Below are 56168 nucleotides of genomic sequence, written 5' to 3' on the forward strand. Positions count from 1 at the left end.
CTACTGGCAACTCGTTGCCGGTGGATTTGGAGGTTAGTCATGCACGTCATCGTCGATAGTGATGCCTACCCCAGTGATCGAGAAGCGGTGCAACGACTGGCTCCTCAGCCGTGCAGTATCCGCGAAACTGGTCTGACCGACAGTTTTCTCGGTGAGTTGGTGTGCAAGCATTTGCATGACGCCGGCGTGCTGGACATGCCGCGGCTGGTGGAGCGCCTGGCGCTGACCGGCGCTGTACTTGAAGAAGTCCTGGCGTTCCTGCGCAAGGATGGTCGTGTCGAAGTGCTGGGCCAAGCGGGGCCGCAAACGACGAGCGGGCAGATGCTGCGTTATGGCCTGACCGAACGTGGTCGCAGTAATGCTCGCGACGCCCTGTTGCGCAGTGGCTACATCGGCGCGGCACCCTTTCCGGTGAGTTCGTACCGCTCCCTGATCAAAATCCAGACCATTCACCATGGTCGCATCAACGCCAATGATATGCGCAACGCCCTTGCTGGTGTGGTGCTTACCGAAGGGATGCTCGATCAGTTGGGCGTGGCGCTGAACTCCGGGCGCGCGATCATGATTTATGGCCCCGCAGGTACCGGCAAGACTTATGTCAGCAGTCGGCTGATTCGTCTGTTCGCCGAGGCCATCTGGGTACCTCATGCCATCGTGATCAACGAGTCGGTGATCGAGATCTACGATCCGCAGGTACATCAGCGGCTCGATGAGAGCAGCCAACAGAACAATCTGATGCTCAACGAAGGGATCGACCGTCGACTGCTGTGCTGCAAACGTCCGATCGTCATTACGGGCGGCGAACTGAGCATGGAGCAGCTGGACGTTCGCTATGACTCCTCCACCCGTCAGTACCAGGCCGCCTTGCAGCTGAAAGCCAGCAATGGTCTGTTCATCATCGACGACATGGGACGCCAGCGCATGGCCCCCGCCGAACTGTTGAACCGCTGGATCGTACCGATGGAAGAGAAGCGCGATTTCATCAATCTGGGCGGTGGTCGGCATTGCGAGCTGCCGTTCGATCTGATTCTGGTGTTCTCCACCAACCTCAATCCCCTGGAGCTGGCCGATGAGGCCTTCCTTCGCCGGATTGGCTACAAGCTGCAATTCGGTTACCTGAAGCCTGAGGAGTACGAAAAGATCTGGCGTCAGGAAAGCGAGCGTCTGGGTATTCCTTTCGACCCGTTGCTGCTGCGTTATGTACTGCAAAGGCTTTATGCAAGTGAAGGCATGCCCCTGGTGCCTTGCCATCCCCGCGATCTCCTGAACATGGCCCTCGATCGTCAGCGTTATATGGGCGGTTCCGGAGCCTTGTCACCACAAGAGTTGGAATGGGCCTGGCACAACTACTTTGTCCAGCTCGACTTTCTTTGATACGGAGATACTGACATGAGCTCTCGTACTCTTACCCTGGTAGGCGTTTCCCTGGTCATGGGCCTTGGTGCTGCATGGATGGCCGACTCCTGGCTGAGCGCCCGGCTCAATGCCAGCCCGGATGATCATCTTCGAAGCGTGGTAGTCGCCACGGTCGAGATTCCATTCGGGCAGATGGTCGAGGCTCAACAAGTCACGACCATGCGCATGCCCATAGACACGATACCGGACGATGCTTTCGACTCCAGCGAGAAGGCAGTGGGCAAGATCGCAACGTTCGACATTCTGAAGGGCGACATCATGCGCGGCGCGCGTCTGAGCGAGCATCTGGGGGGCAGTACCCTGGCCTCTCTGATTGCGACAGACAAACGTGCCATCTCGGTACGCGTGGACGATGTGGTCGGCGTGGGCGGGTTCCTGTTGCCGGGTAACCGGGTCGATGTGCTAGCGACCAAACGCACTGATGGCAGTGGCAACAACGCCGTGTCCAAAACCATCCTCGAGAACTTGCGGGTGTTGGCGGTGGACCAGACCGCAGGTACCGACAAGACCCAACCGGTGGTGGTGCGCGCAGTGACGCTGGAGATGACGACCGCAGAGGCTGAAACCCTGGTCACCGCGCAAACGGAAGGGAAATTGCAACTGACCCTGCGCAATCCGCTGAACGCCGACAAAAAAATTGCGACCGTTGCGCCTGCGCCTGCGCCTGCGGCACCGGTCATGGCGATGGCCGCTGCCCCAGCGCCAAAACGCGTGGTGCGTCGCAGTAATGGCGAGGGTGGCGGGAGTGTCACCATTATCCGCGGGACCCAAGCCAGTGTAGTCAAACGTTGACAGGGCGGTAGGGGTGCCTGGGCACCAAGGTATTGGCGGAGCCGATCCGGATCAGTTTCGGTAAATGAGGGCTTGATGATGAATCTTCGAATTCAGCAGCCGTTCACTGCGACGCCAAGGCGCCAGGAAGGCTCGGTGAGCGTATTGATGGTGATCGCGTTGGCGGCGATTTTAATGGTGGCGGGTTTGACGCTCGACGTGGGCCACATGTTGTTGAACAAGACACGCCTGCAGAACGCTGTAGATGCTGCCGCTTTGAGTGGCGCCAAAACCCTGCTTCAGGTGGAAGGTGGTGTCAACATTGCCAACGTAACACGCACAGCCGCGCTCAATACGCTGACGCAAAATGCCAATGCCACGGGTAATAGCGAATTGGCAACGGCGATGGGTGGCAACGCAGGCTTCGCGGTAGTGGAACTGGCAAGCAGCGTCTATGGCCCGTTCGCCTATCCCGGGCCTGCGGATGCCAAATATGTTCGGGTATCGGTACCGACCTATAGCCTGACCGGTTTTTTCTGGAACTTCGTCCAGACCTTCGGCACTAGCGGTCTGGGGAACAAAGCCGTGTCGGCGATCGCCACCGCAGGCCCCAGCCCTACCAGCCCCTGCGATCTTGCCCCCCTGATGGTCTGTGGCGACCCGACTCAATACGACCCGGACGCCGGTATGTTCTGGGGCTTCCAATTTGGTGATTTGCAAGTATTGAAGTCGGCTGCCGGCAATTCGTCCCCCATTGGTCCAGGCAACTTTCAGTTGCTCGATTTTGGTTCGGGCGGCAGTTCGGTCAGGACAGATATGGCCGGAGGCGGCTCGATCTGCCGCAACGTGGGGGAAAATGTCCAGACCAAACCCGGCAACACGGTGGGCCCTGCGTCTCAAGGCTTGAATACGCGCTTCGGCATCTACAACGGCCCGGTCAGTGCCTCGGACTATCCGCCCGACCTGGTGACCACGTCCAGCAATCCCGCGATCACTTATGACGACTCAGTTTCCCCACCACAAATGAAATACCAGGGGCAAACCGTCACCTCGAACAACGGCGATCTCACGGCGGGCGGCAACGCGATACAGGACTACAACGACTGGCGTGCGAGTGCTGCGGCCTGTGTGGCAGGGTCCGGCAGTGGCTGTCAGAGCAATGGGGTGTTCGAGCGCCGGATGCTGAAAATCGTGGTGGGCAACTGCACCGGCCAACAGGGCGGTACCACCTCGATCCCTGTCCTGGGTTTTGGTTGCTATTTCGTGGTGCAGCCAATGAGTAACGGCGGCACGGAAGCGCAGATCTTCGGCCAGTTTGTGAAGGAGTGCGAAGGCGACAATGTGCCCGGTCCTAATCCGACGAACGATTCCGGCCCGCAGATCATTCAGCTCTACAAAACCTATCTCAACGGCAGCGGCACTCCGAGCACAGACTCATAGGAGGCGTCATGAGACTTCATTCGTTTAAACATCCGCGGCGCCAGCAGGGCCTGGCCATGGTGGAATTCACCCTCGCTCTGCCGGTGCTGCTGTTGTTGCTGCTGGCTCTCGGTGAGTTCGGCCGCATGCTCTACCAGTACAACGTACTGCTGCAGGCCAGCCGTGATGCCGACCGTTTCGTCGCCGGCCAAGCCTGGAACTCGACGCTCGGTGCAGTCTCCCTGAGCAATACGCTGCAGACCCAGACGAAAAACGTCGCGGTCTATGGCGTGCCGAGCCAGACCGGAACCCCAGTGATATCCGGATTGACGACCAACAACGTGGTCGTCGCCGCCGTGGGCACCGACCATGTGCGAGTCACCATCACTTTTACATTCTGCCCGGTGATTGGCGGTGGCAATTGCACCGGATCGCTTCCCGGGTTTTTCGGTAATCCGATTGCGCTGAGCATTCCGCTGGTCGCCACCACTGTCATGAGGGCACTGTGATGAATCGCAAACGCATGCAAGGCACCTATGTGGTGGAGTTCGCCATCATCGGCGCGCTGATATTCACGCTGTTGTTCGGCGCGTTGGAAATCGGCCGCCTGTACTTCACGATCAATGCGCTAGATGAAGTCGTGCGCCGTGGTGCGCGCCTGGCGTCGGTGTGCAATATCAGTGATCCGGTGGTGTTGCGGCGGGCGATCTTCAATGCCGCGACCGACGCCGGTGCGAGCCAGATCATCACCGATCTGGCCACCACCCACTTGACGTTGACCTATCTGGACGTAAACGGCGCTCAGGTGGGCAACCCCGCCGACACGAGTGGAGCCAATGGATTTCGTGCCATCCGCTACGTCCAGTTGAGCCTGCAAAACTTCGTTTTCAACCTGTTTATTCCCGGGTTCGGCGTGCCCATTACCTTGCCCACATTCAGGGCAACGTTGCCACGTGAAAGCCTCGGGCGTCATTCCGATTCCGGGGAGATCACGCCATGCTGAATACTAAAGAAACTCCAGTCGCCACCTCGACCGGCAAAGCCGGGCTCCGGTTGCTGATCAGCAGCCGTGATGCCACCTCTTTGCGCGATTTGCAGAGTGTCTGCCAGCGCATGCCCGGTTTTGAGGTGAGCACTCGCCTGGTGAGTAATGGTCATGTCGACCCCCTCTATGGCCTGGACCGCATGCCCGATCTGTTGCTGTTGCGCGTCAGCCACCTGTGGCGCGAGGAGCTGGCCGCGTTGTTGCTGCATCCGGCCCATGAGCGTCCGCCGATGCTGGTCTGCGGCCTGCTAAGCGATCAGGAAGGCATGCGTATGGCGATGCAGGCCGGCGCCCGTGACGTGCTGCCGGAACCCATCGCCGAGACAGAGCTGGTCGCTGCCTTGAATCGGCTGGTCATGGAGGTTCGGATCGGCAGCGGAGCAGAAGGCAAATTGATCGCCGTGATGAGCGCCAAGGGCGGCTCCGGCGGAACCCTGGTGGCTTGCAACCTGGCTCAGCAGCTCAGTGCCAAGGGCGGCAGTACCCTGTTGCTGGATATGGATTTGCAATTTGGCAGCGTGACGCATTACCTGGATGTGGCGCAGACGCACAGCCATCTCGAGGTATTGCACCAGATCGACGGCATGGACAGCGTCGCGTTACGCGGTTTTTGCAGTCACTTCAGCCCCACCTTGCATGTGCTGGGTGGTCGGGCCGGTGAGCTGTGTCTGCCGCAGGATGCCCAACCCGAACAACTTGACGCCCTGTTGAAGTTGGCCCGCGCCAGTTATGACTGGGTGGTGATCGACCTGCCGCGGCAAATCGACCACCTCACCGGCTCCGTGCTGGAACAGGTCGATCGGGTGTACGTGGTGGTGCAGCAGAGCGTCAGTCATCTGCGCGATGCCAGCGCCTTGGTGCGGATTCTTCGCGATGACCTGGGCGTGCGCGGGGATCAATTGCAGATAGTAGTCAATCGATTTGACAAGGCGGCAGCGATCAGCCTCAAAGATATCGGCGAGGCGTTGCGCTGCACCAATCTGGCGAAATTACCCAACGACTTCAACCTGGTCAGCCAGAGTCAGAACACTGGCGTGCCGTTGGGGCTGCATGCGCCGAGGGCAGCGATCACTGCTGCACTGCGCGACATGACCGAGGACCTGGTCGGTCAACAGGTAGCCGGGAACAAAGGCTTACTCAAACGCGCCTTCAACCGTTTTTTCGGGGGATGACCCATGATCAGCGACTTTCGTAACCGCTTGCGCAAACAGTCCGCTAAACCCGCCGCTCAGACTGGCGACGAACTGGATCCGGCAGAGGAAATAATGGCGTGGGAGCGTGTAACACCGGACGTTCTTTACGAAACCAGAAGCCAGGTCACCCCGGTGGAGGCCGAATGGCGGGAAAAGATCTACCAGCAGTTGCTCAAGGTCATGGACCTGTCCTTGCTGGACTCCCTTGAACAGGCCGAGGCCGCGCGGCAGATTCGCGATATTTGCCAGCGCCTGCTCGATGAGCATTCGGCGCCGGTGAGTACCGCCAGCCGCCAGTTGATCATCAAGCAAATCACTGACGAAGTGCTTGGCCTGGGTCCTCTGGAGCCGTTGCTGGCCGATCACAGCGTGTCCGACATTCTGGTCAACGGCTTTGCCTCAGTCTATGTCGAGCGCTTCGGTAAACTGCAAAGGACCGATGTGCGCTTTCGCGATGATCAACATTTGCTGAACATCATCGACCGCATTGTGTCCAGCCTGGGTCGGCGTATCGACGAGTCCTCGCCATTGGTGGACGCTCGACTCAAGGACGGTTCGCGGGTCAACGCGATTATCCCGCCGCTGGCCATCGACGGTCCGAGCATGTCGATCCGTCGCTTTGCGGTGGACCTGCTCAACACCGACAGCCTGATATCGGTGGGGACATTAACCCCAGCCATTGCCCTGCTGCTCAAGGCGATTGTCCGTGGACGCTTGAACGTGTTGATTTCCGGTGGTACCGGCAGCGGCAAGACCACCATGCTCAATGTGTTGTCCAGTTTCATCCCGCAGAACGAGCGGATCGTTACCATCGAAGACTCGGCCGAACTGCAACTGCAGCAGCCCCATGTGGTGCGCCTGGAAACCCGACCTTCCAACATCGAAGGGCGTGGCGAGGTGAGCCAGCGGGAGTTGGTGCGTAACAGCCTGCGGATGCGCCCGGACCGCATTGTCATCGGTGAAGTGCGCGGCGCCGAGGCGCTGGACATGCTGACCGCCATGAACACCGGCCACGACGGCTCGCTGACCACCATCCACGCCAACACCGCACGTGATGCGTTGGGGCGAATCGAGAACATGGTGTCGATGACCGGGGCGACCTTCCCGATCAAGGCCATGCGTCAGCAGATCGCTTCGGCCATTGATGTGGTGATCCAGCTGGAACGTCAGGAGGATGGCAAGCGCCGCCTGGTCAGTGTGCAAGAGATCAACGGCATGGAAGGCGAAATCATCACCATGACCGAAATATTCTCCTTTGCGCGTCAAGGCATGGGCGAAAACGGCGAGGTGCTCGGTGATTATCGCCCCAGCGGAATGATCCCGGCCTTCCGAGATGTACTGGCCAAGCGCGGTATCGAGTTGCCGCTGAACATGTTCAGGCCTGAGTGGATGGAGGCACGGCAGTCATGAATAATATTCCTGGTGAATTCATTCTGATGTTCCTCGGCATGGTGTTTATTGCCGTGTTCCTATTGTCCCAGGGCGTAGTAGTGCCGGTGTTCGGCGAGGCCGGCAAGATGCGCAAACGCATCCGCGGCCGCTTGAATGTACTGGAGAAGGCCAACAATCTGCCCAACATGCAGACAGTGTTGCGGCAGAAATACCTGACGCGATTGTCGCCACTGGAGGCCATGCTCGAGCAGTTGCCCTTTATGGCGAACCTGACACAGATGATCGAGCAGGCCGGACACGAATATCGGGCTTATCGGGTGTTATTGCTTGGGTTGTTCCTGGGCGCCTGCGCGGGCGTCTCGATCTGGATGATCTCGTCAATCTGGTGGATGGCGCTGCTGGTGGGCTTCGTAGTGTTCTGGGTACCCCTGCTGAAAATTTCTCGTGACCGTGGCAAACGTTTCGCCGAGTTTGAGGAAGGCCTGCCGGATGCACTGGATGCCATGTGCCGTGCCCTGCGCGCCGGGCACCCGTTCAATGAAACCCTGCGCCTGGTCGCCGAGGAACACAAAGGGCCAGTTGCCCATGAGTTCGGCCTGACCTTTGCCGATATCAACTATGGCAACGATGTGCGTCGGGCCATGCTCGGCCTGCTGGAGAGGATGCCGAGCATGACGGTGATGATGCTGGTGACCTCTATCCTTATTCATCGCGAGACCGGCGGTAATCTGACCGAAGTGCTGGAGCGTCTGAGTCGCCTGATCCGCGGGCGCTTTCGCTTCCAGCGCAAGGTCAAGACCCTGTCGGCCGAAGGGCGGATGTCGGCCTGGATACTGGTGGCCATTCCCTTCGTGCTGGCGGCAGTGATCGTGTTCACCAGCCCTAACTATTTGCCGCTGCTGCTCAATGACCCGATCGGCCATAAGCTTATATTCGGGGCTTTTGGTTCCATGTTGATCGGGATTTTCTGGATTCGCAAAATCATACGGATTCAGGTTTAAGCCTTATTCACCATGTGGAGGTGCAGGTCATGGACTATTTGCTGGGGTTGTTCAATCGAGTGACAGGCAATGAGGAGATGGCGCGCCTGTTGTTTGTCGGTGCGATGAGTCTGAGTGCAGTGCTCGCGATCGTTACCGTGGTGCTACTGCTGTTGGGGCTGCAGGATCCCGTACAGCGTCGTCTGGCGCTGATCAAACGCGGTCATTCAGGGAGTACAGCCGGGCAGGACGCACCGGGTAATCTGCAATTATTGCTGGAACGGGTCGGCCAACGCTTTGGCTCGACTGATGGGGCTCAAACGTCTGCGACCCAAACCCTGTTGACGCACGCTGGTTATCGCTCACAATCGGCTGTTCAAATGTACTGGGCAGTGCGTTTGCTGTTGCCATTGATATTGGTAGGCCTTGCGCTGTTGGTGCTGCCGATAATCCCCAAACTTTCTCTGATTACGGGGTTGTTGCTAGTGTTCGCGGCTGCTGCTATCGGCTGGCTGGCACCCGCGCTGTATGTCGGAAAACGCAAGCGGGCTAGACAGAGCAGACTGCGTGCCGCTTTTCCGGATGCCCTGGACCTGATGGTGGTCTGCGTGGAGTCGGGCCTGGCCTTGCCCCTTACGATCGAGCGGGTGGCTGAAGAGATGTCGGTCAGTCAGGTTGAACTGGCTGAAGAGCTGGCCCTGGTCAATGCGCAAATCCGTGCGGGTATTTCCAGTACCGAAGCGCTCAAACAACTGGCTGTGCGCACCGGTCTGGATGATGTCCAAGGGTTAGTCAGTCTGTTGGCGCAGAGCATCCGCTTTGGTACCAGCGTGGCCGATACTTTGCGCATCTATGCCGATGAGTTCCGTGACCGGCGTACGCAGGCAGCCGAAGAGGCGGGGGCGAAAATTGGCACCAAACTTATATTCCCGCTGATTTTCTGTCTGTGGCCGAGCTTCTTTCTGATCGCCATTGGCCCCGCCATGATCGGAGTACTCAAAACATTCGGGAAGTAATGAGGCAGTGATTTTCGGTCCAGCAAGATGACTGTGCTGCATCAGTACGAGGTGGAGCAGGTGAGCGGAGGGTATTCACTCCTATCGCCTGCTTCACCTCGTACTGATCTGTATTTTTCGGCACACATGACTAGGGGGCGTTCTCAATTGGTTTCCTCTGCCGGGGAAACCAATTGAGAATGCCCCCTAAGCCTTAATGCCGGTAAGTCAAGAAATTTGAGCGACGACAATCCTGTGGGAGCGTGGCTTGCCCGCGAAGAATGCGCCGCGGTTTTTCAGGTATCACGCGTCATCGTTCTTCGCGGGCAAGCCACGCTCCCACAGCATCTACGCTTAACTTAGGCCACTCTGGACTACGGGCTGATCACCCATTGAAGTACCTCAATTGCTGCCGCTGGTGACGTCGCCCGCTGCATCCTGGTCAAAGAATTCTGGTATCGGGTAGAGGAAACTATTCAGCCAACGCTGCATGGCCAGGTCACGTTCGGTAGCCGAAGCCGTTTGCAGTTTAGGCGAGGCAAACACCCCACGAATCTGCATCTGCAACCACTGTTCGGTGCCTTTTTGCGACGCCGAAGAGGGGCCTGGTTCAATAGCCCAGGCACTGGTGGACAGGCAAGCCATGCACACGATCAACAGCCTCTTGGTATTCATTTCGACTCCTCGTACGTTTTACTTTGTCGCACTGGGTGAGGCAGCGGCTACCTCAGTCCTGCGATTCCCCTCCGAAGCCGCCACTTTTTTTGCGGAGGCCTTGAGTTTTTCCGCGCGGCTTTGAGCCTCGGCGACTTGCTGGGGGCTCAAGCTGGCACGGTTCGCGAGTTCGGCAGCCGACTTCCAGTTATCCTGATAGATCAGCAGCGTCACCAAATTGAGTGCCGCCAATGAATTGGACTGTTTGAGCTCCATGGCGGTCATGAACTCGAAGCGTGCTTCAGGGATACGTCGTTGATTGAGGTAGACCACCCCCAGGTCATTGCGCATCCTGTCGTCGGTGGGGGCCATCTTCACCGCACGCTCAAGGTGAGTGGTCGCGGTGGCGTAATCATTTTTGGCCGCGGCCAACTGGCCCAGGCCATGTTCCCCGTCGGCGGCCAGACAGGTGCCGAGCAAGCTTTGATACAACGGCCCCGCCTCGTTACGCCCCATCAAGCGCAGCACCCGAGCCTTGCGCAGGCGAACCTGAACCAGGTTGTCGGGCAAACCTTCAAGATTCGCCAGGCTGGCATACAAACGGCCGTCGTTGGCCATGTTGTCGGCCAGACTCAGGGCCAACTCTTGATCCGAATCGGGCTTGGCACAGATAGCCGGTCGCGACAGGCCATTGGTGGCACAACCTGCGAGCAACAATGTTGCCGTTATTGCGATCACTGCTTTCATCGAGTGTCCTCTGGCTACAACACGTTGAACGCCAGGCCAATGGCAATAAAGCTGGCCTGGCAAGCGCTCAAGGTCACCGTTAGGGGTGAGGGCGAGGTAAGTCTGATTCAGGCTCTGGCTCATTGTGAAAGCCCGGAGCGACTGTCGAAATCGCCATTTTCGAGGAAGAACATGCGGTAGAAGTTCGGGTCGTAATTGCGCAGCTGTTCGCCAGGCAATGACGGTAGTTGTGCGTTGACAGCCAGTGGCTGGACCAGATGCGGGGTAACGATCATCAGCAGTTCACGCTCTTCACGGTTGATGGTGTTGTCGCGAAAGAACGCGCCCAGAATCGGGATATCGCCCAGCCCCGGAAACTTGTTCACCTGGGAATTGTTGCGGGTGCTGATCAAGCCGCTGATGACGAAGCTTTCGCCGTCGGCCAGGGAGATGCTGGTGTCGGTACGACGTATGGTCAGTGCTGGAACAATAGTGCCGGCGATGCTTACGGCGTTGGTGAAGTCCAGTTCACTGACTTCCGGCGCCACCTTCAGCGCGATACGGTTTTTGCCGATGATGGTCGGCGTCAGGGTCAGGCGAATACCGAATTCCTTGTACTCGATGGACACGTTATCGCTGCCTGAACTGGGCACTGGAATCGGCACTTCACCACCGGCCAGGAAGCTCGCACTCTGCCCGCTGAGCGCGACCAGGCTTGGCCGTGCCAGGGTGTAGGCGAAACCGCTGCCTTCCAGTGCGTTGATCGACACCAGAGTATCGCTGGACGCAAAAGCGAAGTTGAACAAGCCGTTGTTCACCGGCAGCGACGGCGTGACAATGCCGTCGATGGTGGGCAAAGTTCTCGGCGAGCCGAACAGGAAGTTGCCCTGGCGACCAAAAATCGAGGCATTGGCTTCCTTGAGTTTGGTCCGGCTGACTTCAACGAAGCGGATGTCGGTTTGCACCTGAATCGGCAACAGCGGGTCTTCGGAGGGCACTGTCGAGACGCTGGTCAGCGCCGCGGTGGCCTTGCCCTTGACGAACACCATGCTTTGGCGCGGCGTTTTCGAACAGGCGGTCCAGACCATCAGGCTGGTGGCCCCCGGCGCGAGGCCCGTGAGTATGAAGGCGTTGCTGCCGCTGGGTTGCACGTCGGCAATTTTCGGGTCGCCTACCGCCAGTTGTGTCACCGGGACGGGGACGCGCAGTTCATTCTGAAGCCCCTGACCGACCTCGAACGTTGCCGGCAAACTATCCAGTTGCGAACAATTGGCCGGCGCGGCCTGAGCCGCATTCACGCTGAGACCCGTCCAGAACAGGCCATGGATAATTCGCTTGAAAGCGGGCACGGTACGATAGCTCATTAAGTGCATCCTCGCTGAATAGGCCATCTTTGAGGCTAACTGGGTTGCCTCGGATCACTACAAGGGGCCTTGGTCGGCCCTCTACCCCGCCAGACCCCTGACTAATGGCCCCGGCAATATTGCGTGGTGCTACATGCAAGCAGGTGCAATACGCTGGTCTGACTGAACAGCGAGCGACCTTCGCTACAACGGTTTTTAGTGATCCAGATACCTGAGCTGTCGACCCGAACGATATGTTCAGGCTCGACCGCAACAGCAGCTAAAGACGGCACTTTGCGCCGACCTGACTCCCCTAAAAAGCAACCGGCAATCAACGTAAAGAGCCGGAAAATGCTTGCCAGGACCATAGTGAGGTAACTCCTTTTGCCATTCCGCTATCTGATCGCTGAACCTAACGTGCAATTTCAAACCGTTATGTCTTCTTCTTGTTTGAAAGGTAGTTCAACCAAGGCAAAGCGCCATGCCTTGAACGAAAACTTTCGATACAGATGTTGGTTTTTTTTTGAAAGCCACGGTCAGGCCACGCAATCATTGGCATTGCGCCGGATGCTGATGGAATAAGGGATGCTTCACGGTCCCGCGAGTTTTTCTTTGGGTTTTGCGCGGGATATTTCGCAAAATCGCCACTCAATGAGTGGCGTTTTCAGGCGTGCCGGTTTGTACTTTTCGAATGCAGACCAATCGTAACAATGGCATCTGGCGGGATATGACAAGGAGGCTGAATATGACTGACTGTGTAGCTCTACCCCTGCGAAGTGCAGGTTGGAGTATTGGCCGTAAGGTACTGGATCACCTCTTCAAGGGTGTCTATGTCAGGAGCATTGTTCACTAACGCTTGCGAACTGCACCATGGGTAATCCAGATGCGACACCCACTCCATGATGCAGTGCAGATCAGTCGCCGGCAGGGTTTTCATGTGCTCAATGGTGATAGTGAGCCTCTCGACAAGCGCAGACTCGGGGTTGAACTGCCACTCATACAGACCGCAACCGACGCGGGCTTCGCCGCAGCTTTTGTCGGACATGCCGACCAGCCATTTGCACTGGAATGTTTTGGCCTGCGGTTCAGGTGGGAGTCCCAGGCAAAAGGTATAGACGTTTTCGAAGGTCTGGCCGAATCGCCTGACCAGCACATCGCCGATAGGTCCAAGGCCTTCAACGTGGGGTGGAAACGAGATGGACCCGGTGTGCACGACCATGTCCAGGATCGCGTCTGGCGCAAAGGCTTGGTGCAACAAATATGGGCGGTTACCGTCCTTGGCTTTTATGTACTGTTGAATCGATTGTTGAGCAGTATTCATTGTTTGTCCGTGGCATCCCTATCAGGTTGAAAACAGTCCAATCCAAGGCTCACGTTACTATTCCATGCGAGCCCGCACTCATTTACAAAGCACTATTCAAAACATCCGTTACCAGCATGCAGCCGGGGGCGTGGGTGATGCACAGCGGCGGACGCGAAGTTTGCACCACCGATTGCGGGGTCACACCGCAGGCCCAGAATACCGGGATTTCGTCGGCGTCGACTGGCACGGCATCGCCGTAGTCCGGGCTGCTTAGTGAATCGATGCCGATCAGCGCTGGATCACCGATGTGCACGGGCGCGCCGTGGACGTTGGGCATGCGGGCGGTGATCTGGATCGCCTGGATCGCCGCGGCGGCTTTCATCGGGCGCATGCTCACCACCAGCTTGCCGCTCAGGCGTGCGGTAGGGCGAGTGTCTATGTTCGTCCGGTACATGGCAACATTGCGCCCCAGATCGATGTGCCTGAGGGCGATGCCGGCATCCAGCAGCGGTTGTTCGAAGGAGAACGAGCAGCCGATGGCGAAGGCCACCAGATCGTCCTGCCACAAATGCTCGATATCCGACGGTTCTTCGCTCAGTTCGCCATGGCGATAGACCCTGTATCGGGACACCTCGTGGCGGATATCAATGGCGGTGCCGAGATTGCGAAAATACGGATCACCGGGTTCGGTAACGTCGAGCACCGGGCAAGCCTGCCGATTGAGCGTGCAATACCGAAGAAACTCGTTCGCCCAATCATTGGGCAGAATCACGATATTGGCTTGCACCCGACCTTGGGCCAAGCCGCTGGTGTGGCCCCGATAGTGTCCGGCAGCGATGCATTGGCGCAGGGCGAGCGGAGCGCTGTGCTTCAGTTGTTCGAAAGACAGGGTGGGTTGGCTCATCACGGCATCTCTTCAGGTTCGATGACCCTTTTTAGAAAACCATGACGATGGCGTCCAACCAGGAATGTTGTTACCCCGTGACAACTAAAAGTTATTCAAGAGTCCGTCGGTTGTTGAGACCGGGTGCCGGAACCATTCGAAGCGGGCCGACATCCGCAGCGTATTGGGAGACTACCTGGCGGCTCATATCGACGATGCTCTCGATCAACTCCAGGCCGACGCCGGCGCGCCATGAAGCCACGACATCCAGCTGCGGCAAGCGAGTACCCGGTTCCAGCTGAATCAACTCGCCGCTGGCCAAGGGCTTGGCCACCAGCGCGGCCGGCAAGGCGCCAATGCCGAAGCCGTCACGAATCAGCCGGGTCATGGCCGACACCGAATTGACGCAACTGACGCGTGGCGTGCCGATGCCGTGGGCGTGCAGCAGGTTGAGTACATCCTGATGCGGCCGGGAGTTTTTGACGAAGGTGATGATGCGCTCACTGGCCATTTCGGCCAGTGAGGCATAGGGGCGGGCATAGATTGAGTTACTGGCGGCGATCCAGTGCATGGGGTAGTGCGCCAGTTCGAGGTTGCGCACACTTTCGTGGCGGATCAGGTCCGTCTGGAACACGATGTCCAGATAGCCCTTTTGCAACTGATCGCACAGATTGCGTGCGGCGTCGGCCGTGATTTCGATTTCCACGGCGGGGAAGGTCTGCATCAAGGTCGACATCAACGGGCTGAGCCAGGTGTGGATCACCGTATCCATCACACCGATGCGCACCAGACCCTGTTGTGGATTGGTGTTATCCAGTGAGTATTTCAACGCTCGCTGAACCTCAAGCATCTGCTCGGCGTAATCGAGCACCTTGAGACCTTCGAGCGTCAGCGACACGCCACGTGAATCGCGCACGAACAAACGCAGGCCCAACTCTTCTTCCAGCGAGGCAATCCGGCTGGAGATAGCGGCCTGAGTGCTGAACATTTTCTCGGCAGTGAGGCTGAAGCTTTGCAGGCGGGCGACCCAGACGAAGGTTTCGAGAAATTTGAGGTTCATGGCGGTTCTCGTGGTGGGGCGTTCACTGTTTTTCCACAGAGAACCGTGGTGGGGGTGCAGTAATTGTTACTCCAGAGTTCGTCGCCGGGGGTATCAAATTTTCTTATGCATAACCTCGTTTTTTTCCCGTTTGACGCAGTTTGGCCTTGGCGCGAAGAATCCGCTCCACGACGCAGCCACTGCGTCTGCCCCCCACGACAACGCCTTCACAAAAAAATAATGAGGCGTGTCCGTCATCTTCGCTTGCTGCCGCAGGAACTCCCATGGAAAAGACCATGACTGACCACGTGCTTTCAGGTTCGGGCCGCACCGGCCCGTTCAGTTGGTACGGCCCCCTGTCGAAAAATGAAAAGCGTACCTTCTGGAGTTGCAAGATCGGCTATGCCCTGGATGGCATGGACACGCAGATGCTGAGTTTCGTCATTCCGACCCTGATCGCAACCTGGGGCATCTCCAAGGGTGATGCCGGGATGATTGGCACTTGTACGCTGCTGGCCTCGGCGGCGGGTGGCTGGATCGCCGGAATACTGTCCGACCGCATCGGTCGGGTGCTCACCCTGCAACTGACGGTACTGTGGTTCGCCTTCTTCACCTTCCTCTGCGGACTGGCACAGAACTACGAGCAACTGCTGGTGGCCCGGACTTTGATGGGCTTTGGTTTCGGCGGTGAATGGACTGCGGGTGCGGTGCTGATTGGCGAGGTGATTCGCTCCCAGGATCGCGGCAAGGCAGTGGGCATGGTGCAGGCCGGATGGGCGCTAGGGTGGGGGCTTACGGCATTGCTCTATGCCGGGTTATTCAGCTTTCTACCACCGGAAGAGGCTTGGCGGGCGCTGTTCATGATCGGGTTGGTGCCAGCGCTATTTGTATTGGTGATCCGCCGACTGGTCAAGGAGTCGGACACCTTCGAGCAGGCCTGCATTGAGCGCAAGGCCAAGCCTGAAAAGGATTCGCGTTGGGCCTTCTTTGAAATCTTCGCACCACGGATGCTCAGTACCACCTTGCGCGCTTCGTTGCTGACCACCGGCGCGCTGGGCGGTTATTACGCGATCACCACGTGGTTGCCAACTTACCTGAAAACCGAGCGCGGCCTGAGCGTACTCGGCACTGGCGGTTATCTGGCGATGGTGATCGTCGGCTCTTACATTGGCTATGTGACCAGTGCATTGCTGACCGATGCCATTGGTCGGAAGAAGAACTTCATCCTGTTTGCCGTCGGCTCCATGGCGATCGTTCTGGCCTACACCCAACTGCCCATCGACAACACCTGGATGCTCTGGCTGGGCTTTCCGTTGGGTTTTTTCGCCTCGGGCATTTTTGCGGGCATGGGCGCTTTTCTGACCGAGTTGTTTCCGACCCGCATGCGCGGTTCGGGCCAGGGCTTTTGCTATAACGCCGGGCGCTCCATCGCCGCGCTGTTTCCGTTGTTGATCGGTGCACTGAGCGAAACGTTGCCGATTGGTACGGGGATCGGAATCTTCGCTGCCGGTGCCTATGGTGTGGTGATTCTGGCCGCGTTAAGCCTGCCGGAAACCCGCGGTCGTCAACTCGAATCCTGAACCCTGACACGTCTGGGCAATTGTGCCCAGACGTCGCTGATCCATTGCTAATCGACAAACATCGGTCGCGATCACAACGCCCCCGAGAGGGCTCGCTCGCGTCCGAAACAGGAGCAGGCATGAACTATTCGCTTTCCACTCAACGGTTGTACTTCCCGGTCGGCACATTGCTCGGTTTGAGCTTGCTCGGCGCTCCGGTCGCTCAGGCGGATTTCATTGCCGACAGTAAAGGCAGCCTGGAAGCGCGCAACTTTTACTTCAATCGCGATTTCCGCCAAGACGGCTCGCGTGACAAAGCCGAGGAATGGGCACAGGGTTTTCTGTTGCGGATGGAGTCCGGGTATACCGCTGGCACGCTGGGGTTTGGTCTGGATGCGCTGGGCATGGCCGGTTTTAAACTGGACTCCGGCGGCGGCACGGCGGGCACCAATCTGTTGCCGCCGGATTTGTCGGGCGGCTCGCAGGATCGCTATGGCGAGTTGGGCCTGACGGCCAAAGTGCGTTTGTCCAAGAGCACCCTGAGGCTGGGGACGTTGCAGATCAAGGATCCGGTGGTGAACTCCAACGATACTCGTCTGTTGCCGGGAACGTTCAAGGGAGCACTGGTGAATGTTCAAGAAATTGACCGATTGAAACTGACTGCCGGGCAACTCACGCAGATCAACTTTGTCGACTCCACCGACTACCAGGACATGACTGCCAATCGCATCGGCGGGCAAAGCGACAAGTTCCAGTTCGCCGGGGCTGACTATCAATTCCTGCCGAATCTGACAGCGCAGTACCGCTACGGCAAGCTGGAAAATATCTACCAGCAAAACTACCTCGGATTGGTCCACCTGCTGGATATGGGGGCCGGCCAGTCGCTCAAGAGCGACGTGCGTTATGCGCGCAGCATTGAAGATGGCAACTTTCGTGACCTCGATAACCAGGCTTTCGGTGCGATGTTTACCTACAGTCTCGGCGGCCACGCACTGGGCTTCGGCTACCAGCGCATGAGCGGCGATGATCCGTTTCCGTACATCGGACGCAGCGATCCGTATCTGGTCAACTTCGTGCAGATCGGTGACTTCGCCAACGTTGACGAACACTCCTGGCAAACGCGTTATGACTATAACTTCGCGGCATTGGGTGTACCGGGGTTGAGCTTTATGACCCGCTACATCTCGGGCGATAACGTGCAGCGCAGTGCTCCGGGTGAAGGCAAGGAGTGGGAGCGCGACACCGATATCGCTTACGTGGTGCAGGACGGTACGTTGAAAGGCCTGGGCTTTAAATGGCGCAACGCGTCGGTGCGTTCGAACTTTGGCAATGATCTGGATGAGAATCGCTTGATCGTCAGCTATACCCTGGCGCTTTGGTAAGTGTCTCGGTGATCGAACAAGAAATGATATCGACGGCCCGCCAGTCAGACTGGAGGGCCGTTTGTTTTACATCGACAGAATCAATCGGCCAGCGAACAGAATCAGGATCACCCCCATGGTTCGTTCGAACCAGTGCCCCATGCGCATGAACAGCAACCGCACCCGGGTGCTGGAAAAAAACAGCGCCACGATCACGAACCACAAGGCATTCACGAAACACATCCACACCCCGTACAGTGCCTGAATCTGCAGTGGTGTCGAGGCGCTGATGATGGTCGTGAAGATTGCCAGGAAAAACAGCGTGGCCTTGGGGTTGGTGGCGTTGGTCAGAAAACCTGTGGTGAACGCCTTCAGCAATGTTTGCTCGACCACCGGTTCGTCTGCACCTTTGTCGCCTTCCAGCACGGTTTTGGGTTTGCTGCGTATCAGGCTCACGCCGAGGTACAAAATGTAGGCACCCCCAACGACCTTGGCCACCGTCAACAACCAGGGCGTGGTGTGCATCAGCGCGCCGACGCCAAGCAAGGTGTAAAGCACATGCACGGAAATGCCCGCGCCGATGCCCAGCGCCGTGCAAATCCCCACTAAGCGGCCGAAACGCACGCTTTGGCGGATGGTCACGGCGAAATCCGGTCCGGGGGCGACCACGGCCAGAAAGTGGATCGTTGCCAGCGCCAGAAACTCGCCCAGGTAATTTGAAAACATCTCAGCTCCAGAAAGTCAGGGGTGAAGCATTGCCGCGATAACCGACAAAGAAGGAAAGGCTCAATCGCGGGTCGTCCACACCCGGGGTCACCGAGTGCATGCAGCGCGAATTGAACATGATGAAATCACCCGGCTCAGGACGAATCTCCAGGGTCGGCGGGCCAAGCAAGGCCGGGTCGATGCCGTAACTGTCGCCACGCATTTCATCGAATTGGTCCGGGGAAATGTCGTGGTCCCACATCTGCAACGCGCCGCCCTCGGTCGGCATGTTCAGGTAGACGTTGCAGGCGAACTGCGCTTCCAGGCTTTTGGCCTGGAAACTGTCCGGCGCATCCTTGGCGAAAATGTCGTGATGGGCGAGGAAGCACACCCCGGGTTTGACGACCCGGGATAGCCCCACATACATCTTGCGGCCATAGAGATTTTCCAGATGCGCCCCCGCCGGCCAGGACTCGTCGAGCATGCAGCGCAACGTGTCGACAGGGGAGGAGTAGGGCGCACAACGGCTGCGCAATTCGGCGATATTGCTGGTGGCGCGCTTGAAATAGTCCTCGATCAGCAGCGGCTGGTTTTCCGCTTCATAAAACGCCATGCCAATGCGACCGATGCTCGGCGCGTTGATGTAGCCTTCGAAGCCCGGGGCGAGGATCTTGTCGCCGATCTGGATCGCCAGCGGCCCAGGCAACAAGCCTTTGACGCGGATGGCGAGGACTTCTTCGTTGGCCAGTTTTTGTATGCACGTCTCATCGAGACGCTCGACGTCAAGCATCATGTTTTTAGGTCCATCTATCGATAGTCAACAGAGCCCGCGAATGCAGGCTCCCCCGGCGTCAGGCGATGACGGAGCCGACATCGCCCAAATGTTCAGTCCACGCTGTAGTGGACTGACAGCGCTCCCTTTTTCTGTGAAAGGGAAGCGATCGTGACCGTGCCCAAATCCTTCAGGCTCCGTACATGGGTGCCGCCGCAGCCGTAGGCGGGCAGCTCACCGAAACCGATTTCCCGGGCGCCTTCGCGCAACGACGTCAGGCGTGGCAGGTCATGGGCGATCCATTGCGTGATGCCGTATTGAATCGTCTGCGCATCGACCTCCTGCGCGCTATCACCCGGCTTGAATTGGACACGTCCTTCATCCGGCCAGTGATGAGCCTTGGTCGGCATCCAGCCCATCGCCTGGACGAAGTGACCGATCAGGTGCCCCGCTGAATGCATGCGCGTGTTGAACCGGCGGCGTTGCTCGTCGACCCGAATCAGGGTCATGCCGAGTTTTACCGGATGGTCGACAAAATGGATGATCCGGTCCGGATCCTGAACCACGCGCAGCACCTGGCTTTCGCCGATCCAGCCGGTATCCCAGGGTTGCCCGCCGCCCTGAGGATGAAACAGTGTGGCGCGCAGCACTACTGCGAATTCGTTCTCGTAGGGCGTGCAATCCAGGACTTCCACATTGGCCTTGAGGTCATCACTATGGAAAAAGAGGCGAAGCGTCATATTCCATGCCCTTATTAAAGTTTCTATTTTTATTATATGAACCGTGGAATTGCGTGATAATCCGTTCAAACATCAAAGGACTGTTGCGCTGTGAGCATAAATCTTCCCCTGCCGCTGCTCGGTGAAATGGCGATTTTCGTCAAGGTTGTCGAGACCGGCAGTTTCTCCGAAGCGGCCCGCCAATTGGGCTCTTCACCCTCGGCGGTGAGTCGCAGTATTTCGCGGCTGGAGAAGGCACTCGCCACGCGGCTGCTGCAACGAACTACGCGTAAGTTGCGCCTGAGTGACGGTGGCGAAGAGGTGTTCAAGCGTTGCCAGGAGATGGTCAGCGCGGCGAAATCGGTGATGGAAATCAGCGGTCAGTTCACCCATGAGGCGGAAGGGCTGGTGCGCGTCAGCGTGCCTAAGGCCGTCGGGCGATTCGTGATTCATCCACACATGCCGGAATTCCTGCGGCGCTATCCCAAAGTGAATGTGGAGTTGTTGCTCGAGGACCGTCAGGTGGATTTGATCGACGACAACGTCGACCTGGCGATCCGTATTACCGATCGCCCTCCCGCCGGACTGGTGGGGCGGCAGTTGCTGACCATCGATCATTTGCTCTGTGCAACGCCGCAGTATCTGGCCGAGCACGGCACCCCGACTCATCCCCATGACTTGCTTAACCACAGCTGCATCTATCTGGGCGAAACCCCGAGTGATGCGCGCTGGAAGTTCAAGAAAGGCAGCAAAGCCGTGACCGTCGGCGTGCGCGGACGTTATGCCGCCAATCACACGGGCGTGCGACTGGGCGCGGTATTGCAACACATCGGAATCGGCAGCCTGCCGTACTTCACTGCCCGTTATGCGCTGGAACAAGGGCTGATCGTGCAGGTTCTGCCGGACTGGACTTTTCTGGCGTCCTACCACGGAGGTGCGTGGCTGCTGCATTCGCCAACCCGCTATCTACCGCCCAAGTTACGGGTGTTTATCGACTATCTGGTGGAATGCCTGGAGAAGGAACCGACCTTGAGCAGGCCGGGCAAGCCAAGTGCGTTGGGCAAGGTCGCGGCAGAGTATGAGCTGCCCGAGAGTGATGGGTTGCTTTGAGGCCAAGATCCCGGCCAACAAAAAAGGCCCGTATGTTCAACCATGCGGGCCTTTTGCATTTCTGACGATGGGATCAGTGCTTGCTGTCCTGGTTCGACATCGCCAGCAGCTGTTTTTCCTGATTCCAGTCGAACGGTTCGTCGTTCTGTTCGGCTTCAAAGCGACGTTCTTCAAGGGCCTGGTACAGGTCGATTTCATCATCGGGCATGTAATGCAGGCAGTCGCCGGCGAAGTACCACAGCAGGTCGCGCGGGACCAGGTGGGCGATTTGCGGATAGCGAGTGATCACCTGACACAGAATGTCCTGGCCCAGGTATTGGCTTTCGATCGGGTCGACCGGCAGCAATGCACGCAGTTCGTCGAAGCGATCCAGGAACAAGGCATGGCTTTCTTCGGGAACCTGTTCGGCCTCACCTACGGCGACCAGGATGCTGCGCAGGTGGTCGAGCAAGACGAGATGATCGGCAACGACGTTGGACACGAGATAAGTCCTCAAGAGCAAAACGGGCGCGAGAGTATAAAGCTCCTGCGCCCCATTTCACATGGTGAAGAGCCATATGGTAAAGAGCCACGGTAAAGAGCCCCATGCAAGACACAGGGTTCGCCCGATCAGCGGACCTTGCCTTTGGCCAATACCAGCTCCTTTGGGTCGAAATCATCGACATCAATCACCTTGCGTCGCGCCACTTCTGCCTCACGCAAGGTCTGGGCTTCAACCGGTTGCAAGACGCCACCCTCCAGAGCGGCATCGATGGCAGATTCTCCGAGCGTGGGTTTGACCTGGCGACTTTTCAACGCCGTATTGAGTTTTTTCTGTACCGGTTTGGCCGCGTTCAGCAAATCGCAAGCGTGCTGCAGGGCGCCGACCGAATCATCTGGTGATTGCGGGCGATAGCAGCCCCCCAGTAACTCCTCAAGCGTTGGATCGCCCTTGGGGCGGCCGATGACGGCTGCGACGTTGGCCGCCAGTCTGTCCGACGGGCCTCTGTGGCGACGACCGAAAGGGAACACCATCACCCGCATCAGGCATCCAAGCACCTTGTTCGGGAAGTTGGTCAGCAGTTCGTCCAGCGCACGTTCGGACTGGCCGAGGCTCTCTTCCATGGCCCAGGTGAACAGCGGATGCATATGCTCCGGCGAATCGAGATCGTGATAACGCTTGAGTGCACCGGAGGCCAGATACAGGTAGCTGAGCACATCCCCCAGACGTGCGGACAGCCGTTCACGACGTTTCAAATCACCGCCCAGCAGCATCATGCTCAGGTCTGCAAGCAGAGCAAAGGCTGCGGCCTGACGGTTGAGTGCACGGAAATAGCCTTGGCTGAGCTTGTCCCCGGGCATGTGTTCGAAATGCCCGAGCCCGAGGTTCAGCACCAGGGTGCTGGCGGCGTTGCACACGGCAAAACCAATGTGATCGAGCAGCAGTGCATCGAACTCGATCAGGGCCTGTTGTTTGTCTTCGCGGTGGGCGAGGGCCATTTCCTTGAGCACGAACGGATGGCAGCGAATAGCGCCCTGGCCGAAGATCATCAAGTTGCGTGTCAGGATGTTCGCACCTTCGACCGTGACGGAAATGGGCGCACCTTGCCAGCTGCGCGCCAGGTAGTTGTTCGGGCCCATGATAATGGCCCTGCCGCCGTGAACATCCATGGCGTGGCTGATGCATTCGCGGCCGCGTTCGGAGAGGTGATATTTGATAATGGCCGAAGGTACCGACGGCTTTTCGCCGAGGTCGACCGCGTTGGCGGTGAGCATCCGTGCGCTGTCCATCAGCCAGGTACTGCCGCCGATCCGCGCCAGTGCTTCCTGAATCCCTTCGAAGGCTGACAGCGGTGCGTTGAATTGTTCACGAACCTGCGCGTATTGGCCCGTCACCAGACTGGTGAACTTGCCCGCAGCGGTACCGATGGCAGGCAGCGAAATGGAGCGCCCGACCGACAGGCAGTTCATCAGCATCATCCAGCCCTCGCCGAGCATCTCCTGACCGCCGATGATGAATTCCAAAGGTACGAACACATCCTTGCCAGAGTTCGGACCGTTCATGAATGAGGCGCCCAGCGGCAGGTGACGGCGACCGATTTCTACACCGGGGGTCTGGGTTGGAATCAAGGCGAGGCTGATCCCCAGGTCGACTTTGTCGCCCAGCAGATGGTCCGGGTCATAGGCCTTGAAGGCCAGGCCGATCAAGGTCGCCACCGGGCCGAGGGTGATGTAGCGTTTTTCCCAGTTCAGACGCAGGCCGAGGGTTTCCTTGCCTTCCCATTCACCTTTGCAGATCACTCCGGTGTCGGTCATTCCGCCGACGTTGGAGCCCGCCATCGGACCCGTCAAGGCAAAGCAGGGGATATCGTCACCGCGTGCCAGCCGTGGCAGGTAATGATTGCGTTGTTCGTCGGTGCCGTAATGCAGCAGCAGTTCCGCCGGGCCGAGGGAGTTGGGCACCATGACGGTCGACGCCAGGTCGCCGCTGCGGGTGGCCAGTTTCATCGCTACCTGGGAGTGCGCATAAGCCGAGAAGCCTTTGCCTCCGTATTCTTTGGGAATGATCAGGGCAAAAAAACCATGCTTTTTGATGTGGTCCCAAGCCTGGGGCGGCAGATCCATCAACTGGGCGATCTGCCAATCGCTGACCATGGCGCAGAGCTCTTCGGTCGGGCCATCGATGAACGCTTGTTCCTCTTCGCTCAGTTGCGCTTTTGGATAGGCCAGCAGTTTGTTCCAGTCCGGGCGACCGCTGAACAGCTCGCCATCCCACCAGACCGTGCCGGCTTCAATGGCTTCACGCTCGGTTTGCGACATCGGCGGCAGGTTTTTTTGAAACCATCCGAATATTGGCGCCGTGAAGAGTTTTCGGCGCAGATCCGGCAGCACCAGGAAAGCGCTCACGACCGCGAGCATCACCCAGAAAATCAGCATCAGCCAGACGGGGGCATGGCTGAAGATGCCCATCGCCAGCAGATAGGCCGCAATGATGCCCAAGGCGGGCAGAGGCGCAGTGCGCCGATGTGCCAGGTAGGCAATCCCGACCACCAGAACCAGTATCCACAACAGCAACATATTCAATTCTCCATGAAGCCAGGGGCAAAACCACTTTCAGAGCTTAGACGGCATCCATAAAAATGGGTGGTCAGAGCATGAGTCTGAGCGTGTAGGAAGCAACGGCTGAAATCCGTCAGTTATTTCGAGGGCGGACGGTTGAACGCTTTCGTCAACAGGTCGGCAAACGCTGATATTTGGCCGAAACGTCGTTATCTCTGTGCTGAAGCTGTCGCTAGACTCGTGGCTTCCCCCTGGAGATTGTTCCCATGCACACATGTCTGAGCCCCGGCCGCTTCATCGACAGTGACCACCCCTCGGTGGTGGAGTTCGCCGAAAAACATCGTGGCGCCGGGCGCGGTTCACTCGAACAAGCGATCAATCTCTATTACGCAGTGCGTGAGGCCGTGCGCTACAACCCTTACACCTTCAGTCGCGATCCAGAGACCTTGCGCGGCAGCTATGCGCTGGCGGCGGGGGAGAGTTATTGCGTGCCCAAAGCCACGCTGCTGGCGGGTGCAGCACGGCATTGCGGGATCCCGGCGCGTATCGGTCTGGCAGATGTGCGCAATCACCTGTCGACGCCGCGTCTGCTCGAATTGCTCAAAAGCGATGTGTTCGCCATGCACGGCTACACCGAGTTGTACCTGAACGATCGTTGGGTCAAAGCCACCCCAGCCTTCAATCAACAACTCTGTGAATTGTTCAATGTCGCGCCGCTGGAGTTCGACGGGATCAACGACAGCGTGTTCCACCCCTTCAACCGTGACGGCGAGCAGTTGATGGAATATCTGATCGATCACGGCCAGTTCACTGATGTGCCGGAAGCGTTCTTTTTCGAACACCTGGAAAAGTGCTATCCGCATCTGTTCGGCGAGCAATTGCCGGTGCTGCTGGGTGACATGCAGAGCGATTTGAGTCGCGCCTGATCCGGCGTATGCTGCCTGCGCATTCATCCAAGAAGGGGCGGTCATGCTGAAGATCTGGGGTCGGAAAAACTCGTCGAATGTCAGGAAGCCGTTGTGGGCGGCCGAAGAACTGGGCCTGGCCTATGAAGCCATCGATGCCGGTGGCGCCTTTGGCGTGGTCGACACACCTGAGTACCGCGCGCTGAATCCTAACGGCCGCGTGCCGGTGATCGAAGACGACGGTTTCGTGCTGTGGGAATCCAACACCATCGTTCGTTATCTGATGGCCCGTCACGCCAGCGATACGGCCTGGTATCCGACAGACCTGCAGGCCCGAGCCTCGGCCGAAAAGTGGATGGACTGGACCACTTCAAGTTTTGCCACCCCCTTCCGCACGGTGTTCTGGGGTGTGTTGCGCACCCCGCAAGACCAGCAGGACTGGCCGGCCATCAAGGCAGCGATCAAGGAGTGCGACGATCTGCTGTCGATGGCCGATCAAGCGCTGGCGGCCAAACCGTACCTGTCCGGCGATGAGATCGGCATGGGTGACATTCCCTTGGGCAGCTTCATTTATGCCTGGTTCGAGATGCCGATCGAGCGTGCGCCGCAGCCTCATTTGCAGGCCTGGTACGAGCGCCTGAAACAGCGTCCGGCGTATCGCAAAGCCGTCATGACCGCGTTGACTTAATACTCACTATCGACACGCATGACTGTACTTGTGTGGCAGCGACAAGCACCATTGCGCTCGTGCGCCGCGTTTGCATTGCTCGCCGCCCGCCCTTATTTATTCCTTTCTTCCCTTCTTGGTGCGTAAATCCGATATGAGTTCCGCTCTGTCCATCCGGCAGCTAACCAAAACCTACGGCAACGGTTTCCAGGCCTTGAGTGGTATCGATCTGGACGTCGCCGAAGGTGACTTTTTCGCCTTGCTCGGCCCTAACGGCGCCGGCAAATCCACGACCATCGGCATTCTCTCGACCCTGGTGAACAAGACCAGCGGAACGGTGAATATCTTTGGTCATGACCTGGATAAGGAACCGGCGGCGCTCAAGCGCTGCATTGGCGTGGTGCCCCAGGAGTTCAACTTCAACCAGTTCGAAAAGACGTTCGACATTGTCGTGACCCAGGCCGGTTACTACGGCATCCCGGCGAAAATCGCCAAGGAACGCGCCGAGCAGTACCTGACCCAACTGGGCCTGTGGGACAAGCGTGATGTGCCGTCGCGCTCCCTGTCGGGTGGCATGAAGCGCCGACTGATGATCGCCCGGGCGCTGGTCCACGAACCACGCCTGCTGATCCTCGACGAGCCGACGGCGGGGGTGGACATCGAATTGCGTCGCTCGATGTGGACCTTCCTCACCGAACTGAACAAAAAAGGCATCACCATCATCCTCACCACCCACTACCTGGAAGAGGCTGAGCAGTTGTGCCGCAACATCGGCATCATCGACCACGGCACCATTGTCGAGAACACCAGCATGAAGCAGTTGCTCAGCCAACTGCATGTCGAAACCTTCCTGCTGGATATGAAGAACACGTTGCAAGTGGCGCCACAGTTGCTCGGTTACCCGGCAAAACTGATCGACAGTCATACCCTGGAAGTCCAGGTCGACAAGGCCATGGGCATTACCGCGCTGTTCACCCAATTGGCGCAGCAGAACATCGAAGTGTTGAGCCTGCGTAACAAAACCAATCGCCTCGAGGAGTTGTTCGTGTCCCTGGTGGAGAAAAATCTGTCGAAGGTGGCGGTATGAGTTCAGAGCTGCAACCCAACCTCGTTGCCCTCAATACCATCGTTTACCGTGAGGTCAAACGCTTCACCCGGATCTGGCCGCAGACCTTGCTGCCGCCGGCAATCACCATGGTTTTGTACTTCGTGATCTTTGGCAATCTGATCGGTCGGCAGATCGGCGACATGGGTGGCTTCACTTACATGGAGTACATCGTGCCGGGGCTGATCATGATGTCGGTGATCACCAACTCCTACGGCAACGTGGTGTCGAGTTTCTTTGGCAGCAAGTTCCAGCGCTCCATCGAAGAGTTGATGGTGTCGCCGGTGTCGCCGCATACGATTCTGATCGGCTACACCCTCGGCGGCGTGCTGCGTGGTTTGATGGTCGGGATCATCGTGACCCTGCTGTCGTTGTTCTTCACTCAATTGCAGGTGCATCACTTGGGCGTGACCGTTCTGGTGGTGGTGCTGACGGCGACGATCTTCTCGCTGCTGGGTTTCATCAACGCGGTATTTGCGCGCAATTTCGATGATATCTCGATCATCCCGACGTTCGTGCTGACGCCGTTGACGTACCTGGGCGGGGTGTTCTACTCGATCAGCTTGCTGCCACCGTTCTGGCAGACCGTGTCACTGGCCAACCCGGTGCTGCACATGGTCAACGCCTTCCGTTACGGCATCCTCGGCGTTTCTGATATCAAGATCAGCGTGGCGATCACCTTCATGCTCATTGCGACTGTTGTGCTGTACATCGGTTGTGCGCGGTTGCTGGTGAGCGGGCGGGGGATGCGCACCTAAGGAAGACCGAGTCGCCTGCTTCGCGAGCAAGCCCGCTCCCACAGTGAATTGGAGTTGGCCACATTATTTGTGAACGACACAGATCCCTGTGGGAGCGGGCTTGCCCGCGATGACGTCAGCCCAGACACCGCAAAAAAAGGCCTCCGCACTGGAGGCCGTTTTTATTCTTGCATCCGGCTTTTCTTACGCCGCTTCCACTGCCGACTCACCCACCAGCGCCAATACATCATCACCAGGCAATAGGCCAACGCCCCAAGCACCAGCCCCGTGACCACCGAGCCGAGCAAGAACGGTTGCCACAGGCTCGAGAGTTCGCCGCTGATCCACTCCCAGGTCAATTCATCCGGCAGGCTGCGTGCGGGGACGTCCATCAGCCAGGCGCCGGTCTGGTAAGTGCAGAAGAACACCGCCGGCATGGTGATCGGGTTGGTCAGCCAGACCAGGCTGACGGCAATCGGCATGTTGCCGCGCACCACAATGGCAAGGATCGCCGCCAACAGCATCTGCAACGGAATGGGCAGGAACGCCGCGAACAGACCGACCGCCATGGCCCGCGCAACGGAGTGGCGATTGAGGTGCCAGAGGTTCGGGTCATGCAGCAGGGTGCCGAGAAAGCGTAAGGATTTGTGTTCCCTGATGCTGGTCGGGTCTGGCATGTAACGTTTGAATAAGCGCCGGGGCATAAGGCTTCTCGGTCGGTTCAGGCGGCAAGTATGTCTGGATTCTACGAACCGCCCATTCAGACTTTGTGACAATTGATAACGACGTCCGTGCGGCGCGCCGTCTATGCATAGGGAGGGGACTCTCAAGGACGGGCTTATGCGCACAGGGATGATGGCGCTGGCGTTGGGCCTGCTGGCCTTGCGTTATTTACCGGTATTACCGCCGGTCTGGTTGTGGCTGTTGATGCCGGTAGCGGGTTTGATGTTGCTGCCGTTTCGAACTTTTCCCTTGGCATTTTTTTTGTTCGGTTTCAGTTGGGCGGGTGCGAATGCACAGTGGGCGCTGAATGATCGCCTGGCGCTGAATCTTGATGGCGAGACTCGCTGGGTCGAAGGTCGTGTGACCGGGTTACCGCAGCAGGCCGAGGGGGTGGTGCGGTTCGAACTGACGGACAGTCAGTCGCGTCGCACCAGCCTGCCTGGGCACCTGCGTCTGGCCTGGTATGGCGGGCCGCCCGTCAACAGCGGCGAGCATTGGCGGCTGGCGGTCAAATTGAAGCGTCCTGCCGGGTTGCTTAACCCGCATGCGTTCGATTACGACGCCTGGTTACTGGCCCGGCACATTGGCGCCACCGGAACCGTCAAGGACGGTCAGCGACTGATGGAGGCGAAGTGGGCCTGGCGCGACGGCATCCGTCAGCGTTTGCAGGCCGTGGATGCCCAAGGGCGAACGGGGGCGCTGACAGCGTTGGTGCTGGGGGATGGCGCCGGATTGAGTCGTGAGGACTGGCAGGTGCTGCAAGACACCGGCACCGTTCATCTGTTGGTGATTTCCGGGCAGCACATTGGTTTGCTGGCGGGAGTGGTGTATCTGCTGATTGCCGGTTTGGCGCGTTATGGTTTGTGGCCCAGGCGTTTGCCGTGGCTGCCATGGGCATGCGGACTGGCGTTCGCGGCGGCGCTCGGTTATGGGCTGCTGGCCGGCTTCGAAGTGCCGGTGCGGCGGGCCTGCCTGATGATCGGTCTGGTGCTGTTGTGGCGACTACGGTTTCGTCACCTTGGCGCATGGTGGCCGCTATTGCTGGCGCTTGACGGTGTTTTGCTGCTGGATCCGCTGGCGAGCCTGCAACCGGGTTTCTGGTTGTCGTTTGCGGCGGTGGCGGTACTGATTTTCACTTTTGGCGGCCGATTGGGGGCATGGCGCTGGTGGCAAACCTGGACCCGTGCCCAATGGCTGATCGCGATCGGTCTGTGCCCGCTGCTGTTGGTGCTGGGGTTACCGATCAGTCTCAGCGGGCCGCTGGCCAATTTGCTGGCGGTGCCCTGGGTCAGTCTGGTGGTCCTGCCGCCGGCTTTGCTTGGGACGATATTGTTGCCCGTTCCTTATATGGGGGACGGGTTGCTGTGGTTGGCCGGCGGTCTGATCGATCTTTTGTTCAAGGGGTTGGCGTTGATAGCCGGGCAAATGCCCGCGTGGGTACCGGTGGCGGTCCCGTTGTGGGTATGGGCATTCGGCACGCTGGGCGCCTTTGTGCTGTTACTGCCGCGAGGCGTGCCGTTGCGTCCGTTGGGCTGGCCGATGTTGCTTTTGCTGGTTTTTCCGCCCCGGCACACGTTACCTGAAGGCATGGCCGAGGTCTGGCAGCTGGATGTCGGTCAAGGTTTGGCGATTCTGGTGCGCACTCGCCATCACACCTTGCTGTATGACGCCGGGCCACGGTTCGGCGATATCGACCTGGGGGAGCGGGTGGTGCTGCCGTCATTGCGCAAACTGGGGGTGAACGGACTCGATCTGATGCTGATCAGCCACGCCGATGCCGATCACGCCGGCGGTGCGCGAGCAATTGCCAATGGAATACCGGTGAAGCAAGTACTGAGTGGCGATCATCTGGCCCTGCCAGACGAACTGCACGCCGATGGCTGCGAGAGCGGTCAACAATGGGCCTGGGACGGCGTGAAGTTTCAACTCTGGCAGTGGCCGTCTGCCAGCGACAGCAATCAGAAATCCTGCGTGTTGCAGATTGAAGCCAGCGGCGAGCGGTTGCTGCTGACCGGTGACATCGATGCCGCAGCCGAGCGGGCGCTGCTCGACAGTCCATTGGCGGTGCCGACGGATTGGTTGCAGGCCCCGCACCATGGCAGTCGCAGTTCATCTTCGATGTCGTTGCTCAACGTATTGCAACCCAAAGCGGTGCTGATCTCCCGTGGCAACGGCAATTCTTTCGGCCATCCCCATCCCACGGTCGTGGCGCGGTATCAAAAACGCGGCGTGGCGATCTACGACAGCGCCGAGCAAGGTGCCATTCGTCTGCAACTGGGACGCTTCAAGCCGCCGTGGACGATGCTTCAAGAACGGCGCTTCTGGCGCGATCTGCCACCATCCAGCCAGTAACCCGAACTATTGAAGCCCGACCGGATGCGACATCGCGGTCTTCGGTGCGTCCACCCCCTATGTTAGAGTGGCGCACTTTTCGAGGGGACTGTCACTGTGTGGGAATTGGTCAAATCCGGCGGCTGGATGATGCTGCCGATCATTCTGAGTTCCATCGCGGCCATGGCGATCGTTGCCGAGCGTCTGTGGACCCTGCGTGCCAGCCGCGTGACCCCCGAGTACTTGCTCGGGCAGGTCTGGGTCTGGATCAAGGACAAACAACTCAATAAAGAAAAACTCAAGGAGCTGCGCGCCAACTCTCCGTTGGGCGAGATCCTGGCCGCCGGTCTGGCGAACTCCAGGCATGGTCGCGAGATCATGAAAGAGTGCATCGAAGAGGCCGCTGCGCGGGTAATTCACGAGCTCGAACGCTACATCAACGCCCTTGGCACCATCGCCGCCATGGCCCCGTTGCTGGGTTTGCTGGGTACGGTGCTGGGCATGATCGATATTTTCAGTGCGTTCATGGGCACGGGCATGGGCACCAACGCTTCAGTGCTGGCCGGTGGTATTTCCAAAGCGCTGATCACCACCGCCGCCGGTCTGATGGTCGGCATCCCGGCCGTGTTCTTCCACCGCTTCCTGCAACGCCGCATAGATGAGTTGGTGGTGGGCATGGAGCAGGAAGCGATCAAGCTGGTCGAGGTAGTGCAGGGTGACCGCGACGTGGATCTGTCTGGGGGCAAAGCGTGAAATTCCGTCGTAAACCACGGGAAACGATAGACATCAACCTCGCGTCGTTGATTGACGTGGTGTTTATCTTGCTGCTGTTTTTCGTTGTGACCACCACCTTCACTCGTGAAACCCAGTTGCGCGTCGACTTGCCGGAAGCCGTCAGCGGTTCCCCGGCCGAGGACCAGCAGACCAAGCAACTGGACATCGCCATCAGTGCCGAAGGTGTGTTCTCCGTGAACAACCAGTTGTTGCCGAAGAACGATCTGACCAGCCTGATGGAAGCGCTACAGAAAGAATCCAATGGCGACACCAATATGCCGTTGTCCATCAGCGCTGATGGCAAGACCCCCCATCAGTCCGTCATCACCGCGATGGACGCTGCCGGCAAGCTCGGTTTCAGTCACTTGCGCATGACCACAGTCGAGGCGGCGCCGGCATCTTGATGGCCATGTCCGATCGATTGCTCACTGCGTGGTACGAAGGCCATCCGGCGTTGAAGCTGTTGCAGCCTCTGGAATGGTTGTATCGACGCGTGGTCACTGGCAAGCGCAAGCGCTTTTTGGCCGGTGAGGGCGAGATCTATCAACCTCCGGTGCCGCTGATCGTGGTCGGCAACATCACGGTGGGCGGCACCGGCAAGACGCCGCTGATTCTGTGGATGATCCAGCATTGCCAGCGCAGCGGGCTGCGGGTCGGCGTGGTCAGCCGTGGCTACGGCGCCAAACCGCCGCAATTGCCGTGGCGGGTCAAGGCGGATCAAGATGCGGACGTGGCGGGCGATGAACCACTGTTGATCGTCCAGCGCACTGGCGTGCCGTTGATGATCGACCCGGACCGCAGCCGCGCGGTCAAAGCCTTGCTGGCGAGCGAACCGCTGGACCTGATCCTCTCCGACGACGGCATGCAGCATTACCGGCTGGCCCGGCATCTGGAACTGGTGCTGATCGATGCCGCCCGGGGGCTGGGCAACCAGCGCTGCCTGCCGGCCGGACCGTTGCGCGAACCGATCGAGCGGCTGCAAAGCGTCGATGCGGTGCTTTATAACGGTGCCACTGCCGACCGCATCGACGGTTTTGCCTTCCAGTTGCAACCCACGGCGCTGGTCAATCTGCAAAGCGGCGAACGCCGGCCTATCGACCATTTCCCCTCAGGCCAGGCCATTCACGCCGTGGCCGGGATCGGCAATCCCCAACGTTTCTTCAAGACCCTCGAAACGCTACACTGGCGGCCAGTGCCGCATGCATTTGCCGACCACGCCGAATACAGCGTGCAGGCCTTGAATTTCACACCGTCATTGCCAGTGGTGATGACTGAAAAAGACGCGGTGAAGTGCCGTGCCTTCGCCGCCGCCGATTGGTGGTACCTGGCGGTCGATGCTGCGCCATCGCCGGCCTTCGTGGCTTGGTTCGATTCGCAGCTGATGCGCCTGTTGCCGGCTCGTCTTTTGCCTTAACTCCGTTTCTATCCAGGGAATGTTCATGGACACCAAATTGCTCGATATTCTCGCTTGCCCGATCTGCAAAGGTCCGCTCAAGCTCAGCGCCGACAAAACCGAGCTGATCAGCAAGGGCGCTGGCCTCGCCTATCCGATTCGCGACGGCATCCCGGTGATGCTCGAAAGTGAAGCACGCACCCTGACCACTGACGAGCGTCTGGATAAATGACCACAGCCTTTACCGTCGTCATTCCATCGCGTTATGCCTCCACCCGTCTGCCGGGCAAACCCCTGCTGCTGATCGCCGGCAAGCCGATGATCCAGCACGTCTGGGAACAAGCGAGCAAAAGCAGTGCCCAGCGCGTGGTCGTGGCCACCGACGATGCGCGCATCATAGAGGCCTGCAAAGGCTTTGGTGCCGAAGTGGTGCTGACCCGCGAAGACCACAATTCCGGCACTGACCGTCTGGCCGAAGTCGCGGCGAAACTGGGCCTGGCCCCGGACGCCATCGTGGTTAACGTTCAGGGCGACGAGCCGTTGATTCCGCCGAGCGTGATCGATCAGGTCGCCGCTAATCTGGCTGCCCACACCGAAGCGCGCATGGCCACCCTGGCCGAGCCGATCGAAGACGTGGAAACCCTGTTCAATCCCAATGTGGTCAAGGTGGTCAGCGACCTCAATGGCCTGGCACTGACATTCAGTCGTGCCACCTTGCCGTGGGCTCGCGACGCGTTCGCCAAGAGCCGCGAGCAATTGCCGGAAGGTGTGCCGTATCGCCGTCACATCGGCATTTATGCCTATCGCGCCGGTTTCCTGCAGGACTTCGTCACTTGGGGCCCGTGCTGGCTGGAAAACACCGAGTCTCTGGAGCAACTGCGGGCGCTCTGGCACGGCGTGCGGATTCACGTCGCCGATGCGCTGATCGCACCCCCCACCGGTGTCGACACCATTGAAGACCTCGAGCGCGTTCGTCGCTTGCTGGAGGCTTGATGCGGGTTCTGTTCGTCTGCCTGGGCAATATCTGCCGCTCTCCCACAGCCGAAGGCGTGTTGCGGCACAAACTGCGTGAGGCGGGGCTGGCCGATCAAGTCGAAGTGGCTTCCGCCGGCACCGGCGACTGGCACGTCGGCAAGGCCCCGGACAAGCGCAGCCAGGCCGCGGCGAAGCTGCGCGGTTATGACTTGTCGGCCCAGCGCGCGCAGCAAGTCAGCCGTGCAGATTTCGCCACCTACGACCTGATTCTGGCGATGGACAACAGCAACCTGCGCCACCTCAAGGCCCTGCAACCGGCCAAGGGCAAGGCCGAACTGGACCTGTTCCTGCGTCGCTACCAGTCGGAAGTCGATGAAGTGCCGGACCCTTATCACGACAGCGAGCAGGGGTTTCGAACAGGTCCTGGACCTGATCGAGCGCGCCACCGATTTGCTGGTGATCGAATTGAAGGGACGGTTATGAGTTTGCAGGTACATCCGCTGGTATCGCTCAAGCCGTTCAACAGCTTTGGCGTGGATGTTCAGGCCCGGCTGTTTGCCGAGGCCCATAGCGATGCTGACGTGCGCGAAGCCCTGGCCTATGGGTTGGAACATGATGTGCCCGTGCTGGTGATCGGTGGCGGCAGTAATCTGCTGCTGACCGCTGATGTGCAGGCATTGGTGCTGCGCATGGCCACACGGGGAATTCGCCTATTGAGCGATGACGGCAACCAGGTTGTGATCGAAGCCGAAGCGGGGGAGCCGTGGCATCCGTTTGTGCAACACACCTTGGCGCAAGGGTTGTCGGGGCTGGAGAACCTCAGCCTGATCCCCGGCACGGTGGGCGCGGCACCGATGCAGAACATCGGCGCTTACGGTGTCGAGATAAAAGACGTTTTTGCCGGCCTGACGGCCCTTGATCGCCAGACCGGCGAGCTGCGGGACTTCACGCTGGCCGAGTGCAACTTCGCCTACCGCGACAGCCTGTTCAAACAGGAGCCGGGGCGCTGGTTGATCCTGCGGGTGCGTTTCATCCTCACGCGCACCGCGCACCTGCACCTGGAATACGGCCCGGTTCGCCAGCGCCTGACATCGCTGGGCATCGATCACCCGACGCCTACCGATGTTAGCCAGGCCATCTGCAGCATTCGCAACGAAAAGCTCCCGGACCCGGCGGTGCTTGGCAATGCCGGCAGCTTCTTCAAGAACCCCTTGGTGCCGGCGACATTGGTGGCGCAACTCAAGGAGCAGTACCCGGAGCTGGTGGCCTACGCGCAACCTGACGGCCAAATGAAACTGGCGGCGGGCTGGCTCATCGAACGGGCCGGCTGGAAAGGCTTTCGAGACGGTGATGCCGGTGTGCATAAATTACAGGCGCTGGTGCTGGTCAACTACGGCACCGCAACGGGCCTGCAATTGTTGAATCTGGCGCAACGCATTCAAAAAGACATTTCAGAACGTTTCCACGTCGACCTGGAAATGGAGCCCAATCGGTATTGAGGCTACGCTTTCACGGCTGATTCCAAAGCCCTGCACATCTTCAAATGTGCAGGGCTTTTTTGTTAATGCTGGGTTAACTTAGCTACCTAACGATGCAAGCATTTGCTCCACCAAAGGCCCGGTGCAGACGTTGCTGTCCGCATAAGAGAGCCCATTAGCCTGAGTCGATCTGCGTGAAGGAATCCACGCGGCAGATTGCTCGACCCCATAACCTCTATCACTATGCGGGCGTGCCCATGATTACCCTGAAACTCAATGGACAAGATCATCAACTCGATGTCACCGAGGACATGCCGCTGCTCTGGGCGATCCGTGACGTGGCCGGTTACAACGGCACCAAATTTGGCTGCGGCATGGGCCTGTGTGGCGCCTGCACCATTCATATCGACGGCGCGCCTGCGCGCAGTTGCATCACGCCGATCGGCTCGGTAGTCGGCCAGAACGTCACCACCATCGACAACCTGCACGCCGACCCGGTCGGCAAAGTTGTCCAGCAAGCCTGGCTCGACAGCGCTGTGGCTCAGTGCGGTTACTGTCAGGGCGGGCAGATCATGTCGGCCACCGCATTGCTGAAAACCAATCCGAACCCCAGCGACGAGCAGATTGAAGAGGCGATGGTCGGTAACATTTGCCGTTGCGGCACCTACAACCGGATCAAGACCGCCATCCGCCAGGCATCCACTCACCTGAAGGAGGCCAAGGCATGAGCCAGTTACCGAATGATTTTGCGCTGAGCAATTTGAGCAACCTCAGCCGCCGTGGTTTCCTCAAAGGCGTGGGCGCCACCAGTGCGCTGGTTCTGGCGGCAAGCTGGGGCTGGCAGGACGCGCTTGCCGCCGAAAAAGACAAGAAGTTCGGCGCCGACGGTATGCCCAACGGCTGGATCGATGATCCTAAGGTTTATGTCAGCATCGCCGCCGATGGCAGCGTGACCGTGGTCTGCAACCGCTCGGAAATGGGCCAGGGCGTGCGCACCAGCCTGACCATGGTAGTGGCCGATGAGTTGGAGGCCGACTGGGCACTGGTCAAAGTGCAACAGGCGCCGGGCGACGAAGTGCGTTTCGGCAACCAGGACACTGACGGTTCGCGCAGCATGCGTCACTGGTACGAGCCGATGCGCCGTTGCGGGGCTGCCGCGCGGACCATGCTTGAGCAAGCCGCCGCCGAGCAGTGGAAAGTGCCGGTCAGTGAGTGCCATGCGCAACTGCACAAAGTCATCCATAAACCGACCGGGCGTGAACTGGGCTACGGCGCATTGGCCGCTGCTGCCGGTGCACTGACGGTGCCGGCTCGCGACAGCCTGCGGCTCAAGCAGCCCTCAGAATTCCGTTACATCGGCAAGGAAGGCACCAAGGCCATCGACGGTGCGGACATCGTCAATGGTCGCGCGGTCTACGGCGCCGATGTGCATTTCGACGGCATGCTTTTCGCCACCATCGCGCGTCCAGCGGTCTATGGCGGCAAGGTCAAATCCTTCGATGCCAGCGCCGCGATGAAAGTCCCGGGCGTGATCAAGGTTCTGCAAGTCGAAAGCCGTCCATTGCCGTCCGAGTTCCAGCCTCTGGGCGGTGTGGCCGTGGTGGCCAGCAATACCTGGGCGGCGATCAAGGGCCGCGAGGCGCTGAAAATCGAGTGGGATGACGGCCCCAATGCCAGTTACGACTCGATTGCCTACCGCAAGGAACTCGAAGCCGCGTCCCTCAAGCCCGGCAAAGTGGTGCGCAATACCGGCAGCATCGACCAGGCCATGAGCAGCGCCGACAGCACCCTCGAAGCCTCTTATTACCTGCCGCACCTGGCGCAATCGCCAATGGAACCGATGGTCGCCATTGCCCGTTTCAAGGACGGCGTGTGCGAAGCCTGGGCCCCAAGTCAGGCACCGCAAGTCACCCGTGAACGGATCGGCGAGCGCCTCGGCATCCCATTCGATAACGTCACGCTCAACGTCACCTTGCTCGGTGGCGGTTTCGGTCGCAAATCCAAGCCGGACTTCGTCATTGAAGCGGCGATCCTGGCCAAGGAGTTTCCGGGCAAAGCGGTGCGGGTGCAGTGGACCCGTGAAGACGACATCCACAACTCCTATTTCCACACCGTGTCCGCCGAATACCTGAAGGCCAGCCTGAACAAGGACGGCCTGCCGTCCGGCTGGCTGCACCGCACGGTGGCGCCGAGCATCACCGCGCTGTTCGCGCCGGGCATGAACCATGAGGCGGCTTTCGAGCTGGGCATGGGCTTTACCAACATGGCTTATGCGATCCCCAACGTGCGCCTGGAAAACCCTGAAGCGGCGGTCCATACCCGGGTCGGCTGGTATCGCTCGGTGTCGAACATTCCCCATGGCTTTGCGATTCAGAGCTTTGTCGATGAACTGGCCCATAAGGCCGGTCAGGATCCGCTCAAGTACCAGATCAAGCTGCTTGGCCCGGACCGTCAGATCGATCCGCGCACTTTGAGTGAAGAGTGGAACTACGGTGAATCCCCCGAGCGTTACCCGATCGATACCGCGCGGATGCGCACCGTGCTGGAAACCGCCGCCAAAGCCGCCGGTTGGGGGCGTCAGTTACCCAAGGGCCGCGGCCTGGGCCTGGCGGTGCATTACAGCTTCGTCACTTATGTGGCGGCGGTGATCGAGGTTGAAGTCAAGGACGATGGCACGTTGATCGTGCACAAGGCCGACATCGCCGTGGATTGCGGTCCGCAGATCAACCCCGAGCGTATTCGCTCGCAGTTCGAAGGTGCCTGCGTCATGGGCCTGGGCAACGCGGTGCTGGGGGAAATCAGTTTCAAGGACGGCAAGGTTCAGCAGGACAATTTCCACATGTACGAGGTGGCGCGCATGTCTCTGGCACCAAAAGAAGTTGCCGTGCATCTGGTTACGCCACCGGGCAATGTGCCGTTGGGCGGAGTCGGTGAGCCGGGCGTGCCGCCGATTGCGCCAGCGCTGTGCAACGCGATCTTCGCCGCCACCGGCAAGCGCATCCGTAACCTGCCGGTGCGCTATCAGCTGCAAGGTTGGCAGAAGGCGCAAGCCTGATGGACAGCGTTGATCTGAATGTCCTGCGCAGCGTGCTGGAATGGCGCCGCGCCGGTCAGCGGGTGATGTTGTACAGCGTGGTTCAGACCTGGGGCACCGCGCCCCGGGCACCCGGCGCCATGCTCGCCTTGCGTGAAGATGGTGTGGTGATTGGTTCAGTGTCCGGTGGCTGTGTCGAGGATGACCTGATTGCCCGGCTGCACGATGGCCGTATTCCGGCCGATGGGCCGCCGGTGCAATTGATTACCTATGGCGTCACCCGTGAGGAGGCTGCACGGTTTGGTTTGCCGTGCGGCGGCACGTTGCGCCTGACCGAGGAGCGGATCGGCGATCCGTCGTGGGTCGCCGAATTGCTGACGCGCTGCGAGGCCCATGAGATCGTTGCGCGTGAGCTGAATCTGGCGACCGGTGAAGTGGTTTTGCAGCCAGCGAGCAAGACCGATGCGCTGGTGTTTGACGGGCAGACCTTGCGCGCCATTTATGGTCCGCGCTGGCGGCTGTTGCTGATCGGCGCCGGCCAATTGTCGCGCTACGTTGCGGAGATAGCGCGGCTGCTGGATTTCGAAGTGCTGATCTGCGATCCGCGCACCGAGTTCGTCTACGGCTGGGAAGAGCAACACGGTCGCTTCGTCCCGGGCATGCCCGACGAAGCGGTGCTGACCATCCAGACCGACGAGCGCACAGCCATTGTCGCGTTGACCCACGATCCGCGCCTGGATGACATGGCGCTGCTCACGGCGCTGGACTCCAAGGCATTTTATGTCGGCGCGCTGGGTTCGCGGATCAACAGCCAGAAGCGCCGGGACAATCTGGCTCAGCTAGGCTTGTCACAACAAGCCATCGAGCGCTTGCACGGCCCGATCGGTTTGCACATCGGCAGCCATACACCGGCGGAAATCGCCTTGTCGCTGCTGGCAGAAATTGTGGCGATCAAGAACGGCGTCGAGCTGAAACAGAAGAGGCCGTTGCAGGAGGGCGTATGAGCGACCCCATCGGCGTTATCGTAGTGGCCGCGGGGCAGGGCAGTCGGTTTCGGCAGGTAGCGGGTGACGATAAGGACAAGCTGCTAGTGGATTGCACCGGTCGTGACGGCGTCACCGTGCATTCGGTGATCGAACAGGTGCTGGTGAATCTGCCGGCCGCGCTCGAGAAGCGCGTGCTGGTGACCACGGCGGATCGCCCGCAGGTGATTCGCATGGCTCAAGCCTATGGTTGCGAGATTGTGCGAATCGAGTCGACCGGTCTGGGCGACAGCATTGCGGCGGGTGTGGCCGCGTGCTCGCAACTCGGTGGCTGGCTGATCGTGCTGGGGGATATGCCGTTTATCTTGTCGTCCAGCATTGAACAGGTCGTCGCGGCCATTGCGGATGACGCCATCAGCGTGCCGGTGCATGAGGGACAATATGGGCATCCGGTGGGGTTTGGACGAAGTTTTGGGCCAGGATTGATGGCACTAACCGGGGATCAGGGCGCCAAGTCGCTGTTCGCGCAGGCGAGGGTGGTCGAGGTGGCGGTGGATGATCCCGGTGTGTTGTGGGATGTGGATGTGCCTGATGCATTAGTATTTGCCTGACACACCGCCATCGCGGGCAAGCCACGCTCCCACAGGTTTTGCGTCTAACATAATCTGTTCTGAACGACATAAAACCTGTGGGAGCGTGGCTTGCCCGCGATAAACGGTAACGCGGTTTTCCTGCGTTACAACGGACATAAAAAAAGCCCCGCCTGGGTCACCAGGCGGGGCTTTTTAGTGGCCGATGGAATCAGGCGAGGGGTTTAGGCTCGTGCTCTTTTTCCAGGGCTTGCTCGTGTTGCTCTACCGCTTCCTGAACGGAGCGCGGTGCTTCGTCGATCACAGATTCAACCGGTTCGGCAGGGGCTTCAGCGGTCGGGGCAGGGGCTGCCTCGACAACTTCAGCAACAACCGGTGCTGGCTCGGCAGCGGCCGGAGCAGCAGTGGCAGCCAATTCGGCTTCTTTCTGCAGACGTTCGGCTTCACGCTTGCGACGACGTACTTCACGTGGGTCGTTCGGCGCACGACCGCTTGGGGTCAGAGCGCTGACAGGTGCGGCTTCAACCACCGGTGCAGCCTCTTCGGCAACAACTGGCGCTTCAACAACCGCTGGAGCAGGCTCGGCAGCAGCAACCACGGGCTCGGAAGCCATGGCTTCAGCAACCGGGGCTTCAGCGACAGGCGTTGGAGCTTCGACCGCTATAGGTGGCTCGGCAACCCAGTTGAACGCGGTTTGTTCTTCGCGAACTTCATGTACCGGTTCAGCCGGTGCTTCGATCACAGGTTCGCTAGCAACCACTGGTTCAGCGACAACGGCCGGCTCAGCGACAGCTTCAACTTCCGGCTGGGCTTCACGAACCGGTGCTACTTCGATTTCCGGAGCAGCGGTGACTTCTACCGGCGTAGTCGCTTCAACGACTGGCGCTTCGACCGGAGCAGTTTCCAGTGTGGCGGCAGTGGCGCGTTCGGCTTGCTCGTTGGCTTGTGCTTCAGCAGGTGCGCTGATCACGGAGCTGGCAACGGCAGCGGTAACAGCCCAGGCCGGCGGCCAGATCGGCAGCGCTTGGCGCTTCGGCGTTTTCAGCCGATTCGGACTCTTCCGAACCTTCGATCACGTTGCCGTTGGCATCGCGTTGACGCTCACGACGGTTGCTGCGACGACGCTGGCCACGGGAGCGGCGGCGAGGACGATCGCCTTCGGCGCCTTCCTGACCGTCTTCCTGCAGTTGCTCTTCGTTGGTGGTCAACTCTTCTTCAGCAACGGCGGCAGCGGCTTGCTCGGTACGTGGCTGGCGTTCTTCACGCGGTGGGCGTGGAGCGCGTTCTTCACGTGGCTGACGGGCTGGACGCTCTTCAGCGCTGGCAGCGGCGGCCGGAGCGGCATCCAGAGGCTCGCGCAGTTCACGAACCGGACGTTCTTCACGCTCGCCACGTGGCTTGCGATCTTCACGCGGGGCGCGCGGTGCACGTTCTTCACGAGGGGCGCGTGGTGCGCGCTCTTCACGCGGAGCGCGTTCCTGGGCGACTGCTGGAGCTTCTTCGCGGGCTTCGCGTGGCTCACGTGGTGCGCGTTCTTCACGCGGTGCACGTTCCTCACGAGGCTTGCGCTCTTCATCGCGGCGACCATTACGGTTGCGGCTCTGCTGACGGCCGTTACGGCGCTCTTCGTTGCGGGCAGGGCGTTCGGTGGCTGGCTTTTCAACCACAACCGGCGCAGCAGGCTCTTCCTTGGTGGCGAACAGGCTGACCAGCGATTTCACCAGGCCTTTGAACAGGCTTGGCTCTGGGGCGACGGCCGGTGCAGCCACCGGAGCGACGGCGACTTCGGTCGGAACCGGAGCGTTGGCGCGAGCCGGAGCGGTCTTGACCGCGGCTTCCTGGCGAACCAGAGTGCGGGTCGCGGCGGCTGGCTGGACTTCTTCGACTTCGGCAGCGGCAGCGGCGATTTCGTAGCTGGACTGATTGATGCTGGCTTCCGGGCTGTCATCGCGCAGACGCTGAACTTCGAAGTGCGGCGTTTCGAGGTGATCGTTCGGCAGAATGACGATGCGGGCACGGGTGCGCAGTTCGATCTTGGTGATCGAGTTGCGTTTTTCGTTGAGCAGGAAAGCTGCAACCGGAATCGGTACTTGTGCGCGAACTTCGGCGGTACGGTCTTTCAGGGCTTCTTCTTCGATCAGGCGCAGGATCGCCAGCGACAGCGATTCAACGTCACGGATGATGCCGGTGCCATTGCAACGCGGGCAGACGATGCCGCTGCTTTCGCCCAGGGATGGACGCAGGCGCTGACGGGACATTTCCAGCAGGCCGAAGCGCGAGATGCGACCGACTTGCACGCGAGCGCGGTCGGCTTCCAGGCATTCGCGGACTTTCTCTTCCACGGCGCGCTGGTTCTTGGCAGGGGTCATGTCGATGAAGTCGATGACGATCAGGCCGCCGATGTCGCGCAAGCGCAACTGACGGGCGATTTCTTCGGCGGCTTCAAGGTTGGTCTGCAGTGCGGTTTCTTCGATGTCGCTGCCTTTGGTGGCGCGCGCCGAGTTGATGTCGATGGACACCAGGGCTTCGGTCGGATCGATAACGATGGAGCCGCCGGAAGGCAGTTCGACGACGCGCTGGAAGGCGGTTTCGATCTGGCTTTCGATCTGGAAACGGTTGAACAGCGGAACGCTGTCTTCGTACAGCTTGATTTTGCTGGCGTACTGCGGCATCACCTGGCGAATGAAGGTCAGGGCTTCGTCCTGGGCTTCAACGCTGTCGATCAGCACTTCGCCGATGTCCTGGCGCAGGTAATCGCGGATGGCGCGGATGATCACGTTGCTTTCCTGGTAGATCAGGAACGGCGCGGAACGATCCAGCGAAGCTTCTTTGATGGCGGTCCAGAGTTGCAGCAGGTAATCGAGGTCCCACTGCATTTCTTCGCTGCTGCGGCCAAGGCCGGCAGTGCGAACGATCAGACCCATGTCGGCCGGGGCAACCAGACCGTTCAGGGCTTCACGCAGTTCGTTGCGCTCTTCACCTTCGATGCGACGGGAAATACCGCCGGCACGCGGGTTGTTCGGCATCAGCACCAGGTAACGACCGGCCAGGCTGATGAAGGTGGTCAGGGCGGCGCCCTTGTTGCCACGTTCTTCTTTTTCGACCTGAACGATGACTTCCTGGCCTTCGCTCAGGACGTCCTTGATGTTGACGCGGCCTTCGGGGGCTTTCTTGAAGTATTCGCGGGAGATTTCTTTGAGGGGCAGGAAGCCGTGGCGCTCAGAGCCGAAATCGACAAAGGCAGCCTCAAGGCTTGGTTCGATGCGAGTAATCCGGCCTTTATAGATGTTGGCCTTCTTCTGCTCGCGTGCACCGGATTCGATGTCCAGGTCGTAGAGGCGCTGGCCATCTACCAGTGCAACACGCAACTCTTCGGGTTGAGTTGCGTTAATCAGCATTCTTTTCATGTAGTACCGTCGGTTTCCGGGCTGCCGGAAACGGCGTTCGGCACACACGACTTCTCACGGTCGGTGTCAGGTGCGTCAGGAGTGGTTGGCCACTCCAGTGTCTAGCGAACCCCAACCAATTGGGCCGGTGTCGCGACGTACGCGTCCTGCTTGCTGTGGCTACTTAAGCACTCAGTCAGGAGGAGGAATCAACCGGCGGCTGTGGACGAGATGAAGCGTCTTGATAAAGCCTATTGCTACACAGTCCAGCGGTTGTGCATCTCCACCCTACACGTATCCCTGATAATTCGGGTGCTGCCGCGCGCAGAATCCGCAGCGGGTTGGCATTTACCGTGAGCTCCGAAAGGGGAGGTCACGCATCATGGCTAATTTAGGCGGTGTTTCCGAAGCGTTCGCCCGGGGTCGTTCGCAGCTGACTGCACTTTGTGAACTGGCCGTGAATATTTGCTCGGAAGGCGAGTGAAAACTCTGCTTTGCGGCATGATTCAGGCCTTATGTCACCTGCGCTCGTTACAACTGAAAACTCTGCCGTTACGTAGCGAAAGCCCCGTAGGACGGCCTCTCGTCCTCGTGAATTGCGTTGGTCAGGGCCGGTTTTTGACCGTTAGTCCGCTGTCCAGGCCACTTTTGGCGGCGTTCGCGACTATAGCAGCAATGATTAAGTGCTTCAATTCCATAAAAAATTGTTATCATCCGCACCATGACGACTACTGCCCCTTCGACCCCAGCCGTACAACTGCTGGAGGTCTCGCCGGAATATGCCGGCCAACGTATTGATAACTTCCTTCTCGCTCGGCTCAAAGGCGTGCCCAAGACCTTGATTTACCGCATTTTGCGCAAGGGCGAAGTGCGGGTGAACAAAGGTCGGATCAAGCCCGAATACAAGCTTCAGGCGGGCGATATCGTGCGCGTGCCGCCGGTTCGCGTGCCTGAGCGCGACGAACCTGTGCCGCTGGCCCAGGGTCTGTTGCAGCGGCTCGAAGCTTCCATTGTCTACGAAGACAAGGCGCTGATCGTGGTCAACAAGCCTTGCGGCATTGCGGTTCATGGTGGCAGTGGCTTGACCTACGGCGTGATTGAAGCCTTTCGTCAGTTGCGTCCGGATTGCAAAGAGCTCGAACTGGTTCATCGTCTTGATCGTGATACCTCCGGCCTGCTGATGATTGCCAAAAAGCGCAGCATGTTGCGCCACTTGCACACGGCATTGCGCGGCGATGGCGTCGATAAGCGCTATATGGCGCTGGTCCGTGGCAACTGGGCGGCCTCGATCAAGCAAGTCCGTGCGTCGCTGGGCAAGAGCAATCTGCGCTCCGGTGAGCGCATGGTCGAGGTGGACGAGGAGGAGGGCAAGGAGTCTGTGACCGTGTTCAAGGTCCTGCGTCGTTTTGGCGACTTTGCCACCCTGATCGAAGCCAAGCCGATCACCGGCCGAACTCACCAGATTCGCGTCCATACTCTGCATGCGGGACATTGCATCGCTGGTGATACCAAGTACGGCGATGAGGGTTTCAGCAAAGAGATTCGTGATCTCGGCGGCAAGCGTCTGTTTCTGCACGCCTACATGCTGACTGTGCCGCTGCCTGATGGTGGTGAGCTCAAGTTGCAGGCGCCCGTCGACGAGATGTGGGCCAAAACCGTGGAGCGCTTGAGTGCACCCTACTGATTACAAACTGCTGATTTTCGATTGGGACGGCACGCTCGCTGACTCCATTGGTCGAATTGTCGAGGCGATGCATGTCGCGTCCGAGCGGTCCGGTTTTCAGTTGCGTGATGATTTTGCCGTCAAAGGCATTATCGGTCTGGGCTTGCCGGAAGCGATTCGCACCCTGTATCCCGAGATTGGCGACGCCGAGCTGATAGCGTTCCGTCAGCACTATGCAGATCACTACATTGCGGCGGAGGCCGTGCCTTCCCCGCTGTTTGAGGGTGTTATCGAGTCTCTCGAAGCGTTTCGTGTCGAGGGGTATCATCTGGCAGTAGCGACCGGCAAGGCTCGTCGTGGGCTGGATCGGGTGTTGAAGTCTCACGGTTGGGAAGATTATTTCGATATCACCCGTGCTGCGGACGAAACCGCCAGCAAACCCCATCCACTGATGCTCGAACAGATTCTCGCCCATTGCGAGGTTCGTCCGGAGCAGGCGCTCATGGTTGGCGACTCGTCGTTCGACCTGCAGATGGCGCGCAATGCGGGCATGGATTCGGTGGCGGTCAGCTATGGCGCTCAATCGATCGACGCCTTGAAACTATTTGAGCCGAGACTGGCCATTGATCGTTTTTCAGAGTTGCACGCCTGGCTGAGTCAGCGGGTTTAATTGGTTTTTTTTGCTGGGGTACATGGCATGACCGACGAATGGAAAGCGCCCGCCAAGGCGAGTGCGGAAAGCGGTGACGAGAAAAGCTGGAAGCTGCTGGAAAAAACCCTGCTGGCTGGTGTGCAGGAACAGCGCCGGTCCCGTCGCTGGGGAATATTCTTCAAATCGCTGACTTTTTTGTACCTGATTGGCGCGTTGATTCTGTTATCGCCATTGATAAGCATGGAGAAAGGCGCTGCTCTCGGCTCTGGCTACACGGCGCTGATCGATGTAACGGGCATGATTGCCGACAAAGAGCCAGCCAGTGCCGACAATATCGTCGGCAGTCTGCGTGCGGCCTTCGAGGACAAGAAGGTCAAGGGTGTGGTTCTGCGGATCAACAGCCCTGGCGGCAGTCCGGTGCAGTCGGGTTATGTCTACGACGAGATTCGTCGTTTGCGCGGCCTGCATCCGGATACCAAGGTTTACGCGGTAATCTCGGATCTGGGCGCTTCCGGTGCCTATTACATCGCCAGTGCGGCGGATCAGATCTACGCCGACAAGGCGAGCCTGGTGGGTTCCATTGGTGTGACAGCGGCCGGTTACGGTTTTGTCGGGACCATGGAAAAGTTGGGCGTCGAGCGTCGTACCTACACCTCCGGCGAGCACAAATCGTTCCTCGATCCGTTCCAGCCGCAGAAACCCGCGGAAACCCAGTTCTGGCAGAGCGTGCTCGATACCACTCATCAGCAGTTCATCAGCAGCGTCAAGAAGGGCCGTGGTGATCGCCTGAAGGATAAAGAGCATCCGGAGTTGTTCTCCGGGCTGATCTGGTCGGGTGAGCAGGCGCTGTCGCTGGGCTTGATCGATGGTCTGGGCAATGCCAGTTCGGTTGCGCGTGATGTGATTGGCGAGAAAGAGTTGGTGGATTTCACTGTCGAGGAATCGCCGTTCGATCGCTTCTCGAAAAAGCTCGGCGCCAGCGTGGCTGAGCATTTGGCGATGTGGATGGGCTTTCAAGGGCCTTCGCTACGCTAATCACCTGGCTGCATAAAGAAACCGGCCCGCGTGGCCGGTTTTTTTTGTGTGAACGCGGTCTCTGTACGGAGGTACGGTTCAGGGTATCTGTACGTTTTCAGCCAACAGCATATCGATCAGGCGAATCAGTGGCAGGCCGATCAGGCTGGTGGCGTCAGGGCCTTCGGTGCTCTGAAACAGGCTCACCCCCAAACCTTCGGCCTTGAAGCTGCCAGCGCAGTCGTAGGGCTGTTCTGCGTGCAGGTAGCGTTCGATGCGCGCTGCGTCGAGTGTGCGCATGTGTACGGTAAAGGGCACGCAGTCGACCTGGCAGTGGCCGGTCTGGCTATTGAGCAGTGCCAGGCCGGTCAGGAAGGTCACGCTCGCACCGCTGGATGCCAGCAGTTGTTCGCGGGCCTTTTCGAAGGTGTGAGGTTTGCCGATAATCCGCTCGCCGAGTACGGCGACCTGATCCGAGCCGATGATCAGGTGGGCTGGATGGCTGCCTGCAAGTGCGCGGGCTTTTTCTTCGGCGAGGCGCTTTACCAGTTCGACGGCAGGCTCGTCCTGGCGATGGCTTTCGTCGATGTCCGGCGAGCTGCACGTGAACGGCAGCTGCAAGCGGGCCAGCAATTCCCGGCGATAGGCCGAGCTTGAAGCAAGTAATAAAGGCAGCATGCGCATCTCCAAAGGGCAGGGGCGAATTCTAGCGCAGGCTCAAGTGACGGACAGGGCTGAATTTCCTTTGACATGGCTGGGGGCATCCCTATAATGCTGCGCCTATGTTGAATGACCCGATTCCACCTCACGTTGACCCGCGCAAATTGGCTGACCGTGGCACCACCCTTCAAGGTGAACTGCTGCTGGCCGATTTGGAGAGACTCTGCGACCCGCTTTCCGATACTGTCGGTACGGTGCAGGCTAAATTCGTTTTTGAACGAGATGAACGTAAATCTGTGGTAATTCACAGCTTTATCGACACCGAAGTCAAAATGGTTTGCCAGCGTTGTCTTGAGCTGGTCACCCTGCCGATCCATAGCGAATGCAGTTATGCTGTGGTGAAGGAGGGTGCGAATACCCAGTCGTTGCCGAAAGGTTATGACGTGCTGGAACTGGGCGAAGATCCTTTGGATCTGCAGTCACTGATCGAGGAGGAGCTTCTGCTCGCCTTGCCCATTGTGCCTGCTCATCATCCGGAAGAATGCCAGCAGCCGGCGGGTCTCGATGAGCCCGAACCGAGCGAGGACGAGGTAACGCGGTCCAACCCGTTCAGTGTATTGGCGCAGTTAAAGCGTGACCCAAACGTTTAGGAGTTAATCAATTATGGCTGTTCAGCAGAACAAAAAATCCCGCTCTGCCCGTGACATGCGTCGTTCGCACGACGCTCTCGAGGCTAGCACCCTGTCTGTAGAAAAAACCACCGGTGAAGTTCACCTGCGTCACCACGTATCGCCAGAAGGCGTATACCGTGGTCGTAAAGTGATCGACAAGGGCGCTGACGAGTAATCCTTGTCCGCTCAAGTCATCGCGATTGACGCAATGGGCGGGGACTTCGGTCCCCGCAGCATTGTTCAGGCCAGCCTTGCTTGTCTGTCTGCTACGCCCTCGCTGCACCTGACCCTCGTCGGTCAACCCTCCCTTCTTGAAGAACTGCTCGCCAGCCAATCGGCTGTGGATCGCGCGCGCCTGTCGATTACGCCGGCGTCCGAAGTCATCACCATGGACGAAAAACCTGCCCAGGCCTTGCGCGGCAAACCCGATTCGTCGATGCGCGTGGCGCTGGAGTTGCTGCGCGACGGCAAGGCCCAGGCCTGCGTCAGTGCCGGCAATACCGGTGCGCTGATGGCGTTGTCACGGTTTGTGCTCAAGACCTTGCCGGGCATCGATCGGCCGGCAATGATCGCCGCCATTCCGACGCAGAAGGGCTACTGCCAGTTGCTCGACCTGGGCGCCAATGTCGATTGCAGTGCCGAGCACTTATTGCAGTTTGCCGTGATGGGCTCGGTCGCGGCAGAAACCCTGGGCATCGTTCGCCCAAGGGTCGCGCTGCTGAACATCGGCACCGAAGACATCAAGGGCAATCAGCAGGTCAAGCTGGCGGCCACTTTGTTGCAAGGGGCTCGTGGCATCAACTACATCGGGTTTGTCGAAGGTGACGGCTTGTACCGTGGCGAGGCGGATGTGGTGGTGTGTGACGGTTTTGTCGGCAATATCCTGCTCAAGTCCAGCGAAGGCCTGGCGACCATGATTGCCGGGCGCATTGAAGCGTTATTCAAGAAAAATTTCGCGTCGAAAGTGGTGGGCGCACTGGCGCTGCCGCTGATGAAGCGCTTGCAGGCCGAACTGGCGCCGGCACGCCATAACGGCGCAAGTTTCCTCGGTTTGCAGGGAATTGTCGTGAAAAGCCACGGTTCGGCGGGGGTGCAGGGTTTTCAGAGTGCGATTCAGCGCGCGTTGATCGAGCTCCAGGAAAACTTGCCTGAACGGCTTCATGGGCGCCTGGAAGATTTGTTGCCTTAGGCGTTTTCGTCGGACAATGCTTAAATGTGACCGCTCAGTTCAATGGGCCATCCAACTGTGAGTTTCTTGCGTTCCACAAACGGGACGTCAATTCTCCGAGACAAGATCATTAGGGGCTTGTTACATGTCTGCTTCCCTCGCATTCGTCTTTCCAGGACAGGGTTCGCAGTCCCTCGGCATGCTGGCCGAGTTGGGCGCGCAACATCCGGTGGTCCTCGAAACATTCAAAGAAGCTTCCGATGCTCTGGGTTACGACCTGTGGGCACTGACCCAGCAAGGGCCGGAAGAACAACTCAATCAAACCGATAAAACCCAGCCGGCCATTCTGACCGCCTCGATCGCCTTGTGGCGCCTGTGGCTGGCTGAAGGCGGCGCGCGTCCGGCTTACGTTGCCGGTCACAGCCTGGGCGAATACAGCGCCCTGGTGGCTGCAGGCAGTCTGAGCCTGGGGGACGCAGTGAAACTGGTAGAGCGTCGCGGTCAGTTGATGCAAGAGGCTGTTCCGGCCGGGCAGGGCGGCATGGCTGCAATCCTGGGTCTGGAAGATGCCGACGTGCTGGCAGCCTGTGCCGAAGCGGCGCAAGGCGAAGTGGTGAGCGCGGTCAACTTCAATTCCCCGGGCCAGGTAGTGATCGCCGGCGCCAAGGCGGCGGTCGAGCGCGCCATCGAAGGCTGCAAGGCACGTGGCGCCAAGCGCGCCATGCCATTGCCGGTCAGCGTGCCGTCCCACTGCGAATTGATGCGTCCGGCCGCCGAGCGGTTCGCCGAGTCGATCGCAGCGATCGACTGGCAGGCACCGCAGATTCCTGTGGTACAGAACGTCAGCGCCAACGTGCCGGCCGATCTGGAAACCCTCAAGCGCGATCTGCTTGAGCAGCTCTACAAGCCTGTACGCTGGGTCGAGTCGGTCCAGGCGCTGGCTGCCAAGGGCGCGACCGAGCTGGTCGAATGCGGCCCTGGCAAAGTACTTGCCGGTTTGAACAAACGTTGCGCCGAAGGCGTGTCGACCTCTAACCTCAATACCCCAGACGCTTTCGCTGCCACCCGTGCAGCGCTGGCCTAACAAGGAGAAGCTTGCATGAGTCTGCAAGGTAAAGTTGCACTGGTCACCGGTGCCAGCCGTGGTATCGGCCAGGCTATCGCTCTGGAATTGGGTCGTCAGGGTGCCATTGTCATCGGCACCGCGACTTCCGCTTCAGGGGCTGAGCGTATCGCTGCGACCCTGAAAGAAAATGGTATCCAGGGCACTGGCCTGGAACTCAATGTCACCAGCGACGAGTCCGTAGCGGCCGTGCTGGCGAGCATTCAGGCGCAATTCGGTGCGCCGGCGATCCTGGTCAATAATGCCGGTATCACCCGCGATAACCTGATGATGCGCATGAAAGATGACGAATGGCATGACGTCGTCGATACCAATCTGAACAGCCTGTTCCGGCTGTCCAAGGGCGTTTTGCGCGGCATGACCAAAGCCCGTTGGGGACGAATTATCAGTATTGGCTCGGTTGTGGGTGCCATGGGCAACGCAGGCCAAGTAAACTACGCTGCCGCCAAGGCCGGTCTGGAAGGTTTCAGTCGTGCACTGGCGCGTGAAGTCGGTTCGCGTTCGATTACGGTAAACTCGGTGGCCCCTGGGTTCATCGACACCGATATGACCCGTGAACTGCCCGAGGCGCAGCGTGAAGCCTTGCAGACGCAGATTCCGCTGGGTCGTCTGGGGCAAGCTCAAGAGATCGCGTCTGTGGTCGCTTTTCTTGCATCCGACGGTGCGGCTTACGTTACTGGGGCTACAATCCCGGTGAACGGCGGGATGTACATGAGTTAAATGTGACGGATTGCTTCAAAAAAATGTCATACGAGCTGTCTAAAATCCGTTATAAAGCTGCAATCTATTTATAGACAGAGGGTCGCCGGGTTTGAGGAGTGAAGCTTTCAGTTGAAAAACTGAAAAGTCTTTCTATACACTTACCCACCGGCCAGCTGCCTGAATTTGTCCATTAGGAGTGAAAACAAGGTATGAGCACCATCGAAGAGCGCGTCAAGAAAATCGTTGCTGAGCAACTGGGCGTTAAAGAAGAAGAAGTGGTCAACACTGCTTCCTTCGTTGAAGACCTGGGTGCCGACTCCCTTGACACCGTTGAGCTGGTGATGGCTCTGGAAGAGGAATTCGAGACCGAAATCCCTGACGAAGAAGCTGAGAAGATCACTACTGTACAAGCAGCAATCGACTACGTTACCAGCCACCAGGCGTAATAGTTTTTAGTCGTCGCTCGCTGTCATGGAAAAACCGCACTGCCATCATGGCGTGCGGTTTTTTCTTTAGGCCTGATGCAAAGTCGTCATTTGAAAAAGGAGAGTGCTGTGTCGCGTAGACGCGTCGTAGTCACCGGTATGGGTATGTTGTCGCCACTGGGTACGGATGTGCCGAGCAGCTGGCAGGGCATTCTGGCTGGCCGCAGTGGCATTGGTCTGATCGAACACACCGACCTTTCTGCCTATTCCACCCGTTTTGGCGGCTCGGTAAAGGGCTTCAATGTCGAGGAATACCTGTCGGTCAAGGAAGCTCGCAAACTCGACCTGTTCATTCAATACGGTCTGGCTGCAGGTTTTCAAGCCGTGCGTAACGCAGGTCTTGAAGTCACCGACGCCAATCGCGAGCGTATCGGCGTGGCCATGGGGTCGGGTATTGGCGGTCTGACCAATATCGAAGACACCAGCCGCACACTGCATGATTCCGGCCCACGGCGGATTTCTCCGTTTTTCGTGCCTGGCTCGATCATCAATATGATTTCCGGTTTCCTGTCCATCCATCTGGGCGCACAGGGACCTAACTACGCCATCGCCACGGCGTGTACCACCGGTACGCATTGTATCGGCATGGCGGCACGCAACATCATGTACGACGAAGCCGACGTGATGATCGCCGGTGGTGCCGAGATGGCCGCATGTGGTCTGGGCATGGGCGGCTTTGGTGCCTCCCGCGCACTGTCGACCCGCAATGACGAGCCGACCCGTGCCAGCCGTCCATGGGACAAGGGCCGTGATGGCTTCGTGCTGTCCGACGGCGCCGGCGCACTGGTTCTCGAAGAACTGGAGCACGCCAAGGCCCGTGGCGCGACCATCTACGCCGAGCTGATCGGCTTCGGCACCAGTGGCGATGCTTACCACATGACCTCGCCACCAGCCGATGGCGCGGGTGCTGCGCGTTGCATCACCAATGCCTTGCGCGATGCGAAGATCAACAGCGATCAGGTTCAGTACATCAACGCCCACGGCACCTCGACCTCGGCTGGCGACCTCGCCGAAGCCTGTGCGATCAAATCCGTGTTCGGTGATCACGCCTACAAGCTGGCGGTCAGTTCGACCAAATCCATGACCGGTCACCTGTTGGGTGCGGCGGGCGCGGTCGAGGCGATTTTCAGCGTATTGGCAATCAACAGCCAGGTGGCACCGCCGACCATCAACCTCGATGAGCCGGACGAAGGTTGCGACCTAGACTTCGTACCCCACACCGCGCGTGGCATGGATATCGACGTGGTGCTGTCCAACTCCTTCGGATTTGGCGGTACCAATGGCTCGTTGGTGTTCCGCCGGTTCGCTGACTGATGGACAGCTGGGTCGACGGTCAACCGGCTGACGCTTTGTCGCTGAAGGATCGCGGCCTGGCTTACGGTGATGGTCTGTTCGAGACCATCGCGGTCAAGGGCGGGCAGCCGCTGCTGCTGGATCGACATTTGTCGCGTCTGGCCGAGGGTTGTTCGCGCCTGGCGATTGCCGCCGATCATCAACTGATCCGCGCGGAGCTGCTGGCCTATGCCGCCGCGCTGGGCGAGGGCGTGCTCAAACTCATCCTCACTCGCGGCGACAGCCAGCGCGGTTACGCTGCCGATCCCTCGGCTCAGGCTCGACGCATTCTGCAAGGCAATCCTCCTGCGGTTTATCCGGCTGTTCATGCGGAGCAGGGCGTTCGGCTGTTTCCTTGTGCGACACGTCTTTCCAAACAGCCATTGCTCGCCGGGCTCAAGCATCTGAATCGCCTGGAGCAGGTTATCGCCCGTTCCGAATGGCAGGACACCGAGCATGCCGAAGGCTTGATGCTGGATCAGGTCGGGCGGGTGATCGAAGGTGTGTTCAGCAATCTGTTTCTGGTGCGCGATGGCGTGCTGGTGACCGCCAATCTCAAACGCTGTGGCGTGGCGGGTGTGATGCGTGCCGAATTATTGTTTCAAGCCAAGTCATTGGGAATTCCCACGCTAATCACCGATATCACCCTCGAGCAGCTGCAATGGGCTGATGAGGTCTTTGTCTGCAACAGCGTGTATGGCGTTTGGCCGGTGCGCGCCTATGCCGCACTGAGCTGGCCGGTTGGGCCGCTCACCCGTAAACTCCAAACCATTGCCCGTGCGCTACTGGATGCTTGATTCGTGAGACGTAAATTCTTGCTGCTGCTGGAAACCGGATTGGTTCTGGCGGGGCTGTTGGCGGGCGCTTGCGCCTGGAAAATCGATTCGGCGCTGGAACAGCCGCTGAACATCGCCCAGGAAGAGCTGCTGGAAGTGCCCAAAGGCACTACGCCAAACCGCACCTTCCTTCGACTCGAAGCCGATGGCGTCATCAAAGACGCTTTCTGGCTGCGTGTGTATTGGCGCTTCAACCTGGCAGGACAACCGCTGCACAGCGGCGAATACCGCATGGTGCCCGGTATGACAGTCAACGGGTTGATCGACCTGTGGAAGCGCGGAGAAATGGTGCAGTACAGCCTGACACTGGTCGAAGGCTGGAATTTCCATCAGGTTCGCGCGGCCCTGGCCAAGGATGAAAAACTCGAGCAGACCCTCAACGGTCTGAGCGACAGCCAAGTGATGGACAAGCTCGGGCACAGCGGGATTTTCCCCGAAGGACGATTCTTCCCCGACACGTATCGTTTCGTGCGCGGCATGACCGACGTCGATCTGCTCAAGAAAGCTTACGACCGCCTCGACGAGGTCCTCGCCAAGGAATGGAGCCAGCGCGCTGCCGACGTTCCCTACACGGAGCCCTATCAAGCGCTGATCATGGCCTCGCTGGTGGAAAAGGAAACCGGTGTGCCGCAGGAGCGTCGGCAGATCGCCGGCGTGTTCGTGCGGCGCATGGAGATGGGCATGCTGTTGCAGACCGATCCGACCGTGATTTATGGTCTGGGTGATCGTTACAACGGCAAATTGACCCGTGCTCATCTCAAGGAACCGACGCCGTATAACACTTACATGATTGCTGGTCTGCCGCCGACGCCGATTGCGATGGTGGGTCGCGAAGCGATCCATGCGGCGTTGAATCCGGCGGACGGCAACAGCCTGTATTTTGTCGCGCGCGGTGATGGCAGCCACGTGTTCTCCGATGATCTGGATGCTCACAATAATGCGGTGCGCGAGTACCAGATCAATCGACGTGCCGATTACCGGTCCAGCCCTGCGCCGACTGTTACGCCGTCGACGGAGGATACTCAGGCCCCGATCCCGGCGGCTTCGCCCAATACGGCGCCCGAAGACCTGCCACCCGTAGCGCCGCAAGATTCCGTGCAAGACCCCGCACAAGAACCTGCGCCAGCCCCCGAAGCGGATGCGCCCGCGCCGCAAAGCCCGCAATGACTCTGACTAAGGACTGCCTGTGACTGGCTTGTTTATTACCCTGGAAGGCCCGGAAGGTGCCGGCAAGAGCACCAATCGCGAATACCTGGCCGAGCGTCTGCGCGCTGCCGGGATCGAGGTGGTGTTGACCCGGGAGCCCGGCGGCACGCCCTTGGCCGAACGAATCCGTGACGTGCTGTTGGCGCCGGTCGATGAGGTGATGAATCCCGACACCGAGCTGCTGTTGGTGTTCGCCGCGCGAGCCCAGCATCTGGCCGAGGTGATCCGCCCGGCGCTGGCCCGTGGCGCGGTGGTCTTGTGCGATCGTTTTACCGATTCGACCTATGCCTATCAGGGCGGCGGTCGCGGTTTGTCACTGGAGCGCATTGCGACCCTCGAAACATTCGTGCAGGGCGATCTACGCCCGGACTTGACACTGATCTTCGATCTGCCGGTGGAAGTGGGCCTGGCCCGGGCCAGCGCCCGCGGTCGCCTGGATCGCTTCGAGCTCGAAGGTCGAGCGTTTTTCGATGCAGTGCGCAATGCCTTCCTCGAGCGTGCCAAAGCAGATCCTGCGCGTCATGTTCTGGTGGATGCCGCTCAGCCGCTAGCGCAGGTTCAACAGTCTCTGGATGCCTTGTTGCCACGTCTGCTGGAGCTGACCCGTGGCTGAAGCCTATCCGTGGCAGGACAGTCTCTGGCAGCAATTGGCCGGCCGTGCCCAGCACGCCCATGCCTATTTGCTGCATGGCCCGGCCGGGATCGGCAAGCGGGCGCTGGCTGAGCGTCTGATGGCCCATTTGTTGTGTCAGCGCCCGACCTCCCAAGACGCCTGCGGTGAGTGCAAATCCTGTTTGTTGCTGAAGGCCGGCAGCCACCCCGACAACTACATCCTGGAGCCGGAAGAAGCAGACAAGGCGATCAAGGTCGATCAGGTGCGTGATCTGGTCAGCTTCGTGGTTCAGACCGCGCAGATGGGCGGCCGCAAAGTGGTGCTGATCGAGCCGGTCGAATCGATGAATATCAACGCTGCCAACGCCTTGCTGAAAAGCCTTGAAGAGCCGTCCGGCGATACCGTATTGCTGTTGGTCAGCCACCAGACCAGTCGTCTGCTGCCGACTATCAAGAGCCGTTGCGTGCAGCAAGCCTGTCCGTTGCCAAGCGAGGCGATGAGTCTGGCCTGGCTGGCCAACGCTTTGCCGGACTGTTCG

General features: G+C 59.2%; 55 protein-coding genes and 2 pseudogenes (2 of these 57 only partly in view). 43 read left to right on the forward strand and 14 right to left on the reverse strand.

From position 1 onward, the window contains the following. The 10 genes from PSH65_RS07870 to PSH65_RS07915 all read left to right on the forward strand — a co-directional run. Nucleotides 1-37, forward strand: partial view of a prepilin peptidase gene (locus PSH65_RS07870; RefSeq protein ID WP_305425672.1) — the 3' portion only. Its footprint begins 494 nt before the window's first position; 37 of the gene's 531 nt are visible here — the last part of the coding sequence; its start codon lies beyond the left edge, outside the window; it ends in the stop codon at nucleotides 35-37. A gap of 2 nt (nucleotides 38-39) precedes the next feature. Further along, nucleotides 40-1374, forward strand: a complete 1335-nt coding sequence (locus PSH65_RS07875) for an AAA family ATPase (RefSeq protein ID WP_305425673.1) — start codon at nucleotides 40-42, stop codon at nucleotides 1372-1374. 15 nt (nucleotides 1375-1389) lie between these two features. Continuing rightward, on the forward strand, nucleotides 1390-2208 hold the full coding sequence (gene cpaB, locus PSH65_RS07880; protein ID WP_305425674.1) for a Flp pilus assembly protein CpaB: 819 nt from the start codon (nucleotides 1390-1392) through the stop codon (nucleotides 2206-2208). Nucleotides 2209-2283: 75 nt separating this feature from the next. Beyond that, nucleotides 2284-3627, forward strand: a complete 1344-nt coding sequence (locus PSH65_RS07885; protein ID WP_305425675.1) for a TadE/TadG family type IV pilus assembly protein — start codon at nucleotides 2284-2286, stop codon at nucleotides 3625-3627. An 8-nt stretch (nucleotides 3628-3635) separates the two neighbouring features. Next, complete coding sequence (locus tag PSH65_RS07890) at nucleotides 3636-4115, forward strand: TadE/TadG family type IV pilus assembly protein (protein WP_305425677.1); 480 nt, start codon at nucleotides 3636-3638, stop codon at nucleotides 4113-4115. After that, the gene (locus tag PSH65_RS07895; protein ID WP_305425678.1) at nucleotides 4115-4609 is read left to right on the forward strand and encodes a TadE/TadG family type IV pilus assembly protein; all 495 of its coding nucleotides are present in this window, start codon (nucleotides 4115-4117) and stop codon (nucleotides 4607-4609) included. Before PSH65_RS07890 ends, PSH65_RS07895 begins: the two co-directional genes overlap by 1 nt. After that, complete coding sequence (locus tag PSH65_RS07900; protein WP_305425679.1) at nucleotides 4603-5823, forward strand: AAA family ATPase; 1221 nt, start codon at nucleotides 4603-4605, stop codon at nucleotides 5821-5823. The genes PSH65_RS07895 and PSH65_RS07900 overlap by 7 nt, the downstream gene beginning before the upstream one ends. A gap of 3 nt (nucleotides 5824-5826) precedes the next feature. After that, complete coding sequence (locus tag PSH65_RS07905) at nucleotides 5827-7254, forward strand: CpaF family protein (RefSeq protein WP_305425680.1); 1428 nt, start codon at nucleotides 5827-5829, stop codon at nucleotides 7252-7254. After that, nucleotides 7251-8237: a type II secretion system F family protein gene (locus PSH65_RS07910; RefSeq protein ID WP_305425681.1), complete on the forward strand. Its 987-nt coding sequence runs from the start codon at nucleotides 7251-7253 to the stop codon at nucleotides 8235-8237. Before PSH65_RS07905 ends, PSH65_RS07910 begins: the two co-directional genes overlap by 4 nt. 29 nt (nucleotides 8238-8266) lie before the next feature. Next, nucleotides 8267-9232, forward strand: coding sequence for a type II secretion system F family protein (locus tag PSH65_RS07915; RefSeq protein ID WP_305425682.1), 966 nt, complete (start codon nucleotides 8267-8269; stop codon nucleotides 9230-9232). Nucleotides 9233-9613: 381 nt separating this feature from the next. Here PSH65_RS07915 and PSH65_RS07920 read toward each other — a convergent pair whose 3' ends face one another. From PSH65_RS07920 to PSH65_RS07945, 6 genes are all read right to left on the reverse strand, one after another. After that, nucleotides 9614-9886 (reverse strand): DUF3613 domain-containing protein, encoded by a 273-nt coding sequence (locus PSH65_RS07920; RefSeq protein WP_305425683.1) that lies wholly within the window; start codon nucleotides 9884-9886, stop codon nucleotides 9614-9616. Nucleotides 9887-9904: 18 nt separating this feature from the next. Then, entirely contained in the window at nucleotides 9905-10612 is a 708-nt protein-coding gene (locus PSH65_RS07925; protein WP_305425684.1) for a tetratricopeptide repeat protein, read from the reverse strand. Nucleotides 10613-10731: 119 nt separating this feature from the next. Continuing rightward, nucleotides 10732-11955, reverse strand: a complete 1224-nt coding sequence (locus tag PSH65_RS07930) for a type II and III secretion system protein family protein (RefSeq protein WP_305425686.1) — start codon at nucleotides 11953-11955, stop codon at nucleotides 10732-10734. 742 nt (nucleotides 11956-12697) lie between these two features. After that, nucleotides 12698-13255, reverse strand: coding sequence for a hypothetical protein (locus PSH65_RS07935; RefSeq protein ID WP_305425687.1), 558 nt, complete (start codon nucleotides 13253-13255; stop codon nucleotides 12698-12700). 82 nt (nucleotides 13256-13337) lie between these two features. After that, a complete protein-coding gene (locus PSH65_RS07940) occupies nucleotides 13338-14141 on the reverse strand; it encodes a putative hydro-lyase (RefSeq protein WP_305425688.1) in 804 nt (267 codons plus the stop codon). Between the two features lie 91 nt (nucleotides 14142-14232). Then, nucleotides 14233-15180, reverse strand: a complete 948-nt coding sequence (locus tag PSH65_RS07945; RefSeq protein WP_305425690.1) for a LysR family transcriptional regulator — start codon at nucleotides 15178-15180, stop codon at nucleotides 14233-14235. Between the two features lie 275 nt (nucleotides 15181-15455). Between PSH65_RS07945 and PSH65_RS07950 the strand changes: the two genes are divergently transcribed. Beyond that, entirely contained in the window at nucleotides 15456-16739 is a 1284-nt protein-coding gene (locus PSH65_RS07950; RefSeq protein WP_305425691.1) for an MFS transporter, read from the forward strand. Between the two features lie 119 nt (nucleotides 16740-16858). Next, on the forward strand, nucleotides 16859-18100 hold the full coding sequence (locus tag PSH65_RS07955) for an OprD family porin (protein WP_305425692.1): 1242 nt from the start codon (nucleotides 16859-16861) through the stop codon (nucleotides 18098-18100). A 66-nt stretch (nucleotides 18101-18166) separates the two neighbouring features. Here the strand turns inward: PSH65_RS07955 and PSH65_RS07960 are convergent, their stop codons facing one another. The 3 genes from PSH65_RS07960 to PSH65_RS07970 form a co-directional block, all read right to left on the reverse strand. Continuing rightward, on the reverse strand, nucleotides 18167-18805 hold the full coding sequence (locus PSH65_RS07960) for a LysE family translocator (RefSeq protein ID WP_305425693.1): 639 nt from the start codon (nucleotides 18803-18805) through the stop codon (nucleotides 18167-18169). Nucleotide 18806: 1 nt separating this feature from the next. Beyond that, nucleotides 18807-19577, reverse strand: coding sequence for a 2OG-Fe(II) oxygenase (locus tag PSH65_RS07965; protein WP_305425694.1), 771 nt, complete (start codon nucleotides 19575-19577; stop codon nucleotides 18807-18809). A gap of 92 nt (nucleotides 19578-19669) precedes the next feature. Continuing rightward, a complete protein-coding gene (locus PSH65_RS07970; protein ID WP_305425696.1) occupies nucleotides 19670-20296 on the reverse strand; it encodes an alanyl-tRNA editing protein in 627 nt (208 codons plus the stop codon). 90 nt (nucleotides 20297-20386) lie between these two features. On the opposite strand from PSH65_RS07970, the gene PSH65_RS07975 reads away from it, so the two are divergent. Beyond that, complete coding sequence (locus PSH65_RS07975) at nucleotides 20387-21385, forward strand: LysR family transcriptional regulator (protein ID WP_305425697.1); 999 nt, start codon at nucleotides 20387-20389, stop codon at nucleotides 21383-21385. A 73-nt stretch (nucleotides 21386-21458) separates the two neighbouring features. Here PSH65_RS07975 and PSH65_RS07980 read toward each other — a convergent pair whose 3' ends face one another. Beyond that, nucleotides 21459-21866: a PA2817 family protein gene (locus PSH65_RS07980; protein WP_305425699.1), complete on the reverse strand. Its 408-nt coding sequence runs from the start codon at nucleotides 21864-21866 to the stop codon at nucleotides 21459-21461. A gap of 128 nt (nucleotides 21867-21994) precedes the next feature. Next, on the reverse strand, nucleotides 21995-24442 hold the full coding sequence (locus tag PSH65_RS07985) for an acyl-CoA dehydrogenase (protein ID WP_305425700.1): 2448 nt from the start codon (nucleotides 24440-24442) through the stop codon (nucleotides 21995-21997). A 248-nt stretch (nucleotides 24443-24690) separates the two neighbouring features. Here PSH65_RS07985 and PSH65_RS07990 point away from each other — a divergent pair, with 248 nt between their 5' ends. From PSH65_RS07990 to PSH65_RS08005, 4 genes are all read left to right on the forward strand, one after another. Further along, nucleotides 24691-25350, forward strand: coding sequence for a transglutaminase family protein (locus tag PSH65_RS07990; protein ID WP_305425702.1), 660 nt, complete (start codon nucleotides 24691-24693; stop codon nucleotides 25348-25350). Nucleotides 25351-25393: 43 nt separating this feature from the next. Next, complete coding sequence (locus PSH65_RS07995; RefSeq protein ID WP_305425703.1) at nucleotides 25394-26017, forward strand: glutathione S-transferase family protein; 624 nt, start codon at nucleotides 25394-25396, stop codon at nucleotides 26015-26017. A 133-nt stretch (nucleotides 26018-26150) separates the two neighbouring features. After that, nucleotides 26151-27083: an ABC transporter ATP-binding protein gene (locus tag PSH65_RS08000; protein WP_123494600.1), complete on the forward strand. Its 933-nt coding sequence runs from the start codon at nucleotides 26151-26153 to the stop codon at nucleotides 27081-27083. Next, nucleotides 27080-27859 (forward strand): ABC transporter permease, encoded by a 780-nt coding sequence (locus PSH65_RS08005; RefSeq protein WP_007905224.1) that lies wholly within the window; start codon nucleotides 27080-27082, stop codon nucleotides 27857-27859. The genes PSH65_RS08000 and PSH65_RS08005 overlap by 4 nt, the downstream gene beginning before the upstream one ends. Nucleotides 27860-28020: 161 nt before the next feature. Here PSH65_RS08005 and PSH65_RS08010 read toward each other — a convergent pair whose 3' ends face one another. After that, on the reverse strand, nucleotides 28021-28542 hold the full coding sequence (locus PSH65_RS08010) for a DUF2062 domain-containing protein (protein WP_305425706.1): 522 nt from the start codon (nucleotides 28540-28542) through the stop codon (nucleotides 28021-28023). Between the two features lie 136 nt (nucleotides 28543-28678). On the opposite strand from PSH65_RS08010, the gene PSH65_RS08015 reads away from it, so the two are divergent. From PSH65_RS08015 to PSH65_RS08070, 12 genes and pseudogenes are all read left to right on the forward strand, one after another. Beyond that, on the forward strand, nucleotides 28679-30913 hold the full coding sequence (locus tag PSH65_RS08015) for a DNA internalization-related competence protein ComEC/Rec2 (RefSeq protein ID WP_305425707.1): 2235 nt from the start codon (nucleotides 28679-28681) through the stop codon (nucleotides 30911-30913). Nucleotides 30914-31009: 96 nt separating this feature from the next. Continuing rightward, the gene (locus tag PSH65_RS08020; RefSeq protein ID WP_305425708.1) at nucleotides 31010-31645 is read left to right on the forward strand and encodes a MotA/TolQ/ExbB proton channel family protein; all 636 of its coding nucleotides are present in this window, start codon (nucleotides 31010-31012) and stop codon (nucleotides 31643-31645) included. After that, a complete protein-coding gene (locus tag PSH65_RS08025; protein WP_095634888.1) occupies nucleotides 31642-32070 on the forward strand; it encodes a biopolymer transporter ExbD in 429 nt (142 codons plus the stop codon). The genes PSH65_RS08020 and PSH65_RS08025 overlap by 4 nt, the downstream gene beginning before the upstream one ends. Further along, entirely contained in the window at nucleotides 32070-33080 is a 1011-nt protein-coding gene (gene lpxK, locus PSH65_RS08030) for a tetraacyldisaccharide 4'-kinase (protein WP_305425709.1), read from the forward strand. Before PSH65_RS08025 ends, lpxK begins: the two co-directional genes overlap by 1 nt. Nucleotides 33081-33105: 25 nt before the next feature. Further along, nucleotides 33106-33291: a Trm112 family protein gene (locus PSH65_RS08035; protein ID WP_003174668.1), complete on the forward strand. Its 186-nt coding sequence runs from the start codon at nucleotides 33106-33108 to the stop codon at nucleotides 33289-33291. Then, nucleotides 33288-34052, forward strand: coding sequence for a 3-deoxy-manno-octulosonate cytidylyltransferase (kdsB, locus tag PSH65_RS08040; protein ID WP_305425710.1), 765 nt, complete (start codon nucleotides 33288-33290; stop codon nucleotides 34050-34052). The genes PSH65_RS08035 and kdsB overlap by 4 nt, the downstream gene beginning before the upstream one ends. Then, nucleotides 34052-34517, forward strand: a pseudogene (locus tag PSH65_RS08045) (low molecular weight protein-tyrosine-phosphatase). Before kdsB ends, PSH65_RS08045 begins: the two are co-directional and overlap by 1 nt. Beyond that, on the forward strand, nucleotides 34514-35533 hold the full coding sequence (murB, locus tag PSH65_RS08050; protein ID WP_305425712.1) for a UDP-N-acetylmuramate dehydrogenase: 1020 nt from the start codon (nucleotides 34514-34516) through the stop codon (nucleotides 35531-35533). Before PSH65_RS08045 ends, murB begins: the two are co-directional and overlap by 4 nt. A gap of 236 nt (nucleotides 35534-35769) precedes the next feature. Continuing rightward, entirely contained in the window at nucleotides 35770-36240 is a 471-nt protein-coding gene (locus tag PSH65_RS08055) for a (2Fe-2S)-binding protein (RefSeq protein WP_038982082.1), read from the forward strand. Beyond that, the gene (locus PSH65_RS08060; protein ID WP_305425714.1) at nucleotides 36237-38567 is read left to right on the forward strand and encodes a xanthine dehydrogenase family protein molybdopterin-binding subunit; all 2331 of its coding nucleotides are present in this window, start codon (nucleotides 36237-36239) and stop codon (nucleotides 38565-38567) included. Before PSH65_RS08055 ends, PSH65_RS08060 begins: the two co-directional genes overlap by 4 nt. Further along, the gene (locus PSH65_RS08065) at nucleotides 38567-39550 is read left to right on the forward strand and encodes an XdhC family protein (RefSeq protein WP_305425716.1); all 984 of its coding nucleotides are present in this window, start codon (nucleotides 38567-38569) and stop codon (nucleotides 39548-39550) included. The genes PSH65_RS08060 and PSH65_RS08065 overlap by 1 nt, the downstream gene beginning before the upstream one ends. Next, on the forward strand, nucleotides 39547-40140 hold the full coding sequence (locus PSH65_RS08070) for a nucleotidyltransferase family protein (protein WP_305425717.1): 594 nt from the start codon (nucleotides 39547-39549) through the stop codon (nucleotides 40138-40140). Before PSH65_RS08065 ends, PSH65_RS08070 begins: the two co-directional genes overlap by 4 nt. A gap of 190 nt (nucleotides 40141-40330) precedes the next feature. Here PSH65_RS08070 and rne read toward each other — a convergent pair. Further along, nucleotides 40331-43526, reverse strand: a pseudogene (gene rne / locus PSH65_RS08075) (ribonuclease E). Nucleotides 43527-44226: 700 nt separating this feature from the next. Here rne and rluC point away from each other — a divergent pair. From rluC to sppA, 3 genes are read left to right on the forward strand one after another with little or no spacing between them, the layout of a single operon-like run. Further along, a complete protein-coding gene (rluC, locus tag PSH65_RS08080) occupies nucleotides 44227-45189 on the forward strand; it encodes a 23S rRNA pseudouridine(955/2504/2580) synthase RluC (RefSeq protein ID WP_008014368.1) in 963 nt (320 codons plus the stop codon). Next, nucleotides 45176-45838, forward strand: coding sequence for an HAD-IA family hydrolase (locus PSH65_RS08085; protein ID WP_305425721.1), 663 nt, complete (start codon nucleotides 45176-45178; stop codon nucleotides 45836-45838). The genes rluC and PSH65_RS08085 overlap by 14 nt, the downstream gene beginning before the upstream one ends. Before the next feature lie 27 nt (nucleotides 45839-45865). After that, on the forward strand, nucleotides 45866-46855 hold the full coding sequence (gene sppA / locus PSH65_RS08090) for a signal peptide peptidase SppA (RefSeq protein ID WP_305425722.1): 990 nt from the start codon (nucleotides 45866-45868) through the stop codon (nucleotides 46853-46855). A gap of 78 nt (nucleotides 46856-46933) precedes the next feature. Here the strand turns inward: sppA and PSH65_RS08095 are convergent, their stop codons facing one another. Further along, nucleotides 46934-47512 (reverse strand): nucleoside triphosphate pyrophosphatase, encoded by a 579-nt coding sequence (locus PSH65_RS08095; RefSeq protein ID WP_305425723.1) that lies wholly within the window; start codon nucleotides 47510-47512, stop codon nucleotides 46934-46936. A gap of 104 nt (nucleotides 47513-47616) precedes the next feature. Between PSH65_RS08095 and PSH65_RS08100 the strand changes: the two genes are divergently transcribed. The 11 genes from PSH65_RS08100 to PSH65_RS08150 all read left to right on the forward strand — a co-directional run. Further along, nucleotides 47617-48144 (forward strand): YceD family protein, encoded by a 528-nt coding sequence (locus PSH65_RS08100; protein WP_004371317.1) that lies wholly within the window; start codon nucleotides 47617-47619, stop codon nucleotides 48142-48144. Nucleotides 48145-48157: 13 nt separating this feature from the next. Beyond that, entirely contained in the window at nucleotides 48158-48340 is a 183-nt protein-coding gene (gene rpmF / locus PSH65_RS08105) for a 50S ribosomal protein L32 (protein WP_003179396.1), read from the forward strand. A gap of 3 nt (nucleotides 48341-48343) precedes the next feature. After that, complete coding sequence (gene plsX, locus PSH65_RS08110) at nucleotides 48344-49354, forward strand: phosphate acyltransferase PlsX (RefSeq protein ID WP_370694680.1); 1011 nt, start codon at nucleotides 48344-48346, stop codon at nucleotides 49352-49354. 124 nt (nucleotides 49355-49478) lie between these two features. Continuing rightward, nucleotides 49479-50417 (forward strand): ACP S-malonyltransferase, encoded by a 939-nt coding sequence (gene fabD, locus PSH65_RS08115; protein ID WP_305425725.1) that lies wholly within the window; start codon nucleotides 49479-49481, stop codon nucleotides 50415-50417. Between the two features lie 15 nt (nucleotides 50418-50432). Then, nucleotides 50433-51176, forward strand: a complete 744-nt coding sequence (gene fabG, locus PSH65_RS08120) for a 3-oxoacyl-ACP reductase FabG (RefSeq protein WP_305425726.1) — start codon at nucleotides 50433-50435, stop codon at nucleotides 51174-51176. 191 nt (nucleotides 51177-51367) lie between these two features. Further along, a complete protein-coding gene (acpP, locus tag PSH65_RS08125; RefSeq protein ID WP_003175607.1) occupies nucleotides 51368-51604 on the forward strand; it encodes an acyl carrier protein in 237 nt (78 codons plus the stop codon). Nucleotides 51605-51712: 108 nt separating this feature from the next. Next, complete coding sequence (fabF, locus tag PSH65_RS08130; protein ID WP_007904000.1) at nucleotides 51713-52957, forward strand: beta-ketoacyl-ACP synthase II; 1245 nt, start codon at nucleotides 51713-51715, stop codon at nucleotides 52955-52957. Then, a complete protein-coding gene (gene pabC, locus PSH65_RS08135; RefSeq protein WP_305425727.1) occupies nucleotides 52957-53772 on the forward strand; it encodes an aminodeoxychorismate lyase in 816 nt (271 codons plus the stop codon). Before fabF ends, pabC begins: the two co-directional genes overlap by 1 nt. 3 nt (nucleotides 53773-53775) lie before the next feature. Next, complete coding sequence (gene mltG, locus PSH65_RS08140) at nucleotides 53776-54978, forward strand: endolytic transglycosylase MltG (protein ID WP_305425728.1); 1203 nt, start codon at nucleotides 53776-53778, stop codon at nucleotides 54976-54978. 19 nt (nucleotides 54979-54997) lie between these two features. After that, nucleotides 54998-55630, forward strand: a complete 633-nt coding sequence (gene tmk / locus PSH65_RS08145) for a dTMP kinase (protein ID WP_305425729.1) — start codon at nucleotides 54998-55000, stop codon at nucleotides 55628-55630. Beyond that, nucleotides 55623-56168 carry the 5' portion of a DNA polymerase III subunit delta' gene (locus PSH65_RS08150; RefSeq protein WP_305425730.1) on the forward strand. 441 nt of this gene lie beyond the right edge of the window, so the window shows 546 of its 987 coding nt (coding positions 1-546); it begins with the start codon at nucleotides 55623-55625; its stop codon lies off the right edge, out of view. Before tmk ends, PSH65_RS08150 begins: the two co-directional genes overlap by 8 nt.

Source organism: Pseudomonas sp. FP603 (assembly GCF_030687415.1).
GTDB classification, from domain to species: domain Bacteria; phylum Pseudomonadota; class Gammaproteobacteria; order Pseudomonadales; family Pseudomonadaceae; genus Aquipseudomonas; species Aquipseudomonas wuhanensis.

What these genes read in the sequence shown, in the direction of transcription:
- PSH65_RS07875 (WP_305425673.1), top strand. Translation starts at nt 40, where the DNA reads ATGCACGTCATCGTCGATAGTGATGCCTACCCCAGTGATCGAGAAGCG.
- cpaB (WP_305425674.1), top strand. Translation starts at nt 1,390, where the DNA reads ATGAGCTCTCGTACTCTTACCCTGGTAGGCGTTTCCCTGGTCATGGGC.
- PSH65_RS07885 (WP_305425675.1), top strand. Translation starts at nt 2,284, where the DNA reads ATGATGAATCTTCGAATTCAGCAGCCGTTCACTGCGACGCCAAGGCGC.
- PSH65_RS07890 (WP_305425677.1), top strand. Translation starts at nt 3,636, where the DNA reads ATGAGACTTCATTCGTTTAAACATCCGCGGCGCCAGCAGGGCCTGGCC.
- PSH65_RS07895 (WP_305425678.1), top strand. Translation starts at nt 4,115, where the DNA reads ATGAATCGCAAACGCATGCAAGGCACCTATGTGGTGGAGTTCGCCATC.
- PSH65_RS07900 (WP_305425679.1), top strand. Translation starts at nt 4,603, where the DNA reads ATGCTGAATACTAAAGAAACTCCAGTCGCCACCTCGACCGGCAAAGCC.
- PSH65_RS07905 (WP_305425680.1), top strand. Translation starts at nt 5,827, where the DNA reads ATGATCAGCGACTTTCGTAACCGCTTGCGCAAACAGTCCGCTAAACCC.
- PSH65_RS07910 (WP_305425681.1), top strand. Translation starts at nt 7,251, where the DNA reads ATGAATAATATTCCTGGTGAATTCATTCTGATGTTCCTCGGCATGGTG.
- PSH65_RS07915 (WP_305425682.1), top strand. Translation starts at nt 8,267, where the DNA reads ATGGACTATTTGCTGGGGTTGTTCAATCGAGTGACAGGCAATGAGGAG.
- PSH65_RS07920 (WP_305425683.1), bottom strand. Translation starts at nt 9,886, where the DNA reads ATGAATACCAAGAGGCTGTTGATCGTGTGCATGGCTTGCCTGTCCACC.
- PSH65_RS07925 (WP_305425684.1), bottom strand. Translation starts at nt 10,612, where the DNA reads ATGAAAGCAGTGATCGCAATAACGGCAACATTGTTGCTCGCAGGTTGT.
- PSH65_RS07930 (WP_305425686.1), bottom strand. Translation starts at nt 11,955, where the DNA reads ATGAGCTATCGTACCGTGCCCGCTTTCAAGCGAATTATCCATGGCCTG.
- PSH65_RS07935 (WP_305425687.1), bottom strand. Translation starts at nt 13,255, where the DNA reads ATGAATACTGCTCAACAATCGATTCAACAGTACATAAAAGCCAAGGAC.
- PSH65_RS07940 (WP_305425688.1), bottom strand. Translation starts at nt 14,141, where the DNA reads ATGAGCCAACCCACCCTGTCTTTCGAACAACTGAAGCACAGCGCTCCG.
- PSH65_RS07945 (WP_305425690.1), bottom strand. Translation starts at nt 15,180, where the DNA reads ATGAACCTCAAATTTCTCGAAACCTTCGTCTGGGTCGCCCGCCTGCAA.
- PSH65_RS07950 (WP_305425691.1), top strand. Translation starts at nt 15,456, where the DNA reads ATGACTGACCACGTGCTTTCAGGTTCGGGCCGCACCGGCCCGTTCAGT.
- PSH65_RS07955 (WP_305425692.1), top strand. Translation starts at nt 16,859, where the DNA reads ATGAACTATTCGCTTTCCACTCAACGGTTGTACTTCCCGGTCGGCACA.
- PSH65_RS07960 (WP_305425693.1), bottom strand. Translation starts at nt 18,805, where the DNA reads ATGTTTTCAAATTACCTGGGCGAGTTTCTGGCGCTGGCAACGATCCAC.
- PSH65_RS07965 (WP_305425694.1), bottom strand. Translation starts at nt 19,577, where the DNA reads ATGATGCTTGACGTCGAGCGTCTCGATGAGACGTGCATACAAAAACTG.
- PSH65_RS07970 (WP_305425696.1), bottom strand. Translation starts at nt 20,296, where the DNA reads ATGACGCTTCGCCTCTTTTTCCATAGTGATGACCTCAAGGCCAATGTG.
- PSH65_RS07985 (WP_305425700.1), bottom strand. Translation starts at nt 24,442, where the DNA reads ATGTTGCTGTTGTGGATACTGGTTCTGGTGGTCGGGATTGCCTACCTG.
- PSH65_RS07990 (WP_305425702.1), top strand. Translation starts at nt 24,691, where the DNA reads ATGCACACATGTCTGAGCCCCGGCCGCTTCATCGACAGTGACCACCCC.
- PSH65_RS07995 (WP_305425703.1), top strand. Translation starts at nt 25,394, where the DNA reads ATGCTGAAGATCTGGGGTCGGAAAAACTCGTCGAATGTCAGGAAGCCG.
- PSH65_RS08000 (WP_123494600.1), top strand. Translation starts at nt 26,151, where the DNA reads ATGAGTTCCGCTCTGTCCATCCGGCAGCTAACCAAAACCTACGGCAAC.
- PSH65_RS08005 (WP_007905224.1), top strand. Translation starts at nt 27,080, where the DNA reads ATGAGTTCAGAGCTGCAACCCAACCTCGTTGCCCTCAATACCATCGTT.
- PSH65_RS08010 (WP_305425706.1), bottom strand. Translation starts at nt 28,542, where the DNA reads ATGCCCCGGCGCTTATTCAAACGTTACATGCCAGACCCGACCAGCATC.
- PSH65_RS08015 (WP_305425707.1), top strand. Translation starts at nt 28,679, where the DNA reads ATGCGCACAGGGATGATGGCGCTGGCGTTGGGCCTGCTGGCCTTGCGT.
- lpxK (WP_305425709.1), top strand. Translation starts at nt 32,070, where the DNA reads ATGGCCATGTCCGATCGATTGCTCACTGCGTGGTACGAAGGCCATCCG.
- PSH65_RS08035 (WP_003174668.1), top strand. Translation starts at nt 33,106, where the DNA reads ATGGACACCAAATTGCTCGATATTCTCGCTTGCCCGATCTGCAAAGGT.
- kdsB (WP_305425710.1), top strand. Translation starts at nt 33,288, where the DNA reads ATGACCACAGCCTTTACCGTCGTCATTCCATCGCGTTATGCCTCCACC.
- murB (WP_305425712.1), top strand. Translation starts at nt 34,514, where the DNA reads ATGAGTTTGCAGGTACATCCGCTGGTATCGCTCAAGCCGTTCAACAGC.
- PSH65_RS08055 (WP_038982082.1), top strand. Translation starts at nt 35,770, where the DNA reads ATGATTACCCTGAAACTCAATGGACAAGATCATCAACTCGATGTCACC.
- PSH65_RS08060 (WP_305425714.1), top strand. Translation starts at nt 36,237, where the DNA reads ATGAGCCAGTTACCGAATGATTTTGCGCTGAGCAATTTGAGCAACCTC.
- PSH65_RS08065 (WP_305425716.1), top strand. Translation starts at nt 38,567, where the DNA reads ATGGACAGCGTTGATCTGAATGTCCTGCGCAGCGTGCTGGAATGGCGC.
- PSH65_RS08070 (WP_305425717.1), top strand. Translation starts at nt 39,547, where the DNA reads ATGAGCGACCCCATCGGCGTTATCGTAGTGGCCGCGGGGCAGGGCAGT.
- rluC (WP_008014368.1), top strand. Translation starts at nt 44,227, where the DNA reads ATGACGACTACTGCCCCTTCGACCCCAGCCGTACAACTGCTGGAGGTC.
- sppA (WP_305425722.1), top strand. Translation starts at nt 45,866, where the DNA reads ATGACCGACGAATGGAAAGCGCCCGCCAAGGCGAGTGCGGAAAGCGGT.
- PSH65_RS08095 (WP_305425723.1), bottom strand. Translation starts at nt 47,512, where the DNA reads ATGCTGCCTTTATTACTTGCTTCAAGCTCGGCCTATCGCCGGGAATTG.
- PSH65_RS08100 (WP_004371317.1), top strand. Translation starts at nt 47,617, where the DNA reads ATGTTGAATGACCCGATTCCACCTCACGTTGACCCGCGCAAATTGGCT.
- rpmF (WP_003179396.1), top strand. Translation starts at nt 48,158, where the DNA reads ATGGCTGTTCAGCAGAACAAAAAATCCCGCTCTGCCCGTGACATGCGT.
- fabD (WP_305425725.1), top strand. Translation starts at nt 49,479, where the DNA reads ATGTCTGCTTCCCTCGCATTCGTCTTTCCAGGACAGGGTTCGCAGTCC.
- fabG (WP_305425726.1), top strand. Translation starts at nt 50,433, where the DNA reads ATGAGTCTGCAAGGTAAAGTTGCACTGGTCACCGGTGCCAGCCGTGGT.
- acpP (WP_003175607.1), top strand. Translation starts at nt 51,368, where the DNA reads ATGAGCACCATCGAAGAGCGCGTCAAGAAAATCGTTGCTGAGCAACTG.
- pabC (WP_305425727.1), top strand. Translation starts at nt 52,957, where the DNA reads ATGGACAGCTGGGTCGACGGTCAACCGGCTGACGCTTTGTCGCTGAAG.